Source organism: Vibrio sp. 10N.286.51.E5, from assembly GCF_041469125.1.
GTDB classification, from domain to species: Bacteria; Pseudomonadota; Gammaproteobacteria; order Enterobacterales; family Vibrionaceae; genus Vibrio; species Vibrio crassostreae_C.
On the sequence record NZ_JBFRJZ010000027.1, the window covers coordinates 16,393 to 74,063 of the forward strand.

Here is a 57,671-nt window from a genome sequence, read left to right on the forward strand (position 1 = left end):
CACGACTTAACAAGTCGTGGCGCTTTTGTTTTGATTCAATCTAATTGCTAGTAAGAAGCGTGATTAAAACTCAACGCGGTAAACTGACGTGCTACCACTCACTTCGTTGCCAACCGCAATAAAGTGGTTACCAGAACGAGTGAAATACTTGATTGATTCTGGACCTAAATCACCCGCTTTAGCGTTGTAAGTCTCGTTGTCGCAATCACCGTCTTCATCAACCTTAGTGCACACTGGCTGAGTAAAGTCGCGATTGTTCAAGTAGCTGATGAAACTTGCGTTTTTAGGCTGTGTTACGTCGTAAACCATGATGCCACCTTGGCGCTCAAGTCCAATAAAGGCATAGTGCTTACCGTTGATTTCAGCCACTTCGATCGCTTCAGGTTCTACGCCTTTATCATCACTACGATCGTCACCGCTTTGGTTGTTATCATTGGTGCTGTTGAAGTTTGCAGGATCTTGCTCAAGTACGATTCGAGCAAAATCATCGCCACTATCAAACACTAACTCACCCGACTCATCCCAGATAGAGAAAGAACGACTACCAAATGCTTGAACCTTTTGGTCAGCAGCGAGTATGCCTTGTGGCTTAATCACTTTAAGACGTGCAAGTTGCTTGTTGTCTTTCAATGCGCCTGCTAATGGGTGGTTAGCATCAACGTCTAACTTCTTGCCACGCACTTCATCGACATAAGCGATACAAAAGTCTTTTTCTGTGGTGTAGTTATCGGTGCCTTGATAGTCATCGCCATCCCACTCAAAACCTTTCTCATCACACATTTCTTGCGTAGTCTTGATGCCATATTCACGACCATCACCTTCGTTCGCAGTCACGATGTAGGTGTTGCCATCAACACTGTAGCTAGTGATGCTATCTGGCATGTAGAGGCCTTCTAACATCGCGTAGCTTTGCAGATTACCGATATTTTTGTCTTTGTTTGACGCATCTAGCTTAGCGTTATCCCAAGGCTTTCCGCCTAGTCCAAGAATCGCATCCACATGTGCACTCGCCACATCAATCGCTGCCAACGCGTTGTTCTCTTGGAGGGCAACGTAGAGTTTTCCGTTATCCGCAAATGTTAGGTATTCCGGTTCAAGATCTTGAGCAACCGTTGCATTCGGCGCAGAGATTCGAACCTTGTCGGTTAGCTCTGCATGGCGAGGCTGACCTTGATTGAATGCCTTGAAATCAATCTGAGTGACTGTCGCTTGCAAAGGACCATTGGTTAAATCCACCAGCGTTACTGAACCTTCAGGATCAATGCTGTAATCCGCATTCGGCTCACCTTCATTTACAGAGGCAATGTAGCGACCATCTTTCGAGAAGCTCACCATGTCCGGTAATGCACCAGCCGTATAAGTAGTAATCAGCTCTAACGTGTCTGAACGATAAAGGGCAATGATGCCGTTTTGTTGCTTGTCAGCATTTTCAATCGCGACAGCAACTAATCCTTGATGAGTCGACACACTGTTCGCTGCACCAATATCAATACCAGAAGCTGCAGCCGCTGATTGAAGATCAATCGAACCCGAAGATGTTGGTTCGCTAGCTGAGTTCATTGATAAAACATCAACTTTCTGAGCTTGAGCGTTCACAACATAAAGCTTGTCGGTACATGAATCGTAGCTGACGATTTCGGCTGCAGAAGTATCAAACGGGGCGTCGGCGATTGAACGGCCAACTAGGCTGATTCCGGTTACCTCAGCATTGGAAGCGCTTGGCTGCTCGATGGATTGGCATTGAAGGCTAAAAGCATCAAGTGATGTTTGAGATGGCGTAGCAGTCGTTGGTGATGTTGGTTGAGAACAGCCTACTAGAGCAGAACTTACCGCGATAGGCAGTAATAATGTCAGCTTATTAAATTTACGATTCATATATCCTCCATAATTTGAATCGCGATCATAGAGGGCTGTTATGACACTTATCTTTCCCTTTTATTAACAATAAATGACGACAATAAATAACTTTTACCCATAGCAACAGAAAGTTAATGCGAACAACCTATTAACAAGTAAGCAAAAAAAAGCGCCCAATCTGGCTGATGCTTGAGCGCCTTTAGTAAACTGTATAGGGAGATTAGAAGTTGTAACCACCACCAATCATGAATACCCATGGGTCGATATCAACGTCTGTTGAGTACTGGTTACCCGCTGTATCTTTATACTTTGCAGTTGTATCTATATCTGCATACCAAATAGATGCATTTAGGAACCAGTCTTCATTGATCATGTAATCCACGCCAATATTTGCTGCAAGCCCCCAAGAGTCATCAAGAGACAAATCACGTAGTTGAGCGTCTTTACCAGTTCCGTTAAATTTTTCATCAAAGAAGAACGTGTAGTTAATACCTGCACCTACATAAGGGCGAATTTCACTGTTCGCTTCACCAAAGTAGTACTGAACCATAAGTGTAGGCGGAAGGTGTTTAACATCTGCAATATCACCTAGTCCAAGTAAATCAGTAGATACCGTATGTGAAAATGGTGTTGCTGCAAGAATTTCTAAACTAACGTTATCAGTGAACATATAGCCAAATGTTAGGCCAAGTTGAGTATTTGAATCTACAGATAGCTCAGAACCTGGTGAGTTTAGTACATCACCACTGCTGTCGTTTGGAGATACCATTGCTGCACCTGCACGGATGATGAAATCACCTTCTTTATGAGCAAGAACATTGGTTGACATAAGAGCCGCAATAACCGCAATACCACATACTGTTTTTTTCATTATAATTTCCTTTTGGGGGGCTTAATCTTTATTGGTGAATGAGTAATCATTTCTTATTTTGCGTGCAAGGTATCATAGAATAACCCTACTTTATTGATGGAAATCAATTTGTGAAAAGTTGTGATTATTTATGTAAATTTATATCGACCCGATCACTTTATTCCTTCATTTTATTGACAGTTTTGTAATGCAGCTTTTCCGTGCGTCATTTTGTTAATCCAATCAATTCACTCTATTCGTATCTTTTTTGGATCAAAATAGAGCAAGCCAATATCTCACGTGCATCATTTTGGTGCAGAACAACAAGAATCAATCTCGCCTCGTATAATATTCAATGAGTTACATTTGGCTTAGTGCTTGCAAGTCTATGTTCATAATCATAAATACATTGAGGTTCTGATCATGCAAGACACTCTAACAATCGTTCTGGCCGGCGGTGTTGGCTCTCGGCTTTCCCCTCTCACCGATAACCGTGCAAAACCTGCGGTACCCTTTGGTGGCAAATATCGAATCATCGATTTCACACTCGCGAACTGCTTACACTCTGGGCTACGCCAAATTTTGGTGCTGACTCAGTACAAATCTCACTCTTTGCAAAAACATTTAAGAGATGGTTGGTCGGTGCTTAACCCTGAGCTCGGCGAATACATCACCAATGTTCCTCCACAAATGCGAACCGGTGATAGCTGGTACAGCGGTACTGCCGATGCGATTTATCAAAACTTGTATCTACTTTCACGCAGTGAAGCCAAGCATGTGGTGGTGTTATCCGGTGACCATATCTATCGCATGGATTACGCACCAATGCTCAAGCAGCACAAAAAGAACGAGGCCGACCTAACTGTGGCGTGCATGGAGGTTTCGATTGACGAAGCCAAAGAGTTTGGTGTGATGGAGATAGATGAATCTCTAGAGATCAATAACTTTACCGAAAAGCCACGTTACCCTGCATGTGTACCTGGAAGGCCAACTCGAAGCATGGCTTCAATGGGTATTTACGTCTTTGATAAAGAAGTACTGACACAGGCATTATTGGCAGACGCAGAAGATCCAGACTCAAGCCACGATTTTGGTAAAGATATCATTCCTAAATTGGTGGGCAACAACAGTGTTTACGCATACAAGTTTGGGGATGAAGAAGGCCGAGTGACCCAAGATGCGTACTGGAGAGATGTGGGTACTATCGACTCTTATTACCAATCCAACATGGACCTGTTAAAGCCAGCTTCGCCTATCGATTTATATCAACCTGATTGGGCGATTCGTACTTACGAACCGCAGCTGCCACCCGCACGAACCATTGCTTCAGTTGAAGGTAATCAAGGAATATTCATCAACTCGATGATAGCGAATGGCGTTGTAATTGAAGGCGGCTCGGCGCAAAACTCAATCTTCTTCCCGAAAGTGAAAGTCAGCAATGCCGCGATTGTGATTGATAGTATTCTGTTTGAAGATGTTGAGATTGGAAAAAATTGCCACATACAAAACTGCATCATCGACAAGAACGTTAAGGTGCCTGACGGAACCCAGATCGGTCTTGATGGCCTTGCCGATGCGAAACGCTTCCACATATCAAAACAAGGCGTGATTGTGGTGCCCTCTTCTTACCAATTTGAAGAGTAACCTTTAACGTTGGAATAGCTTTTCTTTAAACGAAAAAAGGCAGCGAATTCGCTGCCTTCTTATTTACTCACACAGCTTCAGTTAAGCCTTAACGGTCCATGTATTCGATTAAACAGAAACCTTAGAAAGGCCCTAGCTCAATCATTTGAGCAATCACAACAGAAACCAAAGCGCCTACCGACCAGAACAAGAACAGTGGTAAGAAGAAACGAACCCACTTGGTGTAAGGTACTTTTGCTATAGCCAATACCGCCAACAAGCCACCATTGGTTGGGTAAATATAGTTAGAAATACCATCACCCAATTGAGAAGCCAGTGCCGCCACTTGACGAGTCACTTCACCAATATCTGCCAACGGAATAATGATTGGCATGGTGATCACCGCTTGGCCACTGCCCGATGGAATGAACAGGTTGATCGCAGCCTGCGAGAAGTAGATCCCTGCTGCTGCCACAAGTTTAGAGCTACCAGAAATGATCTGTGCAAGATAGAAGATCATAGAATCAACAATCTTCGCGTCTTCCATAATGGTTAGCACTGAACGAGCAAAAAAGATGATCAGTACCGCGATCAATACGTCGCTAACACCTTTGGTCCAATACTCACAGATCTTGTTCGGAGATAAACCCGCCACCAAACCCGGAATAATAGCCATCGCCACGAATGCACCCGCAATCTCGGTGAAGCCGAACCCCATCGTCAACGTGCCGAAGATCATGTATGCGAATACGCCCAAGAACGCGATGCCCGCAAGCTTTTCACGTGTGGTCAGTGTTTTCGCTTCAACATTTGATTCATAGTGGTAACCCGTGCCGTGTAACAAGCCTTTGGTCGGATCTTGCTTAACTTTGCGCGCGTAGTTAAGCACATACCATGCACCCGTTAACAACATGAACATACCAACAATAAAGCGGTACCACATGCCTGAATACATAGGCAGTTCAGCGATAGTGTGTGCAATACCCGTAAAGAATGGGTTAGCCAAAGCGGCCGCGAAACCGGCACAACTTGCCAGTAAAACAACGCCAAGTGCCGTAATCGCGTCATAGCCAAGCTTGATACAGATCGGGATCATCAAAGAGATGAAAATGACATCAAGTTCACGCATACCGGTGAAGGTAACGTTGAAGAAGATCGCCGTCATGATCACAGGCGCAATCACGTATAAGCCTTGCTTCTTTAGCTTAGTAGTTAGTGCAACAACGGATGCGTCTAACAGACCCATGTGTTTGATAATGCCAAAAGCACCACCCACAAATACCACAACGCCCATCACGCCAGAAGCGGATTTGAAGCCTTTAAAAAATGATTCGAAAAAAGAGGCTAATGTTGTTGGGTTGCTGGTCAATTGTGTGTAGCTGTCTGGGTCGATAACCGTGCGGCCATTCATGACCACTCGCTCGAATTCACCAGCAGGGATGAAGTAAGTTGCGATTGCAGCAACGATCACCATGATAACCAAAGAGAGAAACGGGTGGTTTACTTCTTTCTCTGTCGGCGCTGCGTTACCAGCTTGAGATGTAGGTACGGATGTAGATACCGTAGTCGTCATATAGACTCCTTATTTGTCAGCAACTAAGGTTCACTTAGCCGCCGAGAGGGATTTTTGGAAAAACGAAACCCTTCACGCTGAACTAAGTTCGCGCTAATTTAGGCTGTTTCAAAAAGGCCTTTGATAGATGGTGCTCTCAAATGTACATAGTGAAGTAGTGAGAACTACTCTCTTTGCGTCCGAGCAAAATGCAGATGTTCGGCCAAGTCAGGCCAAACTGAATGAGGTCATTACAAGCAGATAAACAGAAAAAGTCTGTTTTGGTAATGCGTTTTTTATCAATTACAAAGACAAGCGGCGCATACTAGCACAACGAGTCATTAATTGTCAGAAAAGTGTGAGTTTCGTCATGCTTTGGTGAGCAAAAGAAAAGCGCCCACTAATAAGTAAGGCGCTTTTCTGCAATCGAATCGAGTTACTTAGGTGCTAATTCGTAGTTTTCTTGCATCTCATGAGGGACAATCCCGTACTCATAATCCGCTAAGTAGCCATCCTTATAGACCTTCATTCCCTTCTCATCCCAGCTCACTTTGATCATCGCCGTGTTGCCATCTTCACTGCCTAACAGCTCCAGCATTTCTGCATCAATCTTAATGGCTTTGATGGTTTTAATACGCTTAAACGGCTTAAATTCAGTGGCCGAGAATACGATGGCCGAGCGATAACGCTTAAGCTTGAGTCCAATCGCAAAGATTCTCGATTGTTGCTCAAACTGCAACATATTGATCTAGGCTCAATTGATGAGTCTCGCATTTCAGAACTTGTGCGATTCAAAGTCGAAACGCCGGTTCGCTATGAAGGTGACATTAATTATTGGCGTCAGGGCGTCGAATTTCCTGTCGATCAACTGGCATCCAATAAAGAAGTCGATATTCGAGCACGCATTACCATACCCGAGTCTCAACTCACAGCAGGAGAGTTTCACTTCAATATGGAGTGGGCAGTTGAGTGTCTATAAATTAGTAACTTAAGCTGAGTTTTTAATCAAAGAAGAAAAAGTGAGTGAGCTGGAAAGAAAATCAATGGAGTGACAAGTTCGGAATTATAAAACCGATAAAGAGAGATTCACTGGGAATTCGCTGTAGGTTAGCGCAAATTATCAAGGATGGAGTTTTTTTGAACATGTCTTTAAAACACGAAACATAATATGCGATCAGTTCATCGGACTTTCAAGGGAGTAACAAGAGAATATTTGATAACACTGAAGTCAATCACACATGTGCTAATTCTCAGTTGGTTAATCTATCCGATGTTTGCTACGTTTAAATGACACAGTCATTGGAAAGGTATGATTTATGAAAATAAATGTTCAAACACATCATGTATCAATTAACGACGAGTCACGCAAAGACATCGAAGGTAAATTCGAGAAGATATCTAACCATTTCCCATCACTGATCAGTTGCGACATCATCATTACTAAAGAACACGGTCAACATCAGGTTGAAGTATTCACCAACTACGAAGGTGTACGAGTAACAGCAAAATCGACAGACGATGTTATGTACCCAGCTATCGCTGCAGCACTTAAGAAACTTGAAGCGGGCCTAAGTAACCGTAAGGGACAATTGAAAGCCGACCTACACGAGAAACCAACAAGCACGAAGCCAGAGATTGCTTCGGACATCATCCAAGAGATGAAATTGGTATAAATCGATAAGTAGTTAAAGCGAAATAACGAATAGAAACTTATTAAGAATTTCAAAGCCAGCATACGTTGCTGGCTTTTTCGATCTTAAAGCCAAGCAAACCTTCGCTTCTTTACCGTCCCTCGAATTCAGCTCAACCCCACATCATTATTAACGCCCTTAAGTTCTTAGCAGCTATAACAATCACTTGTCGGATTTGATACAGTTATAAGCAGAAATTTAGACCACAACGGAATGTTTATTATGAAGAAAATCGCGTTGATACTTTTCCTTGCTACTCAATTAATGGCTTGTACCGAGGTTGGCAGTGAAGCTTGGTGTGCGGATATGAAAGAAAAGCCTAAAGGTGACTGGACGGCTAATGAAGCGGGCGATTTTGCTAAACACTGTATTTTCTAATCACGTTAGCTTCTAATTCTACATTGGGCTGAATTAATACGCTCTGTGTAAAACAATCCATGGAATAAGTGAGTTTTAATGGAACACCAACTAGACAACAACTGGAAGCACATCGAATGGGTATTAACCGACGTCGATGACACGCTCACTTGGCAAGGTTCACTCCCTCCAGAAACCCTGATTGTGTTACAAAAGCTGAGAGACAATGGAATCAAAGTGGTCGCTGTAACGGGAGCCTGTGCTGGTTGGTGTGACCATATTGCGCAGCTCTGGCCTGTCGATGCCGTGCTTGGAGAAAACGGCGCCTTCTTACTAGAGAAGCAAGATGATGCATTACAACTCTCATCTGAAACACCGCTAGAACAAGTGCGTAAGAACCAAGCTAAGCTAAAACAAGAAGTTGAAGCGATCTTGTTGAGTTACCCCGACCTATCGCTAACTTTGGATCAATCTTACCGCTTGTGTGAGGTCGCGATTGATATCGGCCAAAACCGTAAGCCTGTTGATCCTGAAACTGTTCAAGCGGTACTCGAAAGAATACACGCTTTAGGCGCACACGCGACGGCAAGTTCGATTCATATCAACGCTTGGTACGGCGAACACTCAAAGAAAAACGCCGTGCACCGTTTCCTGGCTAATAAAGGCTTATCGCTTGAGCAAATCCACAATCAAGCCTGCTATGTCGGCGATTCAATGAATGATCAGCAGATGTTCGAATCACTTCCACTTACCGTTGGCGTGGCAAACATTCAACATTATTGGGATAAGCTAGAGCACCATCCAAGCAGGGTCATGTCGCAGCCTGGTGGCTATGGGTTTGCAGAATTTGTGGATGCGCTGCTGAGGCTTAAAAGTGAAGTAATTTAGATAATCGCTCAGACTTTGAAGCAAAAATCGCACAAGTTTTCACTCATACGATTTCATTCATGTCATGTCCATCGATTAAACGGGCTCAACGAACTTAGAGAATAATCATCCCATCTCGATAAGTCAGTGATGGTGCTACATCTTGACCAAGTAAGACTGGGCCATCGAGGTCGACGATTTCAGATTGAACAGCGATAGGCAGAGCTGCACGCATCGCCAGCGATGTACCGAGCATACAACCCGACATCAGCGTAAATCCTAGCCTTTGAGCTTCTTCAGCAAGTACCAATGCTTCGGTCAAACCACCTGTTTTATCGAGCTTGATGTTGACCATTTCATATTTGCCTAACAAAGATGAAAGTTGCGAAGTGGTATGACAGCTTTCATCAGCACACAGTGGTATCGGGTGCTTGATGTGCGCCAATGAGGCATCGTGCTGTTGGGGTAACGGCTGCTCGATCATCGCAATATCAAATTCTACCAGTTGATTGAACAACTCTTCGAGATTCAATCCTGTCCACGCTTCATTGGCATCCAATACAATTTGAACATCTGCCGCAGCTTCTCGTACCGCGCGAACACGCTCTACCACCTGCTCGCCGTCAAGCTTCACTTTCAGAAGTTTCGCACCATTCGCGACATAGTCTCGAGCCTGAGTCGCCATGGCTTCTGGCGTGCCAATCGAGACTGTCATTGCAGTCACGATTTGAGAAGGCAACTCAAACAAGCTATTCGGAAACGTCTGGTCGTTCTGCTGAGCTTCAAAATCCCAAAGCGCACAATCGACCGCATTGCGCGCTGCCCCTCCGGTCAATAAAGACTGAAGATGATCTCTTAGCTCTGCCGGATCAGTAACGCCTCGTTCAAACATAGCTTCAAGTGCGCTAGACGCTTGTTGGATTTGCGCTAACACAGACTCCGATGACTCGCCGTATCGTGGGTAAGGCGTGCATTCGCCCTGAGCTCGTTTGCCACCATGTTCAATGTAAACACGAACAACGTGACACTCAGTTCGACTGCCACGAGAGATGCGAAAAGGCGTTTGCATCGCGATAATAATGGGTTCAGCTGTAATCTTCATAATTTCACTCGGTTGATGTTCACTTTAACAAATGGAAACGTAGAAATGATGAAGTCGTTAAAGTGAATGTCGCAAATGATCAGTAATGTGTTGTACACCAAAGCGCACTGGGTCCGTCACTGGCACTTGATAGAGTGTGGTCCATTCTTGGCACAATGTCTCAGCCTCTTCAATGCTAATCGCCGACGTGTTCAAGCAGATACCCACCAGCTTCGCGTCTGGATTAGTCAGTCGCGCCGCTTGCAAGTTGGCTTCAATCGTCTGTTCTATGCTTGGTAATTTAGCATGAGGAAGGTTACGAATATGTGGTCGCCCAACTTCATGACACAGCACTAAGGCATCCGCTTGTGCGCCATGTAAAAGACCCAAACTCACGCCTGCAAACGAAGGGTTGAACAAAGAGCCTTGCCCTTCAATGATGTCCCAATCGTGGTCGGTAAAATCAGGGCTAATCGCTTCAACTGCGCCAGAAATAAAATCCGCAACCACCGCATCAATCGAAATACCGCTGCCTTCAATCAAAATACCTGTCTGCCCTGTCGCTTTAAACTGAGCGGATGTTCCCGCTTGTTTAAGCGACTTTTCAATCGCTAATGCCGAGAACATTTTGCCTACTGAGCAATCAGTTCCGACAGTAAGCAGGCGCTTACCTTGACGAAGCTTACCGTTACCAACATTAAGAACACCGTCAAAATGGCGTACATCATGAAGCTTAGTCAATCCTTGTTGCTGCATGTCAGAAAGCGGTGAAAATTCACTCAATCGTTGGTGCATGCCAGATGCAATCTCATATCCCATTTCTGCAGCGGCCATAATGGTTGACTGCCAAGAATCAGGAATAACACCACCCGGATTTGCGGTACCAATCACTAGCGTCTTCGCGCCCTGCGCTTGCGCCTCTTGCAGGGTCATATCCGTTAAGCCCAGTGAAACGGTATCACCCGTTAAACGCAGTTGACCTAGGCAGATTTCTGGTCGCCATTGATGAATACCGCGAGCTGTTTTTGCAGCGAGTGGGTCAGTAACATCCCCAAGAAAAAGAAGGTAAGGTTGAGCGATCGACATGAGTATTCCTAATTAATAAGCCCTTGTATGGGTTTACTTTAATTAAGAACTTCGAAGCTGCCGAATGCCTATTTATGGCGAGCCTATAACCTTAAGTTATAGGGTGAGTATGGATTTTCAATGAAGCGATAAATTGCTTAACGGAAATCGACTGAGGGGTGTGCTCTGCGCAAAGCATCGATACCGAAAATTGGATGTCTGGTTGAAGCGGCAACACACAGACCGCATCGTCATTTTGATATTGCTCTGCCGTCCACGGATCAACAATCGCAAACCCCGCTTGGTGCTTGACCAGTTCCGCAGCGGCGCTATACCCACGTACAGATATCGGGTGGTGATAATGCTGCTCACGTGCAATAAGGCGTTGATGTAACAGGAGGCCTAATGGATCGCGGCTATCGAGCCCGATGATTGGCAGCGGATAATTGATCAGATCATCTAACGTTAATTCCGCGGGGAAATGATCAACCGTATTGGAAGGAACCAAAACCTTTAGTGATTCGGTTAATAGCGTTTCACTTAATATCGCAGGCGGTGCTTCATCGCCAAACGCGATAGCAATATCAAGCTCATGCTTTAATAACCCAGCACACAGCTCATCACGGTTTGCAGTCAGCAACTCAAAAGAGAGCTCTTGCTTACTGCCATTTTGCTCGCGAGACATTTGGGCGATTACCGGAGTCAGTAATTTAGTCGCTAAAATCGGCGGCGCACCAATGCGTAAATGCTGATGGCCTTGCTTCACTTTGTTGGTCAGAGATCGAAATTGCCCCAATTGCTGATACACCTTTTCCGCTTCTGGCAGTAAGGTTTTTGCCTCAACCGTTGGCACCAACCGCCCTTTAACTCGTTCGAATAAGCCAAACCCAAGTTGTTGCTCCGTGTGCGCCAAAATACGGGTCACGTTTGGTTGCGACACATGCAAGCTGCGCGCGGCTCCAGATACGGTTCCGGTCTGCATAATGGCGTAAAAGACTTCCAATTGTCTTAGGTTCACATTGATGTCCTTATGGTTCGCGAAACAAATCTAGGGTTTGGCTTTTCTTGTATTAGCTAAGCTGTTTATCGGTCTAGCTAGCGTTTTGCGTGAGTCTATTTTAGTAGCTCAGCTATCGTAGGTTGAAGTATCTCAGCCCAAGTTTGATAAGCCTTCGCATTCAAATGCAGATCATCACACGAGTACTCGTTCGACAACAGCTTATTAGGTGACAATACTGAATTCACATCTAAGAACGCAATGCCTTGCTGTGTACAGTACTCGCTTAGCTTGCTATTGAGCAGTTCAACCGACGGATTTAAACCTTGCAGTTTAGAGCCAACATAAAGCGTTGATTGCACCAATATGCGAATCTCATTTTCTTGCCACACCTTAAGCATATCAATGTAGTTCTGGTAGATATGGTCGACATCATAACCCTGAGCTAAATCGTTTATCCCTGCCATAAAACACACCAGCTTTGGCTTCACATTCAACGTGGTATCAATACGGCGCAACATGCCAGTTGTGGTGTCACCCGCTAAGCCACGGTTGACCATCGAAACATCGCGAAAGATATCCGCCCACGGGGCCCATTCGGTGATCGAATCACCAAACATGACTAGGTCTACACTTGGGGAAAAATGGCGATGGTTATCTGATGTCATGATGTAACGACTCATACTGTGGCCTCGTTGCTGAATCTCAGACTGAAGAGCGACTGCCTTGAGGATCTCGCTATCTGGCGTGGCGCTATCAAATTGAGCTAGCAATCCTTCGATATGAGGCTTAAAAGGGCTAAGACGAGTACTCAGTTGATGATGTTCTTTAAGGGAAGATAACCTCTCTAGTAATGCATACAAAGAGCGGTTTTGACCAACTTCTTGGAATAACTGATAGAGATCGAGGACAGAGTGTTGCTGTAGCGCGGCAAGTAATTGCTTGTCTTCCATGGTGTTATCTAACCCTTCAATTATCTGATGATGAACTCAAGATAATATCCGATTGCGTACGGGATAGATAACACTAGAAGCAGAGAATTACTTTTCTTTGATTAGCAGATGGTTACGGTTATCACGGCTTTTCTTAATCAGCTCGTTGCTCTCGTCCATTTCATCTGACTTAGCAAGGCGATCATAAAGCAGCACGTTAACTGTCGCAGCCAAGTTCATGCAGCCTACTGTTGGTACATAAACAACATGATCTGCTCTGTCGGCGACATCTTGAGAAATAGAACCGTCTTCAGGGCCAAAGATATAGATGGCATTTTCTGGGTGTTTAAAACGCGGCAGTGGTGTTGCACCCTCAGCGAGTTCTACACAAACAATTTTCGTTTCTGAATCAAGGTTATCCAAAAACGACTCGACACCCGTTAGTGGGATAGTACGCGCAGCACTCTTAGTATCGGTGTGGAATTTTGCGGCTTTTTCGTAGCGTTGCCCTGTGTATTTAACTTCGTCGACTTGGTAACAACCAGCCGCGCGCATAACAGCACCAACGTTTGTCGGGCTCTTTGGGTTAGTTAAACCAATAGTCACATGGCTTTTGTTCATGAATCTTTCTCACTTAACGAATAGACATAGCAGGGTGCTACAAAGCGTCGCATTCTACCAAAGCAGCGCCAAATTCAAAAGCATCGTAACAAACCGCTCTTTTTATCATTAAGCCCCTAGTTGCAAGGCTTCTAACGTCAAAAACCTAACCGCCATCATGTTTATAAAACAAAAACATTTCTGGATAACAATTCAACAACAAGTCCATTTACATTTTAAAACCACATTAATAATGTGTTGAAAATTGCATGAGATAATCACACAGGAAGCGTGACATGACCCTAACCATCAAAAACCGCCTTTATATTCTCTCTTTCATTCCGTTGCTACTAATGGCAATTGGCATGATGAGCGTGACGTATATGAAGAGCACCGAGCTAACCGCACAGCAAGTTGAATCGACGCGTAGCAATATGATGGCGATGAAAGAAAAGGAACTCAAAGCGTATCTACAAATGGCCTACTCTTCGATCAGCCCATTTTTGGATAGAGGTGCAACATTAGAAGAAGCCTTACCAACATTAAGAACACTCGAATATGGCGAATCTGGCTACATCTTTGGCTACGACTCTAAAGGCGTTCGAGTGGTTGTTGGACAAAACAACGATGGTATTGGTAACAACTACTACGACCTGCAAGACAAAAAAGGCAACTACCTGATTCGTGACTTGATCAAGAACTCAAAGCTTGGTGAATTCACCACCTACTACTTTCCAAAACTTGGTCAATCCGAAGCCCTACCGAAACTGAGCTACTCGATATTCGTTCCCCAGTGGGACTTGATGCTAGGTACAGGCTTCTATACTGACGACATCGATGCGGTCATCGCAGAGATGAAAGAGAGCTCAAATGCTGCGTTACAAAGCTCATTGACGGCGATCGCTATATTCTGTGGTTTGATTGCCCTAGTAGTTGCTGTGTTTGCCGTTGCCGTCAACCGTACCATCATGCAACCACTCGAGCAGTTTGATCGTTCAATCAGCGCATTCGCGAGTGGCGAAGCTGACTTAACCGCTCGAATGGAAACCTTCAAAGCGCCCGAGTTCACAAAACTCAGCGAGAACTTCAATGCCTTTGTGGCAAGCCTGCAAACCATCATTCGCAGCGTAAGCGATGTCGGTCAGCAAGTCGTAGCCGAGACATCTAACATGTCTTCTCGTGCTGCGCAGGTCGACGAGATTGCTACAGGGCAACGTGAAGAGACAGAACAAGTTGCAACAGCGATGACTGAGATGACCACAACGGCGCAAGAGATCTCGAGCAACGCTAGTCAAGCGGCGGATTCCGCCAAGCTTGCAGAGGGCAATGCAAAAGAAGCGCAACAGATCGTAAACGCAGCTGCAGATTCGGTGGCAGGCCTAGCGAGCGAAGTATCAGAAGCCAACACCGTGGTGTCTCGTTTAGAAGGCGATGTACAAAACATCTCCTCTTCATTGGCGGTCATCCAAGACATTGCCGAGCAAACTAACCTACTCGCGTTGAATGCCGCGATTGAAGCTGCACGTGCAGGCGAACAAGGTCGTGGGTTTGCTGTGGTTGCCGATGAGGTTCGTAAACTGGCAAGCCGTACTCAAGAAAGCACTGGCGACATTCACAAGATGATTGAGCAACTTAAAGCTGCCTCAGATGCTGCTGTGAAAGCGATGGATTCAAGTCAAAACCGAAGTGCGCAAACCGTGGAAGAAGCGAATGCCGCAGCCAAAGCACTGGCGAAGATCCAAGCGTCGATTGATACCATCATGGACATGAACTCGCTTATTGCGACAGCCACTGAACAGCAAAATATTGTAGGACAAGAAATATCTCAACGCATCGTGGTGATTTCTGACCAAAGCTCACAATCGGCAGAACTCGCGAATCAAAACCGTACAGGTAGCCAAAACCTCAACAGTCGTGCAAATGAGCTGTATCACTTGGTGGATCGCTTCACCGTCTAATACATTTTCGGTCTAGTAAGCCGTAATCAAACGATAATTAATCCTAAAACACGCCGGGCTTCAGAATCTCTATTCTGAAGCCCGTTTTTATCGGTGGAGGTTTTAAGCCATACACTAATCCAATTGCTCAGAAAGGAAGTCCACCAGCAGGCGAACCTTTGAAGATAGATTACGGTTCTGAGGGTACAACGCCCAGATCCCTTCTTTGTCGTCTCGGTAATCGGAAAGCACTTCGACTAACTCTCCAGAGTCTAGATCTTCACTCACGTAGTATTCAGGTAACTGCACCAAGCCAATGCTCTGCTTAGCTGCGTCTAACAAGGCTAAACCACTGTTGCACTTAATGCGTCCGTTAACACGAACTGAGCGAGGGCGTCTATTTTCTTTGAAACGCCAATGTTCAAATCCACCGACTAAACATTGGTGATTATTTAATTCTGATAATGTATGCGGCTCGCCATAACGTTCAATATATTCAGGGCTTGCACATACATAAAGTTGGCGTTGAGACAGCCTCTTTGCCACAAGGCTTGAATCTTCCAAGCGGCCAAGACGAATCGCAACATCGACACCCGAATCGATAAGATCGAGCTTTTGATTGGTCAGCATCAGCTCAAGCTCTACTTGCGGGTGAAGCTTTAAGAATTGATGCAGTATTGGGGCGAGTTGGCGCTCACCATAAGTCACAGGCGCGGTGACTTTCAGTAAGCCTTTGGGTGTTGATTGCATCTGCGTGACCGCAAGCTCAGCAATTTCTAAACCTTCGACCAACAACTTACATTGTTGGTAATAGAGTTGCCCAGCCTCTGTAAGAGACACCTTTCGAGTCGTTCGATTGAGCAGTTTCACTGCGAGTCGTTCTTCGAGGTTTGCTACTCTACGACTGATTTGAGCCACCGACGTAGCGAGCTTCTGCGCCGCACCAGTAAAGCTTTCACGCTCTGCCACTGCAACAAACTCACTTACCCCTTCCCAATTGGCCATGCCTTTACCTTATGCTGAACTTTGGTTACCCATACAGTGTATTGAAGTTAGATATCAGTGTCACCTTGCTTGATATGCGCTGTGCATTAATCTTCGGCACCTATAGTCATTCCCTTACAGAACCATATTTTTGTCCTAACATTAACCTCATCCCCTATTGCTAGGGTGAGAATATCTAAAACACTGGTACAACAAAGTAAGGTATCCCTTTGAAGAAGTTAATCATACTTGCATCAACTCTTGTACTCAGCACCACTGCGTTTGCAGCAACTAAAACAACAATTCAAGAAACAACGCTAAAATCTGATACATTTGTTACTGAAACGGAAGCATACGATGCAGGCACCAACCTTATGGATGAGTTACGCGCAAAAACACCTTTTGAGCTTTCAAGAGAACTGCCACAGTTCCAACAGACAACCAAATACGATTCGTTCAAGATTGATGACGCGAATATGGAAGTGAAGAAAATCACTAACATGAGCGGTGACATTCATTACCAAGCGAACGTAAAAGTTGACTACCGTTACACATACAAAGACGGTCGCAGCAGCTAACACCGAATGATTGATCAGGTCTAAAAACTGATCACCTAGTCAAAAGACTGATCACCTAGTCAAAAAGAAAGCCCGCACTCATAGAGTGCGGGCTTTTTTGTCGTTCACCGCTGATTAATGGGACTCAATACGAGCAACCATTATCAGCTCATATTCGTCTGTCTAATTTTGAAAATTACACTTCAAACTGAGACACAAGGCTATCTAGCGCTTCACACTGTTCAGCCAATGCCATACATGCATTTTCTGCGCTGCTTGCCATCTCAACCATTTGCATGGTGCTTTCAGCGATGCGTTGAACATTCTTATTCACTTCTTCAGACACTTGAGACTGTTGCGAAGCCGCCGTAGCAATTTGTGTGTTCATGTCATTCATCTTGCCAATTGAGTTACGAATCTCACTCAATGAAGATGCTGCAGTTCCTGCTTGAACAATGGTTTTCTCGCCACTCACTTTGCTTTCAGTCATCACACCAACCGCGTGTTTAGCACCCACTTCTAAGCGTTCAATCATTGATTGGATTTCGCCAGTGCTGTCTTGAGTTTTACTCGCAAGCGCTCGAACTTCATCAGCCACAACCGCAAAGCCACGGCCTTGTTCACCCGCTCGTGCCGCTTCAATAGCCGCATTCAAAGCAAGTAGGTTGGTTTGTTCTGCAATACCTTTGATCACGCCAAGGATTGAGGCGATGTTCTTCACGTCTGTATCTAGTTCTTGAACCACACCACCCGCGTTCTCGATATCTTGCGCAAGGCGTTCAATCGAAGTAACAGTTAAGCCAAGCGTAGTATCGGCCGATTCCACTTCATGGTTTGCAACGTTACTTGCGGTTGCCGCATCTAATGCGTTACCACTCACCACTTCACTGGTTGCTTGCATTTCATGAACTGCAGCCGCGACCACTTCACTTTCTCGCTGTTGATTAGACGAGAATTCAGCAACACTTTGCGTGAGTGATTTGATGTTTTCCATCTCGCCACGTACTGCGTTCGATGTGAGAATAACTTGCTCCACGGTGACATGGATCTTGCCAACAAACTGGTTAAAAGCAGAACTCAAACGAGCGATCTCGTCATTACCTTCGACCTTCATACGTTGAGACAAGTTACCGTCGCCCGATGCGATCTCATTCATCGCTTTCTCTACGTTCTGGATTGGCTGAACGATAAAGCGATTCGATAACCACATAGCGAAAAATGCAGCGAAAACAGCAACGGCCATACCTACTTCAATGATCAATTTGCTTGATTCAATAGAGTCATCGGCTTGCTGGCGAAGCTCTTTCTGTTTCAATTCGATCAGAGTTCGGATATCGCGCAATTGAGTACGAATGATCGCAAACTCTGCGTCAAGCGCTGGTGAGTAATCAATATTGTATTGGTCTGCGTTTGCCGGATCAGCGAACATTGGCTCGTGCAGTGCCACCCACTTGCTCATCGCGTTAACAAGCTTTGATAACTCGCCACGTGAAGATGGATCCAACACGCCCGCTTGATACAAGGTTTCGACACTTTCAAAACGAGGAACCGCTTTGTAAGCGTTGTCTTTAAATTCAAATTTTTGGTACTCAATCGCCGCTTGGTCTTTCGAGAGTAATAGACCTTGAGCCGAAGCGATAACTTGATAAATGTCACGATACCCATCTTCCAAATTGTCTAACACGGGCTGAACCACATTATTGAGCTCATTATTAATCGCAGCTTGAGCATTTGATCTGATAACGTTGAGCACAGTAACGGTAGAAAAAACAATCACAATCACCAACAGCGGGATCGCGATTTTACTCTTAATCGAAAGATTATTGATATTCATTGGGATTAATAACCACACTTCAAATAGGGATGCGCGCGCAATATACAGCACACATATAAAATCCCGCTAAGCTTTTGTGAGCTTCATCTCATAGCAAACGATACCGTAAATTCGTGTGATGCTTTTTCAATCAAAGGTTAACTTTCGGCGACTAAAATACTCTCTGATTTAGACTTATTTGCTGCTGATACGCGCAAATACTGGAGAAGTGTTAGAAATAACACCATAATGTAGGGCTCTAAAATAAGTAGGTAAGAACATGAAAATTTGTGGTGTTGAAATCAAAGGTAACGATGCAGTCATCTGTCTTCTTTCTCTGTCAGACGGCGTATTTAACATTCCTGATTGCCGAGTTTCTAAGGTTGCGATTAGCGACGCAAACGACACACAGAATATGAAAGACTTTCAATTCTCTTTTGCAAAGTTAATGGAAGATTACCAAGTAGAAAAAGTTGTAATTCGCCAACGTCAGACTAAAGGCAAATTTGCTGGCGGTGGTTTCGGCTTCAAACTTGAAGCAGCAATTCAGCTAATCGACGGCCTAGATGTAACCGTTGTGTCTCCAGCTGAAATCAAAGAGAGCCTTAAGCGTAACCCTCTAATGATGAAGTTCAAAGAAACTGGCCTTAAGCAATACCAAGAAGCACCGTTTACAACGGCTTACGCTTGTTTGATGAAACGCTAGTCATCAATCGCTAGCGAAAAAATGAGTAAAAAAAGAGCCTGCATTGTCAGGCTCTTTTTGGTTTCTAGTCATCGACTTTAAGTAGAGTGAGTTTTGGTATACAAACTACCGCTGTAACACTGTTCGTCTGCGAACCTTAATCCATTCTGGCTTCCTCACCACCAAATAAACTGCAGCTGCCGACAACGCAAAGCCCATTGCGCCATAGATGTCGAACGACTCACCGAAAATAAGCCAAGCTTGAATTGCTGTCGTCGGTGGAACTAAGTAAAACACTGAGGCCACACTTGAAGATGCACCGTGTTCTACCATGTAAAGCAACAATAATATGGCAACACAAGACAGAACAACCACCAGCCAGATTAGAGTTAGCGTGAATTCTACAGTCCAGTTTACCTGCATGGTTTCATAGCGCATTGCGAACGGCAGAAACAACGCCGCAGAAGCCAAGTATTGCACCATCGCACCGCCGACCATATCTGTCCCCTGACAGAAGCGCTTCTGATACAGAGTGCCGCAGGTAATACCCACCAAAGAAACCAAACACAATAATGTTGCCAAGCCTTTTTGGTCGTCTGACTGCCATTCAATATTACCCATCAACACCAAACTAATACCCGCAAAACCAAGCGCTAATCCCAACCACTGTGCAAAATTAAAACGCTGCGAAGTACAGCTGATCATAATCAAGGCGGTCAGAATCGGTTGTAAGCCAACAAGTAGAGAGCTCAACCCGGCGGGCATACCCATATCAATCGCCAGATAGGTGCCACCAAGGTAGAAACCATGAATCAAGATGCCAACCACACTTGCGTGGAAGAATGCTCGACCACGAGGAATACGACGCTTAAGGATTGCAATCAAAACCAAGAACAGCGCCACGTTGGCCACCATCCTCAATGAAAGTAATGTTGCGGGTTCCGCGTATTCCACACCAAGACGTGCGCCGACAAAACCTGACGACCACAATATTACAAACACAAACGGAATCATTTTAATCAGCATTACAAACCTCTGGTCAACTATTCATCAATGCTGTTACCTTAGTTGGGTACAGATAACTAATAAAGATACAGATATAACACTTTGAATGGTTACAGATTGAGAGTGAGCAACGAGGGAGAAAAACGTGGAAGCAGAACTCAGCGGCAATAAATACCTTGCTACCGAACAACATATTAAGGCTCAGATCGATAAGGGGCTCTTTCATCCAGACGATCGCCTTCCCTCGATCCGCCAGTTAAGCGAACAGCTTGGCGTAAGCAAAAATACCGTAATTCGCGCCTATCAAGAACTGGAAGCCACAGGCTGGGTTTATTCAGTACCTAAATCTGGCTATCGCGTGAAAGCACCGAACACCACCAGCTGGGATGCATCAAGCCAACCTCAAAAAGTCGATCTGTTGTCTGTCACCAAATCGGTACTCTCTCGTCCAAAAGGTCGCCTGAAACTGTTGGCAGGCTCCGCGCACCCGAACATCAACAATCCTGCGATTCGTAGCTTGTATGCCGAGATTGGCCGTCACAGTCGATTACAAACTCAGCTTCCCGGTTATTACCAATTACCCCCCGGCGACGAGCAATTAGTAAAGCAATTGTTAAAGATCACTCATGATCTTGGTGTGCCTGCGGGATCGAAAGAGATTGCAATTACTCATGGTGCTCAACAGGCGATCAGTCTAGCTTTGCGTGCGCTCACCAAGCCCGGCGACATCGTGGCGGTCGAGTCGCCCTGTTATTTCGGTAATCTACTTTTACTTGAATCACTTGGATTGCAAGCCCTTGAAATCCCAAGCAGCGTTAGCCACGGTATTGATATACCATCACTACAAAGTGCGTTGTGCAAATGGGAAGTGAAAACCTTACTGCTAACGCCAAACTTTACCAATCCAACCGGTTCACGGATGCCATTGGCGAATCGAAAAGCATTACTGGAGATCACCGGATCTTTGCCGATTATCGAAGACGATGTGTTCGGTAGTTTGGCATTCGATACACCGATTGCGAGCTTGAAAGAGCTGGATGACCAAGACCGTGTCATCTACGTGAACTCACTATCCAAGACTTTAGACTCACGCTTGCGAATCGATTGGTTACTTTCTGGGCGCTATCAGCCCTTGGTTGAAAAGTACCTTTTATGTGACAACATGGGCAGCTCAAACCTCATGCAATCCGCGGTGGGTCAATTCCTCACTACCGGTAAATATCGCAGTCATTTATCCAAAATGAAACGCCTCTACCAAACCAATCAAAAACAGTTCCAAAGTTTGTTAATTCAAGCTCTGGATAGTTACCCGCACCTTGTCGGACACTACCACCTATCAAAGCCGGAAGGCTCATTTCTCAACTGGATAACACTGCCTGAGTCGGTCGACAGCTATGCCGTCTATCAAGACTGCTTAAAGCATAAGTTGGGGATTTTACCCGGTACAGTGTTTGGGACCAATGACCAATACAAACACTGCTTGCGCTTCACTGTCGCTAACATTGAGGAGAGCAAAGAGTGGAAAGAAGGGATTGTGACGCTGGCGAAGATAATAGCTAAGCACGTACGTTAGGTTACCTTTCTAATTACCATTTAGACCAAAACAACAAAGCCCCATTCAACTGAGTGGGGCTTTCATCATTATCATATCTTGAGTTGCTTAAATACGATGGTTAGTTAAATACGATTACCCTTGCCAAGCGAACTGTTCAAAAACTTTGTCGACTGGCGTTTTAGCAACGTGGTTTACGTAATTACTGATCACTTTCTGAGACAGGCCAAGAATCACTTCTAGCACTTGTTGCTGACCGTAGCCCGCTTCGAAAAATGCTGCCATTTCACTTTCAGGCACATTGCCGCGGTTACGTACCATGCTCAGCGTAAAATCATGCAGGGCTTGCAGCTTTTCAGTGGGTAAATCTGTGCGATTACGCAGTGCTTCGGTGATTGCAGGATCGACCTTCATTGAATGTGCAATGCCAGTGTGTGCAGGAACGCAGTAGTGGCATTCGTGTTCAACGTTGATGGTTTGCCAAACAACCGTTAGCTCTTCAGCATCGAAAGATGAGTCACTAAACGCCTGATGAAGCTGAGTGTAAGCCTTAAGTGTGTTTGGAGATTCAGCCAACACACCAGACAAGCCCGGCACTCTGCCCATCTGCTTTTTAGCGCCCTCAAGAATAGGTTGGCTTTGCTCTGGCGCGGATTCTACTGAGTGAATTTTGAAGTTGCTCATTGCTCTATCCCTATCAATTTTCGGTTCTAAAGTTATTCAATCACGGAGCAATTAATGAATGTTCTCCGTTGGTGTGAAAACAATATAGATCAAACAAGAACGATCGTTCAAGTGTTATTTTGAACACTCGTTCAGACTGTACATTGAAGCCTGATGGATATCTTTTGTTCATAACGAGAAAGCCCAACAGGCAACACCTGATGGGCTTTCTCTTTTTCTCAATTTTTTGCAAGCGGCTACCAATATTCTGCGTGAGCCAAGCCTTTAACACAACTCGACTTGCCACTTGTTACTTTGATTTCACCACCAGTTAACGATTGAGCCAACCAACCGTGAGGGAAACTCAATTCAAAGGGCGCTGGGACCTGCTCAACGGTAATTTGCCCAAAGCCCACTTTTGAATAGTAGTCAGGATCACCGTACGTCACTGCAAGCTCAATACCCTGCTCTTTTAGGAGCTGCAAACCGGAGTTAATCAGGCGCTGACCAATACCACGCTTTTGCACCTGAGTGCTCACCGCGACTGGCGAAAGCAAATATGCCTTGGTTTCATCGTCAAATGAAAGCGACGTAAAGATAATCGAGCCTACAATCGTACTATCCGCATCCGACTCACTAGAATCATCTTCAACAACAAAGCAAAATAGCTCTGTCGGGGCTGTAGTCGTTAAAAGGTCGTTGGCAAGCATACCCACGGTTTTACCTTCGTTCTCGCCTTCTGAATCCGTAAAGGTTTGAGTGAAAACTTGAGTGATCGTTTGAATTATATTGCCTAAATTTCATGGTGTTACTCATTTACTTTAATTTCTTGAGCACAAAGAACTGATAATCAAAATCACGTTGTTCAGAACCTTTCGAAGGCTCTTGACCCAAACCGTTCTTTGATGTGCTGCTATCGAAAAATTGTTTAACTTCATTGTCGCAATCGACGAGCGCTTTTGAGTTCGGCATCGTTGCTTTAAGCGCTTCTATTCGCTTTTGAAAGGGCTGGTAATACGCAAGCCAACCAGCGTCACTCATTGCAAAGTGATCCAAAACTTCATAACCCGCTGCTTTTGCCTGTTTAATACGCTCGGAAACCGTCGTCATGTCCGGGTACTCTTTCTGCCAGAACGCTTTGCTCGATTCGTTAGGTTGTTCGGTATTCCACACCAAATCATTAACGACCAATATGCCGTCATCACTGAGTAAATTTCGCCACTGCTTTAGCGCCTTTTCAACACCCATGATGTAAGCGCTGCCTTCCGACCAAATTAGGTCAAACGACTTAGCTTCAAACGGCAGATCCATCATGCTCGCGCATACGGTTTTGACGTTGCTTTCTAAGCCAAGAACCTGTGCTTGCTGAGTCAGAACATCTAAACTCGGTTGATCATTATCTACCGCCGTTATTTGCACATCCACTTGATGTTCTACTAAGGCTTTCGTTAACACAGAGGTGGCAATACCTTTACCACAACCGATCTCAAGCACACGTTTAGGAGAAACCGAAACGTGTACCAACGCCGCTAAAGTATCTTCCGCTGTTCCTGGCCCTAAACGCTGTAAACCCTCAAAGATCACCTCAAAATCCGCCATGTACTGGTCATGATCGTTCATGTCTTTTGAAAGCCATTTCAGTCGCAGTGCTTGCTTCTCATCAAAGCCTTGCTTAATGAGCCAATCGAGATGCGCATCAGGCGCCACTTTGTCCATCGATTCATGCCAATCTTGCAAACCACTCTCGCCTAACAAGGCCGATAAAAGATCTCTCGAACGCTGTTTCTGAGCGATCTCTTCGTCCAATTGTTCGAGTCGGTTTTGTAACAAGGAGCGGTCAACCTTGGCATCCAAACACGCCTGACACTCTTTCAACGTCAGTCCACCCGCTTGTAACTGCTGCAACAATTTCACACGCTGCAAGTCGCGTTCGGAATAACTTCGATAACCATTATTGGTGCGTTGAGCTTCTATCAAACCCAACTTTCCATAGTACAAAAGCGTTGAACGGCTCAGGCCAACGAGCTCCGCTAATTCAGATATGCGATACATCCACTTCTCCCTCATTTCAGTAGTAAAGATAAACTATGAAGTTGTAGTCAGGTCAACAGAATTTTCGACACTTTTCTCGTTCTTTACCTATTTACCTTCAAATTGATAAAGCGATCTGAGCGTGTCTTTTACCCATAGAACGGTTAGTCATCGACATTGCCTGAACGGGATTCAGGAAAGGAGAAGTATTAAACTTGATGAATTGAAAACAATTAGCTCATAAACATACTTCTTTTTAACTGAATTTTGCCAATTTCTAAATCATTCAATAATGGACGAACGTTAACTAAACGATAAATAAACTCACCGAGTGAATACTTAAATCAACCACACATATACACCAGAAATTCCTGCTTAAATTTTTTAGAAAAATTCAAAATTTATTAAAAATTAACCCCTAACTTTACTGAGTATTTTGTTAGTCTTGGAAACAATTATTTACAATCCAAACAAAATTTAATTGGATCGCTTGAGGTTGTTTTTCTTGAATATGAAATTATTCGGCAGTTCTTTGATTCTGTCAGGAACTGCATTAGGGGCTGGCATGCTCGCTATTCCCATGGTGTTGGCCCAATTTGGCTTCATGATCAGCTCAGTGCTGATGCTACTTATCTTTATCGGCACCACATACTCTGCACTCCTCCTGGCAGAAGCATGCACTAAAACTAAAGACAACAGTGGCATGAGCAGTGTTGCTTACCTCACTCTGGGCAGCAAAGGTAAACACTTTATCAATGCACTCTTTTACCTGTTGCTAGTATGCATGTTGATCGCTTATATCTTGGGTGTCGGTGACATCATTCATAAGCTACTGCTCGACGTTGGTGTCGATGTATCAGCATCCGTTGCGTATACCATTTTCAGCCTATTGATGGGTGCTATCGTCGTCTCGGGCAAGTCTTATATCGACAAACTGAATCGCGGGCTATTCATCTTGATGGTCGTGATGCTGTTTATCGTTATCGCGTCATTATTTAGCAACATTCGCCTTGATTACCTATCTCAAACCAGCCAATACACGGCCAACGACGTGGTGCAATACAGCGCAGTTATCTTTACTAGCTTTGCCTCTATGGTGGTGATCCCGTCACTGGTTATCTACAACCGTGAAGCAACTCAAAAGCAGATCCGCAATATGATTCTGCTAGGCTCAGTGATTCCATTAATTTGCTACCTAACTTGGTTATTCGCGATTATCGGCAACCTTGGCACAGACGCGATAAGCCAGTTCCACAATATCTCTGAGTTGATCTCTGCGTTCAGCGGCCAATCTGCTTGGTTGAAAGTGGTGATCGCTCTGTTCTCTGCTCTGGCCTTGGTGACTTCTTTCCTCGGCGTGTCGATGGCGCTTTACGACCAAAACAAAGATGCGGTGACCAACAACAAAGCGTTGGCTTATGCGCTAACCTTCATCTTACCTTTGGTATTAGCTGAGCTGTTCGCTAGCCAGTTTGTAAGCATGCTGGACTATGCAGGCATGGTCCTGGTGTTCCTAGCTATCTGGGGCCCACTCGCAATGGTAGTTAAGGTTCGCAGACCTGACTTCCCTCACCTACAAACCGAAGGCAGCTACACAGCAGCCGGTGGCGACACGGCATTAATGGCGACATTTGGTTTTGGTGCGTTGATTTTCGTGTCTTGGTTTATGGGGTAGATCCCCATTGAATGGACTATCTGTTGCCATTTAGAAGACAGCAGATACAAATAGCCCGTTAGTCCTGCTATTAAAAGTAGAGACTAACGGGCATTTTACTTCTTATTGGAGTGCTTGCTAGTTAGCTCTTAAACGTACTCGCAATATCTTTCAATGAAGCTGCTAACTGAGCTTGTTCTTTGGCTGTTGCAGCTATTTGCGTTGCACCTGTCGTAGATTCTGTCGACTTCTGCTCTACTGCCATGACGTTTTGAGCAATATCTTGAGTCACTACCGCTTGCTCTTCGGTAGCGGTTGCGATCTGCTCAGTCATGCTAAAGATCTCGCTCACCGATGCTGAGATACCTTGTAAGGTGTGTTCCACCTCTTTTGAATCCTCAACCGCTTTAGACGACATCTTCTGACTGTTATCAATCACATTAAACGCGGTTTGCACATCAGACTGTAACGAGCTGATGAAACCTTCAATTTCAGCTGTCGACTGCTGAGTACGCTGTGCTAACGTGCGAACTTCATCAGCCACTACCGCAAATCCACGACCTTGCTCACCCGCTCTTGCCGCTTCAATTGCCGCGTTCAATGCTAACAAGTTAGTCTGTTCAGCGACGGACTTAATCACATCAATCACACTGTTGATGTTATTACTGCTCTCGTGTAAGTGCGTGATCTTTTCCGCTAGATCATTAATTTCAGATGCCAGTTTTTCGATAGAGTGGTAAGAGTTTTGAACCGTACTCAAACCTTCTTGAGACTGCTCATCGACCAGTTTAGCGGAACTTGCTGTCTGCTGAGTTTTAGCCGCCACCTCATTTACCGTTGCTGATAACTCTTCTGTCGCCGTCGCAACCAAGCCAATTTGGTCTTGTTGTTGCACTAGCGTGTTCGAATTGTAGTGACAGGTTTGTGAGGTTTCTTCAGCGGCTGAAGCTAAGGTCAGACTCGACTGAGACAGGTTGTCGATAACGTTTGAAAACTTCTCTAGCGTTTCGTTGAGTGCCGAAGAGATCTGTCCAAGCTCGCTGTTGCCAACGAACTTAGCGCGAACTGTTAAGTCGTTGTCATTACGAACCTTAGACAACATCACTGTAAGATCTTTTACTCTCATCGTCAGGTCGCTGATCGCCTTATAGCTCACGAAGGTCGCGAACAAGGTTATCAAAGCAAACAGACCAATACTCATCATCATCGCAGACTGCGCCTCTGACATTTTTTTCTCTGTCAGTGCGATAAGCGACTCTGCTAGGCGGTTTTCTGTTTTCTTTAGCTGAACAATACGAGCGGTAGATTGCGAGAACCAGTACACAGGATCAACATCAAAACCGCTCATCTTAGATTCAGCCAAACCACGAAGCTTTTCTACTTCTGCCACCGAACGATCATTCAATTGCTGTTCAAAGAAACGAACGTTCTCTGGGTTACCCAACACTTCGAAGTTAGAGAAATAAGTATTTTGCTGTGTCACCAAAGAGATGAATCTAACCAACATGCCTGGGCCAAATTCATTTTTAGAGAAGGTGTTGTTGAGAACCGCACGCTCAATACCAGCACGCTCTTTACCTTGCAAAAAGTTGTAGTAAGCGATGGTTTCAGTGGTGATGGCAGCATCAGAGCTAAGCTCAGCAATTAACGCCGATACGCTCAGCAGCTTTGCATTAAGTTTGGTGTAGTAACCCAAAGCCTCAGACAGAGGAATCGATTGAGAATCCACTCGATTTCGAATAGAAGAAAGTTGATTAAGGCTTTGGCTGATCTCTGTATTCAAACGGTTGATCTGTGGCAGTTCGATGTTAGCAGACTGCCAGTAATCGTTTCTTTGGTTGCGTCGGTTGTCAGCACTGGTTCTCTGCGAGGCTAATTCACTGACAAACTTGGTTCCTTGAGAACCAATAAAGCCAGCGGTCATGCCTCGCTCTTTTTGTAACTCATGCACTAACTCACTGTACACAACCGAAAGGCGTGTCAGTTGATTCAATGAGGACATTTCAGTCTTTGTTTCTACGCCTTTGGATATCGCAGAAACACTGAGCCAAAGAAACCCTAAGATCGGTAAAATAAGCAAAGCGATGATTTTTTGCTTAAAAGACATATCGGTTAATTTCATTTTTATTTCCTAGCAGCTAACAAATCTTTTCAGTCATCTAACTCGCACATCCTTAATAAGATGCGCCTCAATTGTGACTGTATAATTATTCAACTTGATCAATGTGCATCAATTACCGTGCCACACAGATCGCGATGCGATGAAGGTAACATTTAACCTTACAAAACTCATTGATTTACCGATAAAACTGTTAGCTAAGCGACCTAACGATACCAAAAACACGTGCAACAACATTTTATTGACGTAAGCGACTGAAATCTGACACACTTTAACTACCCAAAAGGGGTAGACCTGCACCAATTATGTGCTCAGAGAAAACGATATATTCAGAACTAACTGTAGATTCAACGCTCACCAGCGATTGATTCACAACTAACCAACTCCCTATTCTGCGCTGATTAACTGTCTATTCCTCGTTAACTAAATATGTATAATGCCGAATTATTAAAGTAGAGATTCGCAATAAATATGCGACAACAACTGAGAGATATTGTATGGATTGTCCCGCTTGCGAAGAACATATCGGTTGGGAATGGGTAGAAGAAGCGGCCATTGAGCCCAATGAGGAATTCGATTGTCCAGAGTGCGAAGCAATATTGATGTACACCATCGATGAAGGCACCTATTACGGCGCTCAGCACAAGACCGTAGAAGTTATTGATGATTAAGATGATTTCCTGATGATCGGGATGTTTTATTAACTCTTTGATGTTCTAAGCCTGCGCAAAGCAGCTAAACACACCTTTACTAGAACGGGCGTTCAGCATAAAATATTGAACATATGTTCAGATTAATGAAGTAGATGTTATGGCTAAGACCGCTAAGTTCGATAGACAAGACGTAGTAGATAAAGCAACGAACCTGTATTGGGAAAAGGGCTTTCATGCGACTTCTATGCGCAACCTGCAAGACGTGATTGATATGCGTCCGGGCAGCATCTACGCGACGTTCGGCAGCAAAGAAGGTTTGTTTAAAGAGACGCTTGCTCGCTATACCGAACTTGGCATCCTGAATCTGAACCGCTTCCGCAGTGAAACAGACTCTCCAATCAAAGCGCTCGAAAGCTTCGTCAAACGTGCTGTGGTCGAATCAAAACAAAGTTCGCCAAATGGCATGTGTATGCTGGCAAAAACGGTAGCAGAACTGACTGATGAACACGCCGAATTATTAGAAGAAGCAAAGAAATCACTCAAAATCATGGAAGGTGAGTTCGCTAAGCTGATCGCAGAATCACAAGAATTGGGTGAGATAAGCAAAGAGCGTGAACCGACTCAGCTTGCTCGTCATGTTCAGGTTCAAATCGCAGGCCTGCGTACCTACGCCAAAACCTGTGACGATATCGATTTACTCAACTCAATGGTTGAAGACGTATTTAAGTACCACCCTTTTTAGCGTTTGACCTGACTGATTGGGCACAATACACAAAGACTCCACTTTCGCCTTAACAGGTCTGAGCGGAGTCTTTTTAGTTTTGATCTAGTTAACTTTATAGATGATAAACTTTGCGGTTTAAAGAGTTACACCTTTCTCATGATCAACGCCTGAGCATTAAGCATCGCTTCCTTAGTACTGACATCTAAGGTTTTCACGTTCGCAAAGCGTTCCACTTCTTTAATCGCCACATCGTGAGCAAAGATCACCAGCCTCGCCCTTTCAATATCTTTCTGCGTGATACGATTGCCTATTCCGTTGGCACCCTGCGTTTCGACTTTAATCCGAACCCCAAGATGATGCGCCGCCTTTTCTAAGGATTTCGCTGCTAAGAAAGTGTGGGCAACGCCTGACGGACAAGAAGTGATCGCCAATACATCCGCTTGCCCCTCTTCAGTTACCGAGCCACCCGTGAACTGATTAGAATTCGCTTCGCCTTCGACCACGTTCTTTTTCAGCAATATCACAATTAAAGCCGTGGTAAGAGCCCCTGCGAGCGTGCCGACGATATAGCCAATCTTGCCATCCACCACAGGCAACACAATCCAGCCACCCCATGGCGCGTGGTTGACCACATGAAACATAAAGCCAACCACATTACCAACAATGCCACCAGCCACGACAGCAGGCAGTACACGCGCAGGGTCGGCGGCCGCAAAAGGAATCGCACCTTCACTGATGCCGATCATTCCCATGATCCCCGCGGCTTTTCCGGCTTCGCGTTCGTCGCGTTTGAATTTCTTCGGTGATATGAAAGTCGCCAATGCCATACCGAGTGGCGGTGTACAAATTGCTATCCCGACACCGCCCATCAACCATGGCTGAGTATTCACCTGCGTTTGAGCAAACAGCGTGGCTACTTTGTTGATCGGGCCGCCCATATCAAAGGCCGTCATCGCACCCAAAATGCTACCCAACACCACTTTTCCGGAGCCTGCCATGCCAGTGAGCATTTGGTTCATCTCTAGCATCACTTGGGCAATAGGAGAACCAATCACCCACATCACAGCCCCACAGGTGACAAAGGTACCGACTAGTGGATAGATGAAGATAGAGCTCAGCGAGATCATGCTGTCTGGGAGCTTGATCTTCTTGAGTAGATTAACCACAAAGCCCGCGAAGAAGCCGACCACAATCGCACCGAGAAATCCGGTGTTGTATTGATTGACCGCGACCCAAGAACCAATCATGCCCGGTGCTAAACCCGGTTTGTCGGCCATTGAATACGCGATGTAACCACCGAGCACCGCAGTAAACAAAGTCAAACCCGCGATACCCATCTGTGCGATGTCAGCCAGAACGCCACTCTCAGGCACTGCGCCATGACCAGACATCATTACCGACAAAGACAAAAGCACACCACCCGCGACCACGAATGGAATCATGTGTGAGGTGCCGTATAACAAGTGTTCTTTAAGGCGATTAAGAGATTGTGCCCAAGGGCTGAGTGGCTCGACATACACTTCATGATGGCTAGAGGCGTAACTATCGAACGATTCTAAATTGGCTTCGAGAAATAGCTCTTGAGCTTCCTCGACCGACTCCACCGCCTTTAATTTTGTAACAAAGCCATCTTCGATAAGCCTGGTCGAAATCTGAGCCAGTACCTCGATATGGTGGTCGTCGTTGTTGTCTGGTGAAGCGAGCATAAAGAACACATCCGACAGCTCGCCGCCGTCTGCGCCATAATCGATGCCAGAACGGCTGATACCTACCGCCACCGCAGGTTTAGCTACGGCAGCACTTTTCGCGTGTGGAATGGCGATGCCATCGTCAAAGCCAGTATTACCGATGGCTTCACGCTTCCAGATGTCGTCAAGGAATTCACGTTTATTAGAGAGCTTACCGGCACGGTCGAGCAGTTCAACAAGCTCTTCAAATACCGCCTGTTTTGAGTCTGCTTGTAAATCCAAACAGATAATCTCGGGCTCGATAATGTTGGTGATATCCATATGCTGCTCTGCCTCGCCTGATTTCAGACTGAAGTAATTAGTGTCTGTTAACCTAGGAATAAGGTTAATAAGATGAAAAGATTAACGGTGTGAAGGCACTCAATATATAGGACGAAAGGTGCATTAACTGGATTATTGTAACCAAGAACTCAGAGTGTGACTTTCACCTTGGAATAAAAAACGCCAATCCATAAAATCCACAGAACCCATAACAATATCGTCCCTCCGCCATGCGAGCTTTCTATACTGGATTTTCCATGCAAGATAGCTTTTCCAAGGTAGCTTCTGAAAGGTAGCTTTTGTAACGTAACAGGGACGAGATTAAGCCGAGAATAATAATGAGAATTGTAGCGGTAACTGCGTGCCCTACAGGCATTGCGCACACCTATATGGCAGCTGATGCTCTAAATAAAACAGCCCCTAAGTTCAACGTTTCAATCAAGGTTGAGACGCAAGGCGCTATGGGTATTGAAAACTTACTGACAGCCCAAGATATTACCCTCGCAGACAAGGTGTTGATCGTCTCTGATATCGACATCGGACAACTAAGCCGATTTGACCCAGCTAAAACCGTATTTGTTCCAATGGAAGAGGTGTTGTTGAGTGTCGATAAAGTTTTTATTAAGCATTGTCGAACTTAAGCTTTTGATGAACGAATACCAGATCACCTTCTTCGTTAACGATCCTGCCGCGAACTCACATGTCGCACAGCCGCTGACTCGCTTAGCGAAGAAGTTCAAAAGCAACATCCGCATTATCAACATCACTCAAAATCGAACCGCTGATCTCTCCAAATCCGTTGCGATGCTGCAAGTAGGTTTACTTCGTGGTGATTTGTGTCAGATAACCGCGGTTGGGATTGATGCGGAGCTGGCCTGTTTCGTTCTCAAAGATGTAATTGCTGAGCATTACGACATGGTTGGCTCACAAGTGAACCATGAATTCTCTAAAGATTTAATCCAGCGAATGCCACAAATATGCCCGCCTTGTGACATCAAATGGCACCACGCTAAGGCGCAAACCCAACTGACCAAATTTGAGTGCTTAAAAGGGCTCGCTCACCTTGTTTATCCAGAAGATCCAGATGAACTGATTCTGGCATTTATTAAGCGGGAGGAACGCTCTTCAACCTGCGTGTCACCGGGTATTGCACTGCCGCATGTGATGTTTGAATCGACTCAAGATCTCTCGATTGCGGTTATCGTCAGTGACGACCCAATTGACTGGGCATCACGTATCGGCGAAGTGCATGTGGCCATTGCTCTTGTTCTGCCAACCAAGCCACAGCGTGAGCACATTGTCGCGGCGACCAACCTAACTCGAAACCTGCTTCACGATCAGGTCAATGAGCGTCTGCAAAAGACTCGAAGCAGTGTCGACCTACAAGCTCTTCTGATGTATATCTCTTCACGTCTGATTTGATTACCAGCTCGTTAGTTCTAGATGGATCCTCGATATTCAGTCGGGGTTCTTCCGGTGCGGTTTTTGAATACTCGGCAGAAGTAATTCACATCCTTAAAGCCACAACGTACCGACACTTCATTGAGCTTGAAATTGTATTTCTTGAGCATGAACTTGGCGCGGTCGATTCGCACACGTGTAATGTATTCAGCCAGCGTCATGTGGCCTTGTTGACGAAACATTCGCGACAAATGGTTGGATGAAATACTAAAGCGCAAAGCGATGCTGTCTCGCGTGATCTGGCGGTGGAAATTCTCTTGGATATAGATACAGATCCCTTGATACACATCCTGTACGCGGCTGTGAGACTTCTCGACAGGCGCATCCAGCATCGTCTTGCTGTATTGAAGCAACGCTTGCAGCAATAATTCATCCATCGGCTGCTTGTTGCTCTCGCGCGCTAACGAGCTGAGCGCCTCCAAAATATTATCAATCGCAAAGCCAGAGCGAGTCTGAATACTATGCTTTTGGATATCGTAGAAGCTCTCTTCCCCTTTGCGCTTGCTCACCAAGCTTAAACCAAGCTGACGACGCCCAAACAACATACTCAGTACCGAACAATCAGTATCCCAGTTCGGCTTGTTCCAACAGTTAGGCGGGATGAAAATCGCATCCCCTGCTTTCGCAACAACATTGGTGATCTTGCGATCATGACTCTCCATTTCATTAATATACTCACCGTCGAGCACCAGCTCTAAACGCGGAAAGTTCACCTGATAACTGAATACTGAAGGCGTGTGAAAATCTCCCGCAAACCAGATGTTATGAAACGGTTCTCGCTCGTTTAATACCGACGAGATTAGGTCATGAAATATCATTGTTTCGAACTCTTATAAGCAGCAATAAGGCTACGGGAATAGATATACTCCTTAGTGAAACATAGCGCTATTGAGCAAAATCACAATTTGAGATCTAGGTTACAAAAATCCAGTAGTGGAAATAAATCTCCAGTCTAAGGCCAGATTTAGAACACTGTTATCATGATAGAAAAATCAATCTAAGCCCTTACCAATAAAAGCGTTATAACCTCATAAAAGCTGTCAACACTCCCCCAAACAGGCACTCCTAACCGATCAAAATCACACTCCATTTATAAGGCAACAATCATCCAGTAAATGCATTTTTTCTTCACTACAGAAGGCAAGCCGTAGATTCCAGAATACCCCTAACAAAATAAAAACAGAGTAGGGGTTCATTATGATCACGACATTGATCAACCAAAATTTGATTAAGCTTTCGCTTAGCGCTAATTCAAAAGAAGACGTATTTAAAGAGCTGATCGAGGTGCTGTACGCACAAGGTCGAATTTCAGACAAAGCACAGTTCCTTACCGACATTAAAGCTCGTGAAGAACAAGGTAATACCGGATTTGAAGAAGGTATTGCTCTGCCACACGCGAAAAGCGCTGCGGTCATCAAACCCGCGGTTGTTATCGGTGTCCATCAACAGGGTATCGAGTACGGCGCCGATGACGGCCAGCCATCAAAACTGTTCTTCATGATTGCCTCTCCTGATGGCGGCGATAATCACCACATCGAAGTACTGGCAGAGCTTTCTTCAAAATTGATTGAAGAAGGTTTCATTGAAAACTTCATGAATGCTCAATCTGAACAAGCGGCATTAGAGCTACTGCTTACCAAACCTGAACCTGCTGAGACAGAAACCAATGTTGAGAAGCAAGGCTTCATCATTGGTGTGACAGGCTGCCCAGCTGGCGTCGCACACACATATTTAGCAGCCGAAGCACTAGAAAAAGGCGCGGCGGCTCTTGGCTACGACATCAAGGTCGAAACCAACGGTTCTATTGGCGTTAAGAACAGCCCAACTCGAGAAGAGATCGAACGCGCAGATGCGATTGTGGTGGCTTGTGACAAACAGGTCGACATGGCTCGCTTTGCCGGAAAATGCGTTATCAAAACCAACGTAAAAGCGCCAATCAAAGACGCGCAAGGCTTGATTAAGCAAGCACTCAACGCGCCAAGCTACCAAGCAGAACAAGCACCGACCAACCAATCTGTTGCAGAGAAAGCCTCGCAAGCACGTTCAGACCTTTACCGTTACTTGATGAATGGCGTATCTCACATGATCCCATTCGTGGTGACGGGCGGTCTTTTGATTGCCCTAGCACTAGCCATTGGCGGTGAGCCGAGTGAATCTGGCATGGCAATTCCTGCTGGCAGCATGTGGAACCAAATCCTAGAGGTGGGTGTGGTGGCCTTCACCCTGATGATCCCAATCTTGGCTGGCTACATTGCTTACGCGATTGCTGACCGCCCAGCCCTAACCCCTGGCTTAATTGGCGGTTGGATTGCCAACAACGGCTCTTTCTATGGCGCTGACGCAGGCACTGGCTTCATTGGCGCAATCATCGCGGGTTTATTAGTGGGTTACTTCGTTAAATGGATTACTTCGTTTAACTACCACAAATTAGTTCAACCACTTGTGCCTATCATGATCGCTCCGATCACTGGCTCTCTATTCATCGCGGGTCTGTTCATCTTTGTTATCGGTGCACCTATCGCTAGGCTGATGGATGCGCTTACTGCACTACTAACGAGCATGAGCACAGGCAACGTGGTTCTGCTTGGCATCGTCCTTGGTGGCATGGCCGGTTTCGATATGGGCGGCCCATTCAACAAAGTAGCGTTCCTATTCTCGGTCGGCATGATTGCTAGCGGTCAAACTCAATTCATGGGTGCAATGGCGTGTGCAATCCCTGTCGCTCCCCTTGGTATGGCTATCGCAACCAGACTTGGCCGTAAGTTCGACCTATTCGAATCTTCTGAGATTGAAGCAGGTAAAGCAGCAGGCGCGATGGGCTTGGTGGGTATCTCTGAAGGTGCGATTCCATTCGCGGCTCAAGATCCAATGTCAGTTATCCCAGCCAACGTGCTTGGCTCAATGACTGCTGCGGTAATGGCGTTCTCGTTTGGTATCACCAACAGTGTTGCTCACGGTGGTCCAGTGGTCGCTCTACTTGGCGCAATGAACTACCCACTGCTAGCACTGTTGTGCATGGCGTCTGGTGCAGGCGTAACTGCGGTTACTTGTATCGCACTTAAAAATCTACGCAAAGCCAAGCTAGCAACAGCAGCGGCTTAAGCCATTTCAACTCCAATGGCTTGAGCCCACTCTAGTCTCGCATTTCATTAAGCCGAGTAGAGCTCAAGCCATGTTTCCCTTCATGGTGATTTCGATGTCTGATTTTTCTTTAGCGAACGATTCGTTCGTCCAACGTTTTTTCTACCCTATGACTAACGTGATTCAGAACTACGCATGGGGTAGCCCTTCTTCGTTCAGCCAACTGTTTGGTACTGATAACCAGTCTGGTGAGCCGCAAGCGGAGATCTGGATGGGTGCTCACCCTAATGGTTGTTCGATGGTCACTGACAATGGTCAGCAAACCACGTTGTCGAACCTTATTTCCAAGAACCTAAACCTGTTTCTAAGTGAGAAAGTCGCAAGTCGTTTTGGTGAACTTCCGTATCTGTTTAAGGTATTAGCGGCCGAGAAAGCGCTCTCTGTTCAAGTTCACCCGAACAAGCAGCAAGCCGAATCTGGCTATGCTCTTGAAGAGCAGCAAGGCATTCCGATGACGGCTGGCAACCGCAACTACAAGGATCCCAACCACAAGCCGGAGCTGGTGTATGCATTAACCGACTACACCGCGATGAATGGCTTTAGGTCGATCAACGAGATCCTTGAACACTTCCATTATCTCGACATTGCAGAGCTTCATTCGATGGTTAACGATCTCGCGGGCGACCAAACGCCCAATGGATTAGCCAGCTTCTTCGCGAGCTTATTGTCTTTGCAAGGTGAACAAAAAGGCATGGCGCTGACCATGTTGCTGATGAAGGCCAAGCTTTCTGATGCACCCGTGTTCCAGTTGATTTCAGAATTAGAACAGCAGTATCCAGGGGATGTCGGCCTGTTTGCTCCGCTGCTATTGAACGTGCTCACCTTAAAGCCCGGACAAGCCATGTATCTGGATGCCGAGACACCTCACGCTTACATTAAAGGTACGGGCTTAGAAGTGATGGCGAATTCAGACAATGTACTCCGCGCAGGGTTGACACCTAAGTACATGGATATCAATGAATTAGTCTCTTGTACTCAATTCAATGAAAAGCCTGCGGATAGATTACTGCTCAGCCCGATTGAGCAAGGTGATGTGATGGAATATCAAATTCCAGTCGAAGATTTTAAGTTCTCTATCGTGCAAAACTCACATCAGAGGAAGATCACTACCGAAGGTGCCGAGATCCTACTACCACTCGACGAGTCCATGGCACTTACTCACCAGTGCGGCGAAACCTGCGTGATAGAGAAAGGCCAATCGGTATTCATTCCTGCTTATGCTGAGAGCTACAAACTGGACTGCGTTGGCCGAGTAGCGCGTGCTTACAGCTAGCTCCCTTAGAACTCAGTACAAAGTCTTACTGCCCTGCTCATGCGGGGCATTTTTGTTTCTGATGAGGCCGCTCGGCGTGTCAAAAACATAATCAAAAACACCATCAAATATGACCCATCTCACACTGGATGAATGATGCAAATCACACTTAATTTTGCTTGGTACAAATGTACAGTGAAGGGCTTTTATTTGCTATTTCGCGAATGCCGTTAATCCATTAATTTTAATTCAAGAACTTCAATAGTGAATGAGTTAATAAATGATCACACAGCTAACTAACGTCAACTTAATTAATAACAACCTTCAAGCGAATAATAAAAAAGAGCTGTTTAAAGAGTTGGCAGGCATGTTATTTGAGAACAACCGAATCAGTAATAAAGAAGCCTTCTTGGCAGATATCGAAATTCGTGAATCTCAAAGCATTACCTCGATGGACGGCATCGCTTACCCACACTCAAAAAGCAAGGCTGTCACTGAGCCGGCAATCGCAGTCGGTGTTAAACGTGAAGGTATTGAGTATGGCGACGAAGACGGCATTAACCCAACCGTATTTTTTATGATTGCCTCACCAGATAACGGTGCTGACCATCATATTTATGTACTACAAGAACTATTTGGAAAATTCAGCGATGAATTTATTCAAGATATCCATAACGCAAAAGACGAACAACAGATCCTTAATATTTTAATTAATTCATAAGGCGTAGAAAATTATGAGCACCCTAACAACTCAAGCTACGAATACCAATAATAAAAACAGTAGTAGCGACTTTAAAAAAATCCTTAGTACCATGAAAGGCCACCTGCTTTTCGGAACCTCACACATGCTGCCTTTCATCGTAGCTGGCGGTGTTCTATTGGCGTTAGCGGTCATGGCATCAGGCAAAGGGGCGGTTCCAGCCGACGGTTTGCTGGCAGACATCTCTAATATCGGTATCAAAGGCCTTGTTCTTTTCCCAATCATTCTTGGCGGCTTTATTGGTTACTCAATTGCAGATAAACCAGCGCTAGCGCCAGCGATGATCTCTTCTGGCATCATGGCTGATATGGGCGGCGGCTTCCTTGGCTGTATCGTGGCAGGCTTCATCGCTGGTGGCGTGGTGTTCCAACTTAAGAAGATCCCGCTTTCTGCAAACATGACGGCGCTGGGTGCTTACTTTATCTACCCGCTGCTAGGCACGTTAATCTCTGCAGGTATCGTACTGTGGGGCATCGGTGAGCCAATCAAACTGTTCATGTCTTCAATGAACGAGTTCCTAGCTTCAATGGCTGGCGCATCTAAGATGGTTCTGGGTACAATCCTTGGCGGTATGACGGCGTTTGATATGGGCGGCCCTATAAACAAAGTAGCGACCCTATTCGCTCAAACTCAAGTAGATACGCAACCTTGGCTAATGGGTGGCGTAGGCATCGCGATTTGTACACCACCTCTAGGTATGGCTCTAGCAACGTTCCTATTCAAAAATAAGTTCTCTAAGCAAGAGCAAGAAGCAGGTAAAGCTGCAGCAATCATGGGTTCTATCGGTATCTCTGAAGGCGCTATCCCGTTCGCAGCGAATGACCCAATGCGCGTACTTCCTTCAATCGTTGCCGGTGGTATCGTGGGTTGTGTGTTTGGCTTCATGACAGACGTTCTACTTCACGCACCTTGGGGCGGCTTAATCACTGCACCTGTATCAAGCAACATTCCAATGTACGTAGTAGGTATTGCACTTGGCTCGCTAACCACAGCGGTTATCGTTGGCTTCTGGAAACCAGTCGCAGTAGAAACAGAAGATGACATGGTTGAAGCAGCGCCAGTTCAAGCTCAAACAGCACCTGTAGCAGGCGAAGGCGAGTACGACATCGTAGCAGTAACATGTTGCCCTTCAGGTGTTGCACACACCTTCATGGCAGCGAAAGCACTGGAAAAAGCAGGCTTAGCAGCAGGCCTTAAGATCAAGGTAGAAACTCAAGGTCAAAACGGTATTCAGAACCGCATCACCGACCTAGATGTAGCGAACGCGAAGCTAGTTATCTTAGCTCACGATATCCAAGTGAAAGACGCTCACCGCTTTGCAAACGCGAATGTGATTGAGTGTTCAACCAAAGAAGCGATGAAGAAAGCCGCGACTATGGTGGCTATCTAAAACCTGAAACAAGTTAGAAGATAAAAATTACTACCCCCTAGTAACTAAAATCCCCATTCGTCTAGTCAATGAATGGGGATTTCTTTTTACAGAACAACTCGTAGGAGCAACAGAATCAGCTCTTAGGATCGAGCGTCTCTTCGGTTTCCAAATCAAACAAGTGACACTGTAACGCATTAAAGTGGAGCACTGTCTCTTGCCCACTTTCCGCCATTCGGTCAGCATCAAAAGGTACGCGCGCCACCAGCTTATCAGCACCCAATTTGAAGTAGAGATAGAGCTCATTACCCATCGACTCGACCACATCAAGCCTGTGCGTTTGAGTATTTACCTCAGATAACGGTGCATCGTGATTAGCCAGTTGAATGTGTTCTGGACGAACACCAAACCACACCCACTCACCCATCTTTTCACGAGCGATTGTTTGCTTGTCTTGTGGCAGCGTCCAACGAGTGCCACTTTCAGAGACCACGTTCATCACACCATCAATCTCATCCAATCTCACCTTGAGAAGATTCATCGCCGGCGAACCAATAAAGCCTGCGACAAACTTATTTGCTGGGTATTGGTAAAGATTCATTGGCGTATCCACTTGCATGATCTCGCCTTGATTCAACACGCAGATGCGGTCGCCAAGGGTCATGGCTTCCACCTGATCATGTGTCACGTAGATCATGGTAGCATTCTGCCCTTCTTGCTTCAGATTGTTGTGTAGCTGCGCAATGCTGACACGAGTCGAAACACGCAACTTGGCATCCAAGTTAGACAAAGGTTCATCAAACAAGAAAACATCAGGCTTACGCACCATCGCACGGCCAAGCGCCACACGCTGCCTTTGACCACCGGACATTTCACCCGGCTTATTATTTAGCAGGTGTTCGATATCGAGAGTCTTGGCTGCATCTTCAATTCGCTCATTGATTTCATGCTTTGGCAGCTTCTGTTGCTTCAGGCCAAAAGCCATGTTTTCGTACACCGACATGTGCGGATAAAGCGCGTAGTTCTGAAACACCATCGAGATACCACGATCTTTAGGTGGCAATTCGTTTACACGCTTATCGCCAATGTAGACATCGCCTTCTGAGATATCTTCAAGGCCTGCGATCATGCGAAGTGTCGTAGATTTTGCGCAGCCAGACGGCCCAACAAACACCATGAACTCACCTTCGCGAATATTCAGATCGACACCGTGCACAGCCTTAAAACCATTTGGGTAGGTTTTTTCTACCCCTCTCAGTGTGACTTCAGCCATAACCTGTCCTTAAATCAATTCGTTAAATACTATCTTTGCAATCTGTCGTGGACGTTTTAGCCACGTTCTTGCAGTTGGTTGAGCTCAAAATGGGCGACTGATGCGATAACCAGATCCGCCACTGGCTCTAACTCGCTGTGTTGTGCAGTCCCCGTCAGAACACCGACATTGCTTGCGCCTGCATTGCGGCCAAATTCCATATCTGAAACCGTGTCACCAAACATGATCACTTCATGTGGCTCAATACCGCATTGCTCACAGAAGGCATTGAGTAGTGCGGGCGCTGGTTTAGGTTCGATATCGCCATCAGAATAACCAACATAATCGAACATCTCGCTCAAACCCGATTGCTCCAGTGTGTAGATGGTCGAGTCTTTGGTGTCTGCGGTCGCGATACCTAAAATCATGCCTTGCTGCTTAAACAGGTCAAGCTTTTCAGCCACACCCGGCAGGGCTTCAATCCAGCTTGGGTTCTCTTCCACTTCATCATTGAAAGCGGCTTTGGTCACCTTAGTGAATTCAGTGAGCGAGACATTCGGTTGCAGCATGTTGAACCACGCTGTTGCGGTATCTTCCACTGGATTTGAGGCTAATAGTCCATAGTTATCAACCACATTACCTTCAACACCGATGGCCAAGAGTAACTCAACAGGTGTGACAGTTTGATTACCTTGGTGTTGGTCACTGTAAGATTTCACACGCTCACAAGCACCACGAGAAACGTTAAGCCACATCTTGTGGAACTCTAACAATGTGCCGTCTTTATCAAATAACATCGCCTTAAACTTCATCACGGCTCATTCGCTCCATTAGTTCTCCCCAAGTACGCACTAGGGGTTGGTTAAATTCTGGTTGTTTGCCGTCGAATACGGCGTTGATGCAGCCTTCAAACTCACGTTCGTCAGATACGGGTTGAGGGCTGTTGATTAATGCAGAAGAAAGTTCTCCACGACGGATATCCACTCGACACCAACGGTAGCCTTCATCAATATGGATACTTTGTAGCTCATCACTCAAAACGATTCGGTCAATAATCTCGCCATCGACCACGCACTCCGCGTAGTAAGAGTTTTCTGAGTCAGAGACGGCAATTCGGTATGTTAGTGGCTGGCCTTGAGAGTCATTACCCGGCAGTACGTCACCTAAATTGATATCAAACTTCAAGCCGCAACGACGCTCTAGGTAAACTTGCCCATTGCGCATTCCAGACAAGATGCCTTCACCACTCAAACCATGGCTGTAAACGAATGTTGATGGGTCACCGTAGATAGAAGGCTCATCGGCTTTAGGATTACGTTCATGCGGTTCAAGGTGTGAATCGCTGCCGCCAATCGCGGTAATGCGCTGGCCACAATTCCACATTTCATTAAGAACCAATAACGCCTCTTCGGTCGCTTTTGGTGAAGTTGACCAAGTAGGGTCACAACACACTTCAAACGTAGACACTTGGCTTAGATCCACTTGATCGTAATGCCAATGCCACGGCTTCATCATTGGGTGATTAATGCCAAGGGAGCTGTGTCCACTTTTTGCCAAATTCAATCCCGCTTCCATCGTCGCTTGGCTGCTATGTTCAACGTCTCTAAGGTCTAATGACTTAACCGGGCCATGCACATTGAAGTGCCCGAGATCGGTCGTCACTTCTAGCGCAGGCAAGAACAAACACTGGTTTGATACAGGCAGTTTAGGCTGGCAGATGTTGTGCTCAGTGAAGAAGAAGAAATCGAGCCCTTGTGATTCCACAATATCTTTCGCCGCGGCCAAGGTATTGTGACCATCAGAAAGCTGAGTGTGGGCGTGTAAATCACCACGATACCAACGAGAATCAGAGCTCAACATGTGGCTGTAGTCGAACTCGATATCGTGATTAGCGGTGACTGTTGGGTTCAGTTCTAGCTCACTCTCAATTCCGTCAGTATTTAGCTCATTAGAATGATTAACTAACTCATCAGAGCAAAGCACATCCACTTGATACTGCATCGCACGCTCGGTTCGAAACTCACCTTCCAGGTTGTAAAGCTCTAAGAACCACTCACCTGATGGAATCGCACCATCAATCGCACCTAAACCAGAGTTTTTCGGTTGGATAGAGAGTGACTTGTGCGCCTTTTCAAATAGCACTTTGCCACGAAATGCTTGGTTGGCATCGTAGGCCGCTGCGTACAAGAATCCTTTTTTCACCGTCGTACCAGTAATGGTTACGCAGTGAGAACCTGCTGGCACATCAAAGGGGATACGTACTCTGCCAAACGGCAGCTCACCTTGAAATTGGGTCATTGTCTTCACCAAATTCGTCCTAATTGAAGGACTGGGTCAAAAGAGGCCCACCCGAATAGATGGGCCTTTGTTAGTTAATCGCTCTTCGTTACTAATAGCCAAGAGCTAACCACTTTACAGATTAAGAACGATTCGCTCGGTCTAGTGCACGTTGTGCTTTCTTCGCCGCTTGTTTTAGCGCTTGGTCAGCAGGCACGTTTTGGATTTGAATCTGATCCGCTGCCACTTTCAGAGCGTCCATGATCTTACCGTTAGTAGGGTCTAGGAAGTCTTTGGTCGCCGTGTTCGCTTGCTTCAAAGGAATCAGAGCTTGCGGGTTATCTTTAGTGAACGCTTGGTATTCTGGTACTTCAGAAACGCTGTTACGCACTGGGATGTAACCCGTGAACATTGACCATGCCGCCGTGTTCTTAGCATTGGTGTAGAACTCAACGAACTCGAATGCGCCTTTTGCAGCTGCTTCGTCTGTGCCTTTTGGCATCACGTAAACCAGTGCACCCGCTTGTGGCGCAGAAGGGTTTGCCCCCCAACCTGGCTGTGTGGTTGCTGAAAGCTTAGTGAAGTCCAAATCACCTTGGTCACCCGATGAACCTGTATAACCCAACGCGTTGTCTTTCATTACGTCATCAATGGTTTTGTACCAGTATTCCCAGCCTTGGCCACCGTAGTGAATACGCATGATTTGATCGTCGTGGATCCACTTACGGAAACTGTCCCACACCTCAACCCATTCAGCCGAATCGATTAACACTGTTTTACCATCATCACTGATGATCTTCGCGCCGTTAGAGAAAGCCGCATCAATCATGTTGTCTTGGCCCCACATTGGCTCCCAGCCGTAGAAGATCACGTTGCCTTTGTCATCACGTTGGGTAACTTTCTCCGCGACTTTAGCCACGCCTTGCCATGTGTTTAAGTCTTGCTCAGTAAAGCCGTTATCTGCCAATACCTGCTTGTTGTAGTAAAACACTTGAGTTGTGCCGTAAGCAGGCAAGCCAATGATGGTGCCATCGTCTGCTGTCACTTGGTCTTTAAACGCGCCAATGAAATCAGAGAAGTTGAACTCTTCATCCATGAACGGCGTTAGGTCACGGCTCAAACCACGTCCGTGCATCGCTTCCGCACGACCTGAATCTAGCAGCACAAGCTCAGGTGCCGTTCTAGACGCTAGACCGGCTTGCAGCTTCTGGTAGGTTTCCGTGTAGTTGCCTTGCAAAGCTGGCTTCACCACATACTCATCTTGACTCGCGTTGAACTCTTCGATGAGCTTAGTCATCATTTGCTGTGGCTTAGTACCACCGGAATACCAGAAGTTAACTTCGGTTGCGGCAAGAACACTGCTAGAGAACATAGACGCGCTTGCTGCGCTAGCACACACTAGTGCGAGAGTTTTTAGTTTCATTTCCGTTTACTCTTTTACGCCGTTATCGGCGATACCTGAAAGAATCGTCTTTTGACAAATGACGAATAGAATTAGCAAAGGCAATACTGCAATGGTGCTCGCCGCCATGATTTGCGACCAGTTCAACCCATAGTTACCTTCGGCAATAAAGTAGTGACGAATACCAGTAGCGATCAGATTTAAATCCTGAGTCGTAATCACCAGACTTGGCCACATGTAGCTGTTGTAATTGGTAATAAAAGTGATGAGGAACAGTGTTGCGACTGCTGCTCGGCATTGCGGTAAGATGATTGCCCATAAGATTTTGAGCTCACCTGCACCATCAATTCGTGCCGCTTCAATCAGCGACGGATGCACCTTGATAAATACTTGGCGCAGATAGAACACACCGAAAACCGACGCCGCGTTCGACGCTACCAAGCCCATGTGTGAATCCAACAAACCCAGTTTTGCCAAGGTGATGTAAGACGGAATGTAAGTCACTGCACCTGGCAGCATGTAACAACCCATCACGATGAAATAGAGCACTGTCTTTGAACGAAACTTCAGCTGCGTTAATGCGTATGCAAACATCGCTGAATTCACAATCACCAACAAGGTGGTGAACAAAGCCACGCTAAAGCTGTTGAAGATGTACAAGCCAAACGGCGCGCTGTGGAAGGTTTCGACAAAGGTTTCCCAGCGAAACTGCTCTGGAATCAAGTCCAGCGGGTTAGCAAAGATCTCATCGTTACTTTTCAGCGAACCAGACAGCATCCATAAGAACGGGAACACCGTTATGGTTCCGCAGGTTGCTAAGAACAGATGCTTAGCTAGTGCGAGGAACGAACGGCGATCCACTGAGGTTTTCTTTGACACAACCTCTGATTTAGTCGCTTTAGTTTGGGGACTAACTTTGGCTTTCGCTGCGCTCTGATTTAATACTTGATTGGCATCCAATACTTGCGTGGTCATAATTCTGTCCTTTCAAAAATCGACTAGTAGTACACCCAGCGCTTGCCGATGTAGGTATTAATAAGTGCCAATAATCCAGTAATCAGGAATATCACTAACGATGTCGCAGCCGCAGGTCCCATTTCGTAACGTTCAAACGCTTGTTGGTAGAACAAGTACAGCAAGGTACGTGTCTCACCACCCGGCCCTCCTTGCGTTAAGATCTGGAACTGATCGAACGCCTGCATTGCCGTAATAATGTTGACCACCACTAAGAAGAAAGTGGTTGGGGAAATCAGTGGAAGCGTAATCTTCAAAAAGCGCGTTAAGCTGCTGCAACCATCAATCAAAGAGGCTTCATACAGCGACTCTGGAATCTTGTTGAGCGCACTGATGTAAAACAGCATCGTCCAACCAATCGCCTGCCACACCGTCACGATAATCACCGCAATCAAAGCCGTGTTTCCGTTCTCTAACCATGGAATCGCGCTAAACCCTGCCGACTCCAATAAGTGGTTTGCCAAGCCCGATTTGGTCTCAAATACCCAAGACCACACAATCGAAACTGCCACCGTTGGTGTAATCCAAGGCGAGAAGATCACCGCACGATAAAACTGGCTACCCTTGAAGTTTTTGTGCAGCAACATGGCAAACACAAGGCCAAGAATAATGGTGGGAATCACCACACCAACTGAGAACCAAAACGTATTGAGCATCGCTTGGATGAACTCGTAGTCCTCAACCATGTACTCGTAATTTTCTAAACCGATGAACGAATAATCTGGCGAGATGTAATCCCAATCGGTGAAGCTGATGTAAATCGAACAACCAAATGGTACGAGCCAAAAAGTAAACAGTGGCACCAACAACGGTGCAGTAAATAGCAGTACCTTTAAGCGGTTTTTCATTGGTTCTGAGAAAGCACTCATGGTGACCTCGTCCTTATTTGTATGCGGTTAAATTAAGGGGTTTGTGTGACAGGTTAGTAAGAGCGCCCTTCATTTTTTTTATGGCTACCCATTAGAAAATCTTTCTTCCAGTTCACCGTCTTCCATCTGGTGATAAAGCCAATCACAAAAGAAATTCACCTTGGCACTGCGTCTGTGTTTGGTAATCAAATAGTGGGCAGATTCGGCAGGCATTGAGGATTCAGTCGCCAGAACCAGATCGTTTTTCTCCAACAGCTCAGACACCGCTAGCGAACGCACCAACAACACGCCAATTCCATGTTTGACCGCCTCTAATGCATGCAGAGAGTTACTCACTTCAAGTAGCACCTTCGGTAAGGTCATCTCGAATTGGTTGTGACTCAACCATTGCAGCCAGTTCTCTCGGTAGCCTTTTACTTGCACTGTCGGCAGAGCAGAAAAATCATGCTTAGCCAAGGCATCTTGATATTGGTTTTTAAAGTCTAGGCTACACACCAACTGCCAATGTTCTTGAAACAGTCGCTCGCAATGAGTGTCTTCGCTTTCGACCTTGCCGTTGGTCAGCTCGATATCGACATTCTGACAAGGATTGGTTGATGGCCAGTCCACCAGCTGAATATCGAGCCTGATAAAAGGGTATTTTTGATAAAAAGATGGCAGGCGAGGTAACAGCCAGTTATGGCAAAAGGTGTGATTAACGCGCAGGCTCAACACGTCGGTTTCTTTTTCCCCGAAGAGGATTTGAGTCTGTAATTTCAGGTGTGCTAATGAACCCGCAACAATCGGTTGATAGTGCTGGGCAGCCGACGTCAGCTTTACGCCTTTGGAGCTGCGCTCAAACAATGTGGTATCGAGAAAGGTTTCTAAACTTTTAAGCTGCTGACTCACCGCAGCTTGGGTAACACAAAGCTCGCGCGCAGCAGCGCCAATAGAACCGAGGCGGGCAACAGCTTCGAACGCAACAAGAGCACGTAGAGGGGGTAACATGGCTTCACCTGATTGAAATAAAAGTGAAAAATACTTCAATCAGGTTTCAGTTTTTTGCGCTTACCGTTACAGATTAATGACGAAGGGACGTTGATCAGATATTTATGATCAACGTCCCTTTTCTCTATTTCATGTTTTTAGCGCTGTGTCGCCGTATGAATCAAACGCAATTACTCTTTGATGTAGAGATCCTTAGAGTAGATGCGCCCTTCCACGTTGTTCTTTGCAAAGCCACCCACACTTGGTCGCACTAGACGAGCCTGCATGTAGTAATAGATGGGGGCGATAGGCATATCTTCAGCCAGTAACTGCTCCGCTTGATCATAGAATCCTTGACGATCTTGCTCGTTGGTTGCTGACAGTGCGCTGTCCATTGCAGCGTCGTACTTGTCATTGTTGTAACGCGCAAAGTTACCTGAAGACTCAGAGCGCAATAAGCTCAAGAAGGTCGACGCTTCATTGTAATCGCCACACCAAGACGCGCGCATCACATCAAAATCACCTTGGCGACGCGATACCAAGTAAGACTTCCACTCTTGGTTTTCTAGTTCAACTTGTGCGCCTAAGTTGCCTTTCAGCATTGATGCAATCGCCACTGCAATCGACTTGTTCGATTCACTGGTATTGTAAAGCAGTTTGAAATCCAATGGGTTAGACGCATCGTAGCCCGCTTCTTTCAACAGCTCCTTCGCCTTTTGGTCTCGTTCCTTTTGAGTCCACGTGCTGTATTCAGGTTGTGTTGCATCAAAACCAGCCGTGTACTCATGAGCAAAGGTATAAGCCGGTAAGTTGCCCACCTGAGTCACACCATTGGTGATAACGTCACGCATCATAGAATAAGAGACAGCTTTACGTACTCGCGCATCATCAAAAGGTGGTCGCGTAGTATTGAATGCGTAGTAGTAAGTACACAACAGAGGCACTGTGGTAAACGCATCTTGATATTTGCTTTTAAGCTGCTGCGCCATGTGTGTAGGCACGTCCGAAGTAATATCGACCTCGCCCACCGCATAACGGTTAATCGAGGCATTCTGATTCTCAAACGGAATATAAGTTACTTCGGTTAAGTGGGTATCTGAACTGTCCCAGTACGTCGGGTTCTTCTTAAGCTCAATGCGCTCGTTCACCACCCACTCATCTAGTACGAATGCACCATTACCAACAAATTGCTTAGGATCGCTCCACGGCTTGTCACTACTTTCTAGGGTTGCTTTGTGCACTGGCATCATGGATGTGTGGCCTGTCATCGCCACAAAGTAAGGCACTTTACTATCGAGTTCGAATTTCACCGTGTGTTTATCGACGGCAGAGATACCTAACTCTTCAACGGGCTTTTTGCCTTCGGCTACGTCAGCAATGTTGTTGATTTGAGTAAGCTTGAGATACCAAACATTCGGCGATGCCGTTTTAGGATCGACCGCGCGTCTTATCGCATACACGAAATCATCGGCCGTCACTGGATCGCCATTCGACCATTTCGCGTCTTTACGTAGGTGGAATACAAACGTCTGGTTGTCTTCGGTTTCCCAAGACTGTGCAACACCTGGGGTGATATTGCCATCGCGATCTTGAATCACTAAACCTTCAAATAGGTCACGTAGAATGTGCATTTCTGGCAGGCCTTCTGCTTTCGCAGGGTCAAGCGTCGCCGCTTCTGCATCGTTAGCACGAACTAAATGTTGGTCTTTTGCCAGCGAAACACCAGCAGGTAAGGTTTCAGCAACGGCAGTCACTGATATAAAAGGGGTCAATAAAAATGAAATGAGTAAAGCCGTTGAATGTTTTTTAAAATCCATGTTTGTTTGCTCTCCTAGCCTATCTTTGAAGCAAGTAATAAAATTAACAATGCGACGGTTGACGAGTTTTGACGCTATGGTTTATTTAAAGGGGTTCATCTAATGGACTTAGTTAACGATTAATATAGCCAATAGTGAATACTTGATAGTACTTGATCAATCAGGAGATTAAGGTGAGTTTAATTCCAAGAACGGAAAGAGCTGCGTTTTCGATAAAGCCGCTGTCATATGGAAAATCGGTGTTGGGTGCCCCTTTGCTCTATTTCCCCGCACAAGTAGAAAGCGAATCTCGCGGGCTGATTTTAGCAGGCACACACGGCGATGAAACCGCTTCAATCGCAGGTTTGTCTTGCGCCCTAAGAAGCTTGCCAGCGGCCAACTTACGACACGATGTGATTCTGTCGATGAACCCAGACGGCAATCAATTGGGTACTCGTGCCAACGCAAACCAAGTCGATCTAAACCGCGCCTTCCCAACTCAAAACTGGACAGAAAACGGCACTGTCTATCGCTGGAGCTCCCACACACCAGTCAGAGATGTAAAAGTGAAAACCGGGCAAGCCGAACAACTTGAACCTGAAGTGCAATCGCTCATAAACCTCATCGAACAGCGCCAACCTAAATTCGTCATCTCTTTTCACGAACCACTCGCCATGGTCGATGACCCCGATCGATCAGAACTCACCACTTGGCTAGGTAAGCAATTCAACCTGCCGCTCGTTGAAGACGTCGATTACGAAACCCCAGGCTCATTCGGCACATGGTGTCAGGAAAGAAACCTACCGTGCATTACTGTAGAACTACCGCCCGTTTCTGCGGATTTAACTATAGAAAAGTATTTGGATGCGTTTGTCGCAGTGTTGGGGTGTGAGGGAAATTAGTCTGGAGTAGGCTACATATACACATGCGAACAGTAATTCATCCTAATTACTAGTGAATCATATATTCCGTCTACTGAATCAATCCAATTCATAATCTATGCCGAATTCTTCCTTTGCATCATTTCAACTTATCTTTAGAGAAAGGCAATCGACATGATTAGCGCGATAAAAACTTCACTATCAATGAACTTCGGGGCTCGTCGCTATGAATCTAACTCGTTATAAAAAATCATGACAAGTGTCTGGACAAAAACGTTCCAAGAAAATGATCCTAAAACGGCACTATTTCTGAATTAATATTTATCGTTAGAGGTGATGGCGATTGGGGTTTACACGCAAGTTACTACAAGTAGTGTAATAAAGGCTCCAGCAAAGCACTAGAGCCTTAAATACCATTAGAAATTGGATCTAATTAGTAGCCTCAAGCTCTTTCTCTGCAACCGACAGCATCTCAAACTCTTCCTCAGCGGTCGATGCGACTAATTTATTACGGCTATATAGGCCATAATAAGCACCACCAATCACAAAGAGTCCCATAGTCATAAAGAATGCAGATGGGTCAAAAGCATAAACACCCGTCATTGCAATAAGCGACAGCACTAGTGAAGTGCCGGAAGTCAGCATGCCACCCGGTGTTTTGTATGGACGGTGAAGCTCTGGTTGCTTGATACGCAACAATATATGACTAAGCGACATTAATGCATAAGACACTGTCGCCCCCACTACTGCCATCGCCAAGATCAGGTCGCCTTCTCCGGTCAATGACACAGCAAAACCAAACACACCCGGCACCACTAAAGCACGAGCAGGCACTTTGTTTTTGTTTGTAAGCGACAAGCTTTGAGGCAAGTAACCCGCACGAGACAATGCAAACACTAAGCGGCTATAACCGTAGATAATCGAGAAGAATGAAGCAATAAGTCCTGCAAGTCCTAGTATATTAACAGCCGTTGCAACGGTTGGATTACCGGTCAACTTCAAGGCATCGACTAGAGGAACGGCACTATTCGCAATCGCTTCAGAACCCACAGCGCCCGCAAGCAGCAGAACGACTAAGGTAGCGGTGACCAGTAAGAATAACATTGCGCCGATAATACCTTTGGGTACATCCTTGGCCGGGTTTTTCGCCTCTTCAGCAGCCAGTGGAACCCCTTCTACCGCAAGAAAAAGCCACATTGCAAACGGTAGTGCCGCCCATACACCATACCAACCAAAAGGAAGTAGTTCTGTGGCTTGTGCGGTTGCCGGAGCGATATCAAACAGATTATTAGCATCAAACTCACTAACCAATACGCCTGCTGTCATAAGAATTGCTAGTACGGCTAACCCACTGATGACCATCATGACTTTCAGAGCTTCTCCTACCCCTGCCATATGAATACCGATAAAGATGGCATAAAAGATCGCGTAAACAAGAGGACCATCGATACCCATTAGTTCATTCACCGCTGAGCCAATAAAAATGACAATCGCGGCAGGTGCAAGGGCATACTCAATTAAGACGGATAAGCCGGTAAAAAATCCCCCCGTTGGTCCCATGGCTTGTCGAGCAAAACTATAGCCACCTCCTGCAGCGGGAATAGCCGCAGACATCTCCGCCAAAGAAAGGACAAGGGTAAAGTACATCACCGCCATAGCAATTGCAGCAATAAGAAAGCCTCCCCAACCAGCTTGACCGATACCAAAGTTCCAGCCTGCAAAGTCACCAGAGATCACGTATGAAACGCCTAACCCTGCTAGCAAAATCCACCCAGCAGTGCCCCTTTTAAGTTGTCTTTGCGCCAAATATTCCTGATGTTCTGACATTGTAAATCCCTCTATTTTTGTCTTTTATCCAATTAAAAAATTGCCTGTGTGCTTGTCTTCTAACTGCTCACCACCTTCTTCCTCGATACTCGAACGGTCTTTAAGGTTGACCCCAGAAAGCTCTAGCCGACGAGCTTCCTTCAATAGGTATACCGCTCGCTTGCACGCATCTTCATAAGCCAACCCCTGTGGGCGAATATTAGAAATGCAGTTCCTATCAGAGTCTTTTGCTCCTCTTCTTGCCTGCCAAGTCAGGTACATACCCATGCTATCTGGAGAGGTCAGTCCCGGGCGTTCACCAATCAAAACCACCACCATCTTGGCTTGTAAGCACTCGCAAACATCATCTCCTATTGCCACTCGGCCCTGCCTCACAACAGTAATAGGAGCAACATGCCACGGCACTTCGTCTTCCCCTAATAAAGAAAGCAGATGCTCAATGACTGGATTTGCATGATTTTGAATGGCAATTGAAGACAAGCCATCAGCCACTACTATCGCGAGATCAAACGAGGGAGACTCTGAATGAAGAACGGCTTGCAACTGATTCCAACAGACGTCATCAAGCTCACGACCAAGATCCGGCCTTTGCAAATACATGAATCTGTCTGTCGCTTTGCTGTGCGCCTTAATTGGTGCCTGAGAAGTGTGTTGAATGACCGAGTTTGATTGAGCGATGAGCTCAACCAATGAATCCACATCTAAAGCACAATGAACGGCATCCATCGCCTGTGCATGGTCGAGTTGAAATGAAAGCAACTCTTTAGTTGGAACGCTATTTCCACTTCGACCCAGTGCAATACGTGCCGATGTAAAACCTTTAAGCTCGTGCCAAGGGTTTTGAGTTACCAACTTAGAAGCAGAATGTTTTGCCATAGAGAACACCTTACCCATGTGCGGGGCCTCCATTAAGTTGTGCTAGAGCGCCAGCAAATGAGCCGGAGAGTCGTTCATTTAGGCGCACATCTTTTACATCATCAAAAATCTGCATCTGAGTTAGCCACTCCTCAAACTCCGGTGCAGGTTTTAAACCCAACACCTTGCGTGCATAAAGTGCATCATGAAACGAGGTTGTTTGATAATTGAGCATGATGTCATCGGAACCCGGAATCCCCATAATGAACGAGCACTCAGCGACACCGAGCAATGTCAGTAAGTTATCCATATCATTTTGATCGGCATAGGCATGGTTGGTATAGCAGATATCACACCCCATCGGCAGGCCAAGCAATTTGCCACAAAAATGGTCCTCAAGCCCTGCTCGAATAATCTGTTTTCCATCAAAGAGATATTCAGGGCCGATAAAGCCGACCACGGTATTAACCAACAATGGATTAAAATGACGCGCTACGGCATAAGCCCGTGTCTCACAAGTTTGTTGGTCCACACCATGAAAAGCATTGGCAGAGAGAGATGTTCCTTGCCCTGTCTCAAAGTACATGACGTTACTTCCAACGGTGCCTCGGTTCAGCGAAAGCGCCGCTTCGTTTGCTTCTTTAAGGATCGAAAGGTTAATACCAAAGGTGTCGTTTGTACCTTGAGTGCCACCAATAGATTGAAAGACGAGATCCACCGGAGCGCCCATCTCAATCGCTTCAATCGTGTTGGTAACATGGGTTAATACGCAAGATTGGGTCGGGATCTGGTAGTGTTGAATGACCTCTTCCATCAGATTCATCAACTTAATTGCCTGTGGTACATTATCTGTTGCGGGATTAATGCCGATCACAGCATCACCATTGCCATACATCAAACCATCAAAAATACTGGCGGCAATGCCATTGAGAGAATCGGTTGGATGATTGGGCTGTAAACGGGTGGATAAACGACTAGGCAAGCCAATGGTGTTACGAAACGCAGTCACTACCCGACATTTTTTGGCGACTTGGATCAAATCCTGATTACGCATGATCTTACTCACTGCAGCCACCATTTCTGGAGTTAAACCAGGACGCAGCTTTGCAAGCGTGAGACTATCGGCTTCATCACTTAGCAGCCAGTTCCGAAAGTCTCCCACTGTAAGGTGATCAATCGCTTTAAACGCCTCTCTATCATGGCTATCAATGATTAAACGAGTAACTTCATCACTTTCATAAGGGATCACCGCTTCATTTAAAAACGTCTTTAGGGGCAAGTCTGCCAGTGTCATCTGAGCTACAACACGCTCTGCAGCAGAAGTCGCAGATACACCAGCCAAAACATCCCCTGAACGCTCTGGCGTAGCCTTTGCCATCAGATCTGCTAACGACTCAAAGTTAAAAACCAGGTGCCCTTGTTGTCGGCGATAAGCTGCTGTCATAAATTCCCTCTTCATAAACTGGTTCAGTTCTTGCTCAATAACCTTTTGTATATATGAGTAATTAAGCGATTTTTGAACCGAATTAATATCAAGAATCGGCAAACATAAAAAAGCATTAATAAACATAAACTTAAAGACACACTGTACTAATATGGGTCACATGGGTAGGTCATGGAATGATGAGAAAGGATGAAGAGTTGATGCGTTATGCACCTAATTTGTGCACATTCAACACATTTGATGCAAATCAGCAGGCAGCCAGCCTCTTTAACTGGCAGCAAGAATATGACCAACTGAGTCAAGGAAGTTTTCTAGGTCAGATCCGTGAACGAAAATTTTCTCACGTGCACCTATTTCGAGAAGACAGCAACCGAAAACTCAAGCAGCAATGTCGTATTAATGAAGGGATTTGGTTAGGGATCAGTGCTAACGATAGACCTTTACACATCAATTACGCACAAGGTAATCCTGATAGTATTTTGATCCGTGAGGCTGGGGCGGATTTTGAGCTACTTACGCCAGAAACCTTTTCTATTTATGGGTTAGTCATAAGCCCTTCACTGGTTGAAATGATTCAGCAACAGCTAGAGATTGAATCGTTAAACAGCAAGAGCCACTTTCTTGGTTGCTCTCAACACTACACCCAACAAATAAAAGCTTACTTGAGCTTACTACTCTCCCCGAGTAAATCTCGCTGGTCTTTTCAAACTCATCAATCCATTGTTCAAGATATGTTGGTCGAATTGTTCGCTCAATCGTCTAATCAAAATATGCAAAAAACCAATGCCTCACAGCGTGAGAATACAATGCGTCGAATTAGGCAGTACCTAGATAACTCGCAGTACCGTAAACCCGTCACCGTGTCTGAACTGTGCGATGCGGTTTATGTCAGTCGCCGTACGCTGCAATACACCTTTGAGTCCTGTTGTGACATATCACCAAAACAATTTATACAAAATGTACGTCTCAACCAGGTACGGCGCATTCTGCAAAATCCGAGCGAACAACGGTGCATCAATGAAATCGCCTTTGACTTTGGTTTTTTTCATCTGGGATATTTTTGCCAAAGCTACAAGCAGTTGTTTGGTGAGTCGCCCATGCAAACACGTTCTAATGTCTAAAACCCAAAAAGTGTCGAGGGACAACTTAAAAAAATGTAGTTAGACGATATGAAAGACGAATAGATTAGTTGACTATCCTGCCTCAAGATCACAACGCATGAACTTCACTTCAAGTGCCTGCCGCCATCAAGGTGCAAAGTCCTTCCTGTCATATAGTGACTAGCCAAAACAAACTTAATGCCATCTATCACTTCTTCAAAGCCTGCCTCTGAGGGAATCAGTGCTTTTTTCAGAGCTTTGGTTTTGTACGCCTCGTCATCATGTTCATTGAATTTTATCATGGCAGGAGAGACAGTATTGACTTTCACCTTGGGAGCCAGCATCGCTGAGAACGACAGCGTCAAGTTGTTGAGTGCGGCTTTACTGGCCGCGTAAGCGATGTGTTTTTTACTGCCTTTTTCCGCAACGTAATCACTGATGTGGATGATGTCCGACGTTTTATCGCCAGACATTAATTGGTCTTTGAGCGTTAAGTTAACCAGATAAGGCACGGTAGCGTGAACCGTCATCATCTGGTTCATGATTTGTAATGCGTTTTCACTGGGGTTTGTCTTGTTCTCCGGTTGCCAGTCGGAAGCGTTATGGATGATGGCTCGAATCGCCTTATATTCTTGACCAACATAATGCAAAAAAACCTCTAAGCTACTTTGTTGATAAAAATCTACCTGTTGCAAGTCGGCTCCACTGTCGCGCAGTATTTTCAGCTGGGGATAGTCGCTTCGGTAAGTGCCAACGACTTTGTATCCGTCAGATATAAGTTGCTGCGCCAGAGCGAATCCTAAACGCTTCCCCACTCCAGTTATTAGAATCGTTTCACTCATCGTAAAAACTCAGCTCTAGTTTGAGGGTTAGTTTTGAAACTGCCACCAAGCGCGGTTGTGGTGGTTTCAGAGTTAGCGTCCATAACGCCTCTCGATTTAACGCAGTAGTGAGTTGCTTTAATCGTCACAGCCACATTTTCTGTTTCAACCAGAGCCTGTATCGCGACCAGGATTTGTTGAGTAAGGCGTTCTTGAACCTGCGGACGCTGAGCAAAGAATCGAACAATACGGTTTATTTTAGATAGCCCAAGAATCTTGGATTCTGGGATATAAGCCACTTGTGCTAAACCATCGATGGTGATGAAGTGATGTTCGCACGTCGAAGTTAAATCTATATCCGATACCTTAACCATTTCATCAACTGACATTTTGTTGTCGATAACACTAATTTTTGGGAAGTTATTGTAGTCGAGCCCTGAAAATATCTCGTGAACGTACATCTTTGCAATGCGATGAGGTGTTTCAGCGAGACTGTCATCGGTTAAATCCAGCCCGAGCGTACTGACAACTTCCGTCAAAAGCCCTTTGATGCGGTTGTACTTCTGGTCGGGGTTCATTTCGCTCGATGTCATCGGGGTTTCTAGTCCCTTTTCGAGCAAAGCTTCTCTTACTTTTTCAGCTTCTGTGGTTAGCATTGAGTCGCTCCTTATGAGTTAATCTTCAAGTTCTGCTTCATAGCTCAGGGTGAGCGAGACGGAATCGGCGAAACGTAGAGCATGAGGCTTGTCAATTCTCACCTGAGCGTATCGGACCCATGAATGGTCGATACAAATACCGAGTACGTCGCTGGTTAACTTTTCTAAAAGCAGAAACCGTCCAGATTCAACATGTTCAATAATTTTTTTGCAGATATTTTTGTAGTTAAGTGCGTTCTCCACATCATCAGAGAGGCAAAGGTTGTTCGCGGGATAATGGATCTCCGCATTTATGACGATGTCTTGCTGCTTGGTTTTTTCTTCTTCGTTGAAGCCGATGAAGGTTCTTAATCTGAGATTTGTGATGGTGATAATCGCATTGTGATTCATAACAGTTTCCGATCCTTAGAAGGTAGAGTGAGTTACGTGCCTATTAGAGGAAAAGATCAATAAAGCTCAAGCGTTCTGTTTAAAGCAGTTACAGGGACTAAGTGAAGCTGACCTCGAACGGTATAAGTTCGGTTTTCTGACTCAGCTGATCGAAGTTGTTCCAGAGATGCTGAAAAGAGATATCTAGAGTGGGATGAAGTTCTTGCGCGGCAACATCAACTAACGGTCGAAGCACAAAAGCGTACTCGGTGATTTCACCTCGCGGCAGCTCTACTCCATC

The 57,671-nt window shown here is 45.6% G+C and carries 51 protein-coding genes and 2 pseudogenes (1 of these 53 running past the window's edge); 20 read left to right on the forward strand and 33 right to left on the reverse strand.

Annotation, left to right across the window (positions count from 1 at the left end; genetic code table 11):
• Positions 1–63: 63 nt before the first annotated feature.
• Complete coding sequence (locus AB4161_RS10680) at positions 64–1,875, reverse strand: choice-of-anchor I family protein (RefSeq protein WP_372083313.1); 1,812 nt, start codon at positions 1,873–1,875, stop codon at positions 64–66.
• 202 nt (positions 1,876–2,077) lie between these two features.
• On the reverse strand, positions 2,078–2,728 hold the full coding sequence (gene ompW / locus AB4161_RS10685; RefSeq protein ID WP_017071378.1) for an outer membrane protein OmpW: 651 nt from the start codon (positions 2,726–2,728) through the stop codon (positions 2,078–2,080).
• A 402-nt stretch (positions 2,729–3,130) separates the two neighbouring features.
• On the opposite strand from ompW, the gene glgC reads away from it, so the two are divergent.
• Positions 3,131–4,351, forward strand: coding sequence for a glucose-1-phosphate adenylyltransferase (gene glgC / locus AB4161_RS10690; protein WP_102393453.1), 1,221 nt, complete (start codon positions 3,131–3,133; stop codon positions 4,349–4,351).
• Positions 4,352–4,472: 121 nt separating this feature from the next.
• Here glgC and AB4161_RS10695 read toward each other — a convergent pair whose 3' ends face one another.
• Complete coding sequence (locus tag AB4161_RS10695; protein WP_372083315.1) at positions 4,473–5,903, reverse strand: YfcC family protein; 1,431 nt, start codon at positions 5,901–5,903, stop codon at positions 4,473–4,475.
• A 415-nt stretch (positions 5,904–6,318) separates the two neighbouring features.
• A pseudogene (locus AB4161_RS10700) lies at positions 6,319–6,546 on the reverse strand (hypothetical protein); the annotation flags it as partial.
• Between the two features lie 57 nt (positions 6,547–6,603).
• Between AB4161_RS10700 and AB4161_RS10705 the strand changes: the two are divergent.
• The 4 genes from AB4161_RS10705 to AB4161_RS10720 all read left to right on the forward strand — a co-directional run bounded on the left by AB4161_RS10705 (position 6,604) and on the right by AB4161_RS10720 (position 8,818).
• Positions 6,604–6,861, forward strand: coding sequence for a hypothetical protein (locus AB4161_RS10705; protein ID WP_229648214.1), 258 nt, complete (start codon positions 6,604–6,606; stop codon positions 6,859–6,861).
• A 337-nt stretch (positions 6,862–7,198) separates the two neighbouring features.
• Positions 7,199–7,555: a ribosome hibernation-promoting factor, HPF/YfiA family gene (hpf, locus tag AB4161_RS10710; protein WP_017061680.1), complete on the forward strand. Its 357-nt coding sequence runs from the start codon at positions 7,199–7,201 to the stop codon at positions 7,553–7,555.
• A gap of 240 nt (positions 7,556–7,795) precedes the next feature.
• Positions 7,796–7,951: a DUF3012 domain-containing protein gene (locus tag AB4161_RS10715; protein ID WP_017061679.1), complete on the forward strand. Its 156-nt coding sequence runs from the start codon at positions 7,796–7,798 to the stop codon at positions 7,949–7,951.
• A 78-nt stretch (positions 7,952–8,029) separates the two neighbouring features.
• The gene (locus tag AB4161_RS10720; RefSeq protein ID WP_102393449.1) at positions 8,030–8,818 is read left to right on the forward strand and encodes an HAD-IIB family hydrolase; all 789 of its coding nucleotides are present in this window, start codon (positions 8,030–8,032) and stop codon (positions 8,816–8,818) included.
• 94 nt (positions 8,819–8,912) lie between these two features.
• On the opposite strand, the gene dgcA is transcribed toward AB4161_RS10720, so the two are convergent.
• The 5 genes from dgcA to AB4161_RS10745 form a co-directional block, all read right to left on the reverse strand.
• Positions 8,913–9,899, reverse strand: a complete 987-nt coding sequence (gene dgcA / locus AB4161_RS10725) for an N-acetyl-D-Glu racemase DgcA (RefSeq protein WP_372083316.1) — start codon at positions 9,897–9,899, stop codon at positions 8,913–8,915.
• Between the two features lie 57 nt (positions 9,900–9,956).
• Complete coding sequence (gene dgcN, locus AB4161_RS10730) at positions 9,957–10,964, reverse strand: N-acetyltransferase DgcN (RefSeq protein ID WP_102398144.1); 1,008 nt, start codon at positions 10,962–10,964, stop codon at positions 9,957–9,959.
• Between the two features lie 91 nt (positions 10,965–11,055).
• A complete protein-coding gene (locus tag AB4161_RS10735; RefSeq protein ID WP_102393446.1) occupies positions 11,056–11,961 on the reverse strand; it encodes a LysR family transcriptional regulator in 906 nt (301 codons plus the stop codon).
• A gap of 95 nt (positions 11,962–12,056) precedes the next feature.
• On the reverse strand, positions 12,057–12,893 hold the full coding sequence (locus AB4161_RS10740) for an SGNH/GDSL hydrolase family protein (protein ID WP_372083318.1): 837 nt from the start codon (positions 12,891–12,893) through the stop codon (positions 12,057–12,059).
• Positions 12,894–12,980: 87 nt separating this feature from the next.
• Positions 12,981–13,493, reverse strand: a complete 513-nt coding sequence (locus tag AB4161_RS10745) for an RNA methyltransferase (RefSeq protein WP_017111519.1) — start codon at positions 13,491–13,493, stop codon at positions 12,981–12,983.
• A gap of 275 nt (positions 13,494–13,768) precedes the next feature.
• On the opposite strand from AB4161_RS10745, the gene AB4161_RS10750 reads away from it, so the two are divergent.
• A complete protein-coding gene (locus AB4161_RS10750) occupies positions 13,769–15,430 on the forward strand; it encodes a methyl-accepting chemotaxis protein (RefSeq protein ID WP_102429235.1) in 1,662 nt (553 codons plus the stop codon).
• A gap of 114 nt (positions 15,431–15,544) precedes the next feature.
• On the opposite strand, the gene AB4161_RS10755 is transcribed toward AB4161_RS10750, so the two are convergent.
• Positions 15,545–16,414: a LysR family transcriptional regulator gene (locus AB4161_RS10755; protein WP_017064933.1), complete on the reverse strand. Its 870-nt coding sequence runs from the start codon at positions 16,412–16,414 to the stop codon at positions 15,545–15,547.
• A 209-nt stretch (positions 16,415–16,623) separates the two neighbouring features.
• Here AB4161_RS10755 and AB4161_RS10760 point away from each other — a divergent pair, with 209 nt between their 5' ends.
• Positions 16,624–16,971 carry a DUF3316 domain-containing protein gene (locus AB4161_RS10760; protein WP_372083319.1) on the forward strand — a complete coding sequence of 116 codons (348 nt, stop codon included), beginning with the start codon at positions 16,624–16,626 and terminating at the stop codon, positions 16,969–16,971.
• A 175-nt stretch (positions 16,972–17,146) separates the two neighbouring features.
• Here the strand turns inward: AB4161_RS10760 and AB4161_RS10765 are convergent, their stop codons facing one another.
• Positions 17,147–18,784, reverse strand: coding sequence for a methyl-accepting chemotaxis protein (locus AB4161_RS10765; protein ID WP_136982581.1), 1,638 nt, complete (start codon positions 18,782–18,784; stop codon positions 17,147–17,149).
• Positions 18,785–19,043: 259 nt separating this feature from the next.
• Between AB4161_RS10765 and AB4161_RS10770 the strand changes: the two genes are divergently transcribed.
• Positions 19,044–19,469 (forward strand): DUF3010 family protein, encoded by a 426-nt coding sequence (locus AB4161_RS10770; protein ID WP_017061669.1) that lies wholly within the window; start codon positions 19,044–19,046, stop codon positions 19,467–19,469.
• A gap of 105 nt (positions 19,470–19,574) precedes the next feature.
• On the opposite strand, the gene AB4161_RS10775 is transcribed toward AB4161_RS10770, so the two are convergent.
• Positions 19,575–20,474 (reverse strand): DMT family transporter, encoded by a 900-nt coding sequence (locus tag AB4161_RS10775; protein ID WP_136982575.1) that lies wholly within the window; start codon positions 20,472–20,474, stop codon positions 19,575–19,577.
• A gap of 124 nt (positions 20,475–20,598) precedes the next feature.
• Between AB4161_RS10775 and AB4161_RS10780 the strand changes: the two genes are divergently transcribed.
• Positions 20,599–22,026, forward strand: coding sequence for a PLP-dependent aminotransferase family protein (locus tag AB4161_RS10780; protein WP_372083320.1), 1,428 nt, complete (start codon positions 20,599–20,601; stop codon positions 22,024–22,026).
• Between the two features lie 114 nt (positions 22,027–22,140).
• Here the strand turns inward: AB4161_RS10780 and AB4161_RS10785 are convergent, their stop codons facing one another.
• The 3 genes and pseudogenes from AB4161_RS10785 to AB4161_RS10795 form a co-directional block, all read right to left on the reverse strand.
• Positions 22,141–22,689: a carboxymuconolactone decarboxylase family protein gene (locus AB4161_RS10785; RefSeq protein ID WP_372083321.1), complete on the reverse strand. Its 549-nt coding sequence runs from the start codon at positions 22,687–22,689 to the stop codon at positions 22,141–22,143.
• A gap of 236 nt (positions 22,690–22,925) precedes the next feature.
• Positions 22,926–23,484, reverse strand: a pseudogene (locus AB4161_RS10790) (GNAT family N-acetyltransferase).
• Positions 23,485–24,720, reverse strand: a complete 1,236-nt coding sequence (locus AB4161_RS10795) for a MerR family transcriptional regulator (protein WP_372083322.1) — start codon at positions 24,718–24,720, stop codon at positions 23,485–23,487.
• Positions 24,721–25,210: 490 nt separating this feature from the next.
• Here AB4161_RS10795 and AB4161_RS10800 point away from each other — a divergent pair, with 490 nt between their 5' ends.
• A complete protein-coding gene (locus AB4161_RS10800; protein WP_372083341.1) occupies positions 25,211–26,374 on the forward strand; it encodes an amino acid permease in 1,164 nt (387 codons plus the stop codon).
• 121 nt (positions 26,375–26,495) lie between these two features.
• Here AB4161_RS10800 and AB4161_RS10805 read toward each other — a convergent pair whose 3' ends face one another.
• Positions 26,496–28,475 (reverse strand): methyl-accepting chemotaxis protein, encoded by a 1,980-nt coding sequence (locus AB4161_RS10805; RefSeq protein WP_372083323.1) that lies wholly within the window; start codon positions 28,473–28,475, stop codon positions 26,496–26,498.
• Positions 28,476–28,969: 494 nt separating this feature from the next.
• On the opposite strand from AB4161_RS10805, the gene AB4161_RS10810 reads away from it, so the two are divergent.
• The gene (locus AB4161_RS10810) at positions 28,970–29,143 is read left to right on the forward strand and encodes a hypothetical protein (RefSeq protein ID WP_372083324.1); all 174 of its coding nucleotides are present in this window, start codon (positions 28,970–28,972) and stop codon (positions 29,141–29,143) included.
• A gap of 139 nt (positions 29,144–29,282) precedes the next feature.
• The gene (locus AB4161_RS10815; RefSeq protein ID WP_017064940.1) at positions 29,283–29,867 is read left to right on the forward strand and encodes a TetR/AcrR family transcriptional regulator; all 585 of its coding nucleotides are present in this window, start codon (positions 29,283–29,285) and stop codon (positions 29,865–29,867) included.
• 125 nt (positions 29,868–29,992) lie between these two features.
• Here the strand turns inward: AB4161_RS10815 and AB4161_RS10820 are convergent, their stop codons facing one another.
• Positions 29,993–31,858, reverse strand: coding sequence for a fructose-specific PTS transporter subunit EIIC (locus AB4161_RS10820; RefSeq protein WP_372083325.1), 1,866 nt, complete (start codon positions 31,856–31,858; stop codon positions 29,993–29,995).
• A gap of 338 nt (positions 31,859–32,196) precedes the next feature.
• On the opposite strand from AB4161_RS10820, the gene AB4161_RS10825 reads away from it, so the two are divergent.
• Both AB4161_RS10825 and AB4161_RS10830 read left to right on the forward strand, forming a co-directional pair.
• Complete coding sequence (locus AB4161_RS10825) at positions 32,197–32,499, forward strand: PTS fructose transporter subunit IIB (RefSeq protein WP_136979973.1); 303 nt, start codon at positions 32,197–32,199, stop codon at positions 32,497–32,499.
• A 7-nt stretch (positions 32,500–32,506) separates the two neighbouring features.
• Positions 32,507–33,280 carry a PTS sugar transporter subunit IIA gene (locus AB4161_RS10830; protein ID WP_017070486.1) on the forward strand — a complete coding sequence of 258 codons (774 nt, stop codon included), beginning with the start codon at positions 32,507–32,509 and terminating at the stop codon, positions 33,278–33,280.
• A 17-nt stretch (positions 33,281–33,297) separates the two neighbouring features.
• Here AB4161_RS10830 and AB4161_RS10835 read toward each other — a convergent pair whose 3' ends face one another.
• Entirely contained in the window at positions 33,298–34,137 is an 840-nt protein-coding gene (locus tag AB4161_RS10835) for a helix-turn-helix transcriptional regulator (RefSeq protein ID WP_372083326.1), read from the reverse strand.
• Positions 34,138–34,516: 379 nt separating this feature from the next.
• On the opposite strand from AB4161_RS10835, the gene AB4161_RS10840 reads away from it, so the two are divergent.
• The 4 genes from AB4161_RS10840 to AB4161_RS10855 all read left to right on the forward strand — a co-directional run bounded on the left by AB4161_RS10840 (position 34,517) and on the right by AB4161_RS10855 (position 39,862).
• Positions 34,517–36,421 (forward strand): fructose-specific PTS transporter subunit EIIC, encoded by a 1,905-nt coding sequence (locus AB4161_RS10840; RefSeq protein WP_372083327.1) that lies wholly within the window; start codon positions 34,517–34,519, stop codon positions 36,419–36,421.
• A gap of 94 nt (positions 36,422–36,515) precedes the next feature.
• The gene (gene manA / locus AB4161_RS10845; RefSeq protein WP_372083328.1) at positions 36,516–37,733 is read left to right on the forward strand and encodes a mannose-6-phosphate isomerase, class I; all 1,218 of its coding nucleotides are present in this window, start codon (positions 36,516–36,518) and stop codon (positions 37,731–37,733) included.
• Positions 37,734–37,992: 259 nt separating this feature from the next.
• Complete coding sequence (locus AB4161_RS10850) at positions 37,993–38,433, forward strand: PTS sugar transporter subunit IIA (RefSeq protein WP_019826380.1); 441 nt, start codon at positions 37,993–37,995, stop codon at positions 38,431–38,433.
• Between the two features lie 13 nt (positions 38,434–38,446).
• Positions 38,447–39,862 (forward strand): fructose-specific PTS transporter subunit EIIC, encoded by a 1,416-nt coding sequence (locus tag AB4161_RS10855; protein WP_123283751.1) that lies wholly within the window; start codon positions 38,447–38,449, stop codon positions 39,860–39,862.
• 115 nt (positions 39,863–39,977) lie between these two features.
• Here the strand turns inward: AB4161_RS10855 and AB4161_RS10860 are convergent, their stop codons facing one another.
• From AB4161_RS10860 to AB4161_RS10895, 8 genes are all read right to left on the reverse strand, one after another.
• Positions 39,978–41,114 carry an ABC transporter ATP-binding protein gene (locus AB4161_RS10860; protein WP_372083329.1) on the reverse strand — a complete coding sequence of 379 codons (1,137 nt, stop codon included), beginning with the start codon at positions 41,112–41,114 and terminating at the stop codon, positions 39,978–39,980.
• A gap of 56 nt (positions 41,115–41,170) precedes the next feature.
• Positions 41,171–41,905, reverse strand: coding sequence for an HAD family hydrolase (locus AB4161_RS10865; RefSeq protein WP_372083342.1), 735 nt, complete (start codon positions 41,903–41,905; stop codon positions 41,171–41,173).
• Entirely contained in the window at positions 41,895–43,391 is a 1,497-nt protein-coding gene (locus AB4161_RS10870; RefSeq protein ID WP_372083330.1) for a CehA/McbA family metallohydrolase, read from the reverse strand. The genes AB4161_RS10865 and AB4161_RS10870 overlap by 11 nt, the downstream gene beginning before the upstream one ends.
• A gap of 121 nt (positions 43,392–43,512) precedes the next feature.
• Entirely contained in the window at positions 43,513–44,793 is a 1,281-nt protein-coding gene (locus tag AB4161_RS10875) for an extracellular solute-binding protein (protein ID WP_372083331.1), read from the reverse strand.
• A 6-nt stretch (positions 44,794–44,799) separates the two neighbouring features.
• Positions 44,800–45,747: a carbohydrate ABC transporter permease gene (locus tag AB4161_RS10880; protein ID WP_372083332.1), complete on the reverse strand. Its 948-nt coding sequence runs from the start codon at positions 45,745–45,747 to the stop codon at positions 44,800–44,802.
• Between the two features lie 23 nt (positions 45,748–45,770).
• On the reverse strand, positions 45,771–46,655 hold the full coding sequence (locus AB4161_RS10885) for a carbohydrate ABC transporter permease (protein ID WP_372083333.1): 885 nt from the start codon (positions 46,653–46,655) through the stop codon (positions 45,771–45,773).
• Positions 46,656–46,739: 84 nt separating this feature from the next.
• Positions 46,740–47,642, reverse strand: coding sequence for a LysR substrate-binding domain-containing protein (locus tag AB4161_RS10890; RefSeq protein ID WP_372083334.1), 903 nt, complete (start codon positions 47,640–47,642; stop codon positions 46,740–46,742).
• Between the two features lie 170 nt (positions 47,643–47,812).
• Positions 47,813–49,438: an ABC transporter substrate-binding protein gene (locus AB4161_RS10895; protein WP_372083335.1), complete on the reverse strand. Its 1,626-nt coding sequence runs from the start codon at positions 49,436–49,438 to the stop codon at positions 47,813–47,815.
• A 173-nt stretch (positions 49,439–49,611) separates the two neighbouring features.
• Between AB4161_RS10895 and mpaA the strand changes: the two genes are divergently transcribed.
• On the forward strand, positions 49,612–50,319 hold the full coding sequence (mpaA, locus tag AB4161_RS10900; protein ID WP_372083336.1) for a murein tripeptide amidase MpaA: 708 nt from the start codon (positions 49,612–49,614) through the stop codon (positions 50,317–50,319).
• A gap of 408 nt (positions 50,320–50,727) precedes the next feature.
• On the opposite strand, the gene eat is transcribed toward mpaA, so the two are convergent.
• From eat to AB4161_RS10915, 3 genes are read right to left on the reverse strand one after another with little or no spacing between them, the layout of a single operon-like run.
• Complete coding sequence (eat, locus tag AB4161_RS10905; protein ID WP_017061647.1) at positions 50,728–52,125, reverse strand: ethanolamine permease; 1,398 nt, start codon at positions 52,123–52,125, stop codon at positions 50,728–50,730.
• Positions 52,126–52,149: 24 nt separating this feature from the next.
• A complete protein-coding gene (gene eutC / locus AB4161_RS10910; protein WP_372083337.1) occupies positions 52,150–53,019 on the reverse strand; it encodes an ethanolamine ammonia-lyase subunit EutC in 870 nt (289 codons plus the stop codon).
• Positions 53,012–54,424: an ethanolamine ammonia-lyase subunit EutB gene (locus AB4161_RS10915; RefSeq protein ID WP_017061645.1), complete on the reverse strand. Its 1,413-nt coding sequence runs from the start codon at positions 54,422–54,424 to the stop codon at positions 53,012–53,014. The genes eutC and AB4161_RS10915 overlap by 8 nt, the downstream gene beginning before the upstream one ends.
• Before the next feature lie 200 nt (positions 54,425–54,624).
• Here AB4161_RS10915 and AB4161_RS10920 point away from each other — a divergent pair, with 200 nt between their 5' ends.
• The gene (locus AB4161_RS10920; RefSeq protein WP_102393950.1) at positions 54,625–55,545 is read left to right on the forward strand and encodes a helix-turn-helix domain-containing protein; all 921 of its coding nucleotides are present in this window, start codon (positions 54,625–54,627) and stop codon (positions 55,543–55,545) included.
• 104 nt (positions 55,546–55,649) lie between these two features.
• Here AB4161_RS10920 and folM read toward each other — a convergent pair whose 3' ends face one another.
• From folM to folK, 4 genes are all read right to left on the reverse strand, one after another.
• Positions 55,650–56,366 carry a dihydromonapterin reductase gene (gene folM / locus AB4161_RS10925; protein WP_372083338.1) on the reverse strand — a complete coding sequence of 239 codons (717 nt, stop codon included), beginning with the start codon at positions 56,364–56,366 and terminating at the stop codon, positions 55,650–55,652.
• On the reverse strand, positions 56,363–57,001 hold the full coding sequence (gene folE / locus AB4161_RS10930; protein WP_048611743.1) for a GTP cyclohydrolase I FolE: 639 nt from the start codon (positions 56,999–57,001) through the stop codon (positions 56,363–56,365). Before folE ends, folM begins: the two co-directional genes overlap by 4 nt.
• Before the next feature lie 18 nt (positions 57,002–57,019).
• Positions 57,020–57,391, reverse strand: a complete 372-nt coding sequence (gene folX, locus AB4161_RS10935) for a dihydroneopterin triphosphate 2'-epimerase (protein ID WP_017067658.1) — start codon at positions 57,389–57,391, stop codon at positions 57,020–57,022.
• A 97-nt stretch (positions 57,392–57,488) separates the two neighbouring features.
• Positions 57,489–57,671, reverse strand: partial view of a 2-amino-4-hydroxy-6-hydroxymethyldihydropteridine diphosphokinase gene (folK, locus tag AB4161_RS10940; RefSeq protein ID WP_372083339.1) — the end only. 315 nt of this gene lie beyond the right edge of the window; the window shows 183 of its 498 coding nt (coding positions 316–498); the start codon falls outside the window, past its right edge — the gene reads right to left on this strand; the stop codon is at positions 57,489–57,491.

Coding starts and splice junctions, on each gene's coding strand:
- AB4161_RS10775 (WP_136982575.1), bottom strand. CDS start 20,474: ATGCTGATTAAAATGATTCCGTTTGTGTTTGTAATATTGTGGTCGTCA.
- AB4161_RS10810 (WP_372083324.1), top strand. CDS start 28,970: ATGGATTGTCCCGCTTGCGAAGAACATATCGGTTGGGAATGGGTAGAA.
- AB4161_RS10820 (WP_372083325.1), bottom strand. CDS start 31,858: ATGGATATCACCAACATTATCGAGCCCGAGATTATCTGTTTGGATTTA.
- dgcA (WP_372083316.1), bottom strand. CDS start 9,899: ATGAAGATTACAGCTGAACCCATTATTATCGCGATGCAAACGCCTTTT.
- AB4161_RS10765 (WP_136982581.1), bottom strand. CDS start 18,784: ATGAATATCAATAATCTTTCGATTAAGAGTAAAATCGCGATCCCGCTG.
- ompW (WP_017071378.1), bottom strand. CDS start 2,728: ATGAAAAAAACAGTATGTGGTATTGCGGTTATTGCGGCTCTTATGTCA.
- folE (WP_048611743.1), bottom strand. CDS start 57,001: ATGCTAACCACAGAAGCTGAAAAAGTAAGAGAAGCTTTGCTCGAAAAG.
- AB4161_RS10870 (WP_372083330.1), bottom strand. CDS start 43,391: ATGACCCAATTTCAAGGTGAGCTGCCGTTTGGCAGAGTACGTATCCCC.
- AB4161_RS10695 (WP_372083315.1), bottom strand. CDS start 5,903: ATGACGACTACGGTATCTACATCCGTACCTACATCTCAAGCTGGTAAC.
- AB4161_RS10875 (WP_372083331.1), bottom strand. CDS start 44,793: ATGAAACTAAAAACTCTCGCACTAGTGTGTGCTAGCGCAGCAAGCGCG.
- AB4161_RS10865 (WP_372083342.1), bottom strand. CDS start 41,905: ATGAAGTTTAAGGCGATGTTATTTGATAAAGACGGCACATTGTTAGAG.
- AB4161_RS10920 (WP_102393950.1), top strand. CDS start 54,625: ATGCGTTATGCACCTAATTTGTGCACATTCAACACATTTGATGCAAAT.
- folM (WP_372083338.1), bottom strand. CDS start 56,366: ATGAGTGAAACGATTCTAATAACTGGAGTGGGGAAGCGTTTAGGATTC.
- AB4161_RS10840 (WP_372083327.1), top strand. CDS start 34,517: ATGATCACGACATTGATCAACCAAAATTTGATTAAGCTTTCGCTTAGC.
- AB4161_RS10755 (WP_017064933.1), bottom strand. CDS start 16,414: ATGGCCAATTGGGAAGGGGTAAGTGAGTTTGTTGCAGTGGCAGAGCGT.
- AB4161_RS10785 (WP_372083321.1), bottom strand. CDS start 22,689: ATGAGCAACTTCAAAATTCACTCAGTAGAATCCGCGCCAGAGCAAAGC.
- glgC (WP_102393453.1), top strand. CDS start 3,131: ATGCAAGACACTCTAACAATCGTTCTGGCCGGCGGTGTTGGCTCTCGG.
- AB4161_RS10795 (WP_372083322.1), bottom strand. CDS start 24,720: ATGTATCGCATATCTGAATTAGCGGAGCTCGTTGGCCTGAGCCGTTCA.
- AB4161_RS10745 (WP_017111519.1), bottom strand. CDS start 13,493: ATGAACAAAAGCCATGTGACTATTGGTTTAACTAACCCAAAGAGCCCG.
- AB4161_RS10835 (WP_372083326.1), bottom strand. CDS start 34,137: ATGATATTTCATGACCTAATCTCGTCGGTATTAAACGAGCGAGAACCG.
- AB4161_RS10825 (WP_136979973.1), top strand. CDS start 32,197: ATGAGAATTGTAGCGGTAACTGCGTGCCCTACAGGCATTGCGCACACC.
- folX (WP_017067658.1), bottom strand. CDS start 57,391: ATGAATCACAATGCGATTATCACCATCACAAATCTCAGATTAAGAACC.
- AB4161_RS10830 (WP_017070486.1), top strand. CDS start 32,507: ATGAACGAATACCAGATCACCTTCTTCGTTAACGATCCTGCCGCGAAC.
- AB4161_RS10715 (WP_017061679.1), top strand. CDS start 7,796: ATGAAGAAAATCGCGTTGATACTTTTCCTTGCTACTCAATTAATGGCT.
- AB4161_RS10740 (WP_372083318.1), bottom strand. CDS start 12,893: ATGGAAGACAAGCAATTACTTGCCGCGCTACAGCAACACTCTGTCCTC.
- AB4161_RS10890 (WP_372083334.1), bottom strand. CDS start 47,642: ATGTTACCCCCTCTACGTGCTCTTGTTGCGTTCGAAGCTGTTGCCCGC.
- AB4161_RS10680 (WP_372083313.1), bottom strand. CDS start 1,875: ATGAATCGTAAATTTAATAAGCTGACATTATTACTGCCTATCGCGGTA.
- AB4161_RS10770 (WP_017061669.1), top strand. CDS start 19,044: ATGAAAATTTGTGGTGTTGAAATCAAAGGTAACGATGCAGTCATCTGT.
- hpf (WP_017061680.1), top strand. CDS start 7,199: ATGAAAATAAATGTTCAAACACATCATGTATCAATTAACGACGAGTCA.
- dgcN (WP_102398144.1), bottom strand. CDS start 10,964: ATGTCGATCGCTCAACCTTACCTTCTTTTTCTTGGGGATGTTACTGAC.
- AB4161_RS10815 (WP_017064940.1), top strand. CDS start 29,283: ATGGCTAAGACCGCTAAGTTCGATAGACAAGACGTAGTAGATAAAGCA.
- AB4161_RS10895 (WP_372083335.1), bottom strand. CDS start 49,438: ATGGATTTTAAAAAACATTCAACGGCTTTACTCATTTCATTTTTATTG.
- AB4161_RS10805 (WP_372083323.1), bottom strand. CDS start 28,475: ATGAAATTAACCGATATGTCTTTTAAGCAAAAAATCATCGCTTTGCTT.
- eutC (WP_372083337.1), bottom strand. CDS start 53,019: ATGGGTAAGGTGTTCTCTATGGCAAAACATTCTGCTTCTAAGTTGGTA.
- eat (WP_017061647.1), bottom strand. CDS start 52,125: ATGTCAGAACATCAGGAATATTTGGCGCAAAGACAACTTAAAAGGGGC.
- AB4161_RS10880 (WP_372083332.1), bottom strand. CDS start 45,747: ATGACCACGCAAGTATTGGATGCCAATCAAGTATTAAATCAGAGCGCA.
- AB4161_RS10720 (WP_102393449.1), top strand. CDS start 8,030: ATGGAACACCAACTAGACAACAACTGGAAGCACATCGAATGGGTATTA.
- AB4161_RS10750 (WP_102429235.1), top strand. CDS start 13,769: ATGACCCTAACCATCAAAAACCGCCTTTATATTCTCTCTTTCATTCCG.
- AB4161_RS10915 (WP_017061645.1), bottom strand. CDS start 54,424: ATGACAGCAGCTTATCGCCGACAACAAGGGCACCTGGTTTTTAACTTT.
- AB4161_RS10860 (WP_372083329.1), bottom strand. CDS start 41,114: ATGGCTGAAGTCACACTGAGAGGGGTAGAAAAAACCTACCCAAATGGT.
- manA (WP_372083328.1), top strand. CDS start 36,516: ATGTCTGATTTTTCTTTAGCGAACGATTCGTTCGTCCAACGTTTTTTC.
- AB4161_RS10855 (WP_123283751.1), top strand. CDS start 38,447: ATGAGCACCCTAACAACTCAAGCTACGAATACCAATAATAAAAACAGT.
- AB4161_RS10850 (WP_019826380.1), top strand. CDS start 37,993: ATGATCACACAGCTAACTAACGTCAACTTAATTAATAACAACCTTCAA.
- AB4161_RS10885 (WP_372083333.1), bottom strand. CDS start 46,655: ATGAGTGCTTTCTCAGAACCAATGAAAAACCGCTTAAAGGTACTGCTA.
- AB4161_RS10800 (WP_372083341.1), top strand. CDS start 25,211: ATGAAATTATTCGGCAGTTCTTTGATTCTGTCAGGAACTGCATTAGGG.